The following is a 56594-nucleotide window of genomic DNA, read 5'->3' on the forward strand; positions in this document are numbered from 1 at the left end:
GACACAATCCGTCAGTCTAATACGAGAACGCCGACGGCTGAGGCTGATCACTACGTCGACTGGGCTCACTGTGCTGCTGACTCGCAAGACCCGGATGTCCCTGACTACTTACGCGTCGCTATTTGCGCCTATCCTCCGCCAGAGCATGGAGAGGAAGCCAATCCTCAACGTGTTCCGACGACTCGCGAGATTCTCCTGGCTGCGGCCACGATCATTCACGCTGATGGTGCGGGTTTGCATAAGCGGCCGTCGAAGGTGTCGTTTACGAACAAGTACATTCCCACGATCGTGGCAGCCACCCACCCCACACAGACCCACACGATCAACCTGCTGGGCCACGACATTACCATCACTCTCAGAGCCACTAGTTACGAGTGGGACTGGGGTGACGGCACCCCGAACACCGTCACCGCCTACCACGGAATGCCATACGAGAAGGGCATGGACCTGAACAAGGACCCTAGGCTCATCCGCCACTACTACACACCGCCTAACGGGTGGCGCTCGCGCTTCGACGGCCCCTACCCCGACGCCACCCGCACCATCACCCTGACCACCACGTGGAGCGGCACGGCCACCAACCCCTTCACCGGAGAAACCCAAACCATCAACGGCCTCGTCACCACAACGGAAACGACCGGCCCCTTCTACCTCGACCACCTCACCGTCTCCAACACCGACACCTGGGAAGAAAAACAAGGCCACTAGATGGCCGTGTGGGTAAGGACCTACGCCACCACCATGGCGACAGTTCCCGCGCACATGAGGGCGAGGCCGAGCAGGTAGCGCCGCGTGAAACGCTCGTGAAACGCCGCGGCCGACACTGCGACCGTCACGAGAATCGACAGCTTGTCGATGGGCACCACGACGGATGCAGGCCCATCCTTCAGCGCGTGATAGTAGGCCAGCCACGACGCGCACGTCGCAGCGCCCGACGCGACGATAAACGCGACCTCCCGGCCGGGGGGCAGCCGAACCTCGCCCATCCGCCCCTGCGCGCCAACGATCGCCCACGCCATCGCCAGCACCACGAGGGTGCGCACCGCAGTTCCAAGCGTCGGATCCACCCCCGAAATGCCGACCTTCCCGAGGATCGACGTCAACGCGGCGAACAGCGCAGACGCGAGCGCAAACGTCAGCCAGCTGCCACCCCCGTGCAGCGCACGCGGCAGGCCTGAGAGGTCGGAGGGCTCCACCATGAGAAGCGTTCCCGCCGTGATGGTGGCGATCCCGATGACACCCCACAGGCTCACGGGTTCGCCCAGTAAAACGAGCGCGAGGATGATCGCGAGGACCGTCGACAGCTTGTCGATGGGGGCGACGCGGGAGACATCCCCTCGAGACAGTGCCGCGAAGTAACACAGCCACGAAGCCCCCGTCGCCAGTCCGGACAGAACCAGGAACAGCGCAGAAGTCCCACCGATAGACGCAACGCAGGAAGCGGAGCCGGTCAGAAGCGCCATGCCCCACGCGCCAACGGCGACGATGACCGTGCGCAGCGCCGTCGCGACGGTCGAATTCGTCGAGGCGACGCCCGCCTTGGCGAGGACGGACGTCAATCCTGCAAACAGGGCAGACAGGCAGGCCGCGACGATCCACATGAGATCAGCCTAGGCCCGGAATGAAAGGCAGCGCATCTGAGAGAGATGACGGTGTGTCATGTGCACCAGACTGCGGAAAAAGTACGTTATAGTTGTCGCGTATCCAGGCCTCGTGTTGGGGTCACAACGCGGTGTAAAGGAATGACATGTGGGGCAGCCTCAACAAACCGGGTGCTCATGGTGAAAACGTCGGGAATGGGCGAGACCTCCAGCGTGAAACAAGCGGTGGGGACTTGACGGCATCTCAACGGAGCGAGGCTGAACAGCATGCGGTCGAATTCCTGAAGAAGGTCGTGCGCGTGCCCGGCGTGTGCATCAACCGCGACGACTTCCTGCGCCAGGAACTGCGTGAGCGCGGTGTGCCCGAAGAGGTGATTCGGAGGGCGATCGACACCAGCCCTGCGTTCGCTGGTGTCCCGCTAGCTGATCTCGATAGGCTGGCTGAGCAAGCTATCTCCTACGAGACGAACAAATCCGCAGCAATGTCCTTCGCGGCGGGTATCCCCGGAGGATTTGCGATGCTCGGGACGATTCCCGCTGACATCACGCAGTACTACGTGCATGCCTTCAGGATCGTGCAGAAGCTTGCATACCTCTACGGATGGCCCGAATTGCTTAGTGCGAAGGAAGAGGTGGATGACGGGACGATCGGGATCGTCGCTATTTTCTTTGGTGTGATGCTCGACGTTGAGGAAGCCGCCATGTCCCTTTCCTCATTCGCCAGTTCGGCTGTGATGGACACGGTAAAAAAACAAGTGACTAAGCAGTTCCTGGTGAAGACATCATGGTACCGGGCTGCTAAAAAGACTCTGCAGTATATCGGCGTCAATCTGACCAAGAAAGCCTTTACTCAGGGATTCTCAAAGGTGCTCCCCGTCATTGGTGGTGTTGTATCGAGTGGCTTGACTTTTATGTCGCTTCAGTCGCAGTCATCTCGACTGAAGAAACACCTGCGCGAGCTTCCTCCTCCCGGTATTGATAATGAGATGTGGAAGCGGGTCATCACAGCAGCGAACTCTGTCGAACAGGAACAGAGCATCGTGGGTGCTGTCGATGCGGCTTTCCAAGGGAGAGTTGGGATCGCTGCGGTTGGCGTGGTGAGTGCAGCGTCGGGTGTCACCAGCGGCGTCAAGGGCCTCTTCGGTTGGAATAAGTAGCATCTCGGTGACGAGGCCGGGGCCGGGGAGGCGCTTAACCGCGAACGAAGCGCAGGCCTCGGCGCAGTGTTTAACGGGCCACTGTTTCCTACTTTTTCTGCCCCGAGAGTGGGAAAACCTGCCACCATATGCGGGTGAATGAGACGACGAAACCGGCCCTGGCCTCGTCCCAGACCGAGGCGGGCCCCCTGATCCTGCAGGCATTCGCCTGGGACATGGCCCCGGACGCCAGCCACTGGCGCTACCTCGCCGAGCACGCCCGGGCGATCGCGGACCTGGGCGTCACCATTATTTGGCTGCCGCCTGCCTACAAGGGACACGAGGGAATCGACGACGTCGGCTACGGTGTCTACGATCTGTACGACCTGGGTGAGTTTGACCAGCGCGGTTCCGTGCCCACGAAGTACGGGACGAGGGACGAATATCTGGCCGCTATCGAGGCCCTGCATGAGGCGGGTATCGCCGTGTGCGCCGACATCGTCCTCAACCACCGCATGGGCGCCGACGCGACCGAGACCGTGCGAGCCACCCCGATCAACCCCCAGAACCGTCACGAGGCGATCGGCGAGCCCGAGACGATCGAGGCGTGGACCCGTTTCACGTTCCCGGGGCGCGCGGGCGCGTACTCGGATTTCACGTGGGACTGGACGTGCTTCCACGGCATCGACTGGGATGAAGCCACGAAGCGCAACGGCCTGTGGCTCTTCGAAGGCAAACACTGGAACGAGTCCGTCGACACTGAGTTCGGCAACTTCGACTACCTCATGGGCTGCGACGTGCACGTCACCGAGCCCCGCGTCAGCGAGGAGCTGGACCGCTGGGGTCGCTGGTACGTCGAGACGACCGGCGTGGACGCGCTGCGTCTGGACGCCGTCAAGCACGTGGGTTCCGACTTCTACGCCCGCTGGCTCGAAGACCTGCGCGCCTCGACGGGGCGCCGCCTGCCCGCTGTCGGCGAGTACTGGAGCGGCGACGTGCGCGAGCTCGAGGGCTACCTGGAGCGGGTCCCCAACGTCATGCTCTTCGACGTCCCCCTGCACTACCACCTCCACGACGCGTCGATTTCGGACGGCAACGTTGACCTGTCCCGACTGTGGGAGAACACGCTGACGGCGTCCCACCCCGACCAGTCCGTCACGTTCGTCGAGAACCACGACACCCAGCCCGGCCAGTCGCTGGCCTCAACGGTTGCCCCCTGGTTCAAGGCGGCCGCCTACGCCATCATCCTCTTCAACGAGGCCGGGGTTCCGTGCGTCTTTTGGGGTGACCTCCTGGGGTCCCCTGAGTCCGATGACCTGCCCGCCGTGCGCGAACTACCGACCCTCATGTCAGTCCGCTCCCGCGCGGCAGTCGGCCCGCAGCACAACGCTTTCGACGATGCCGACGTGGTCGGCTTCGCCCGCGAAGGTACCGAGGAGATTCCCGGCTCCGGCTGCGCCGTCATCCTCTCCGACCGGATGGCCGCCGAGAAGACCCTCTACGTGGGTCAGCGCCACGCAGGCCAGGAGTGGGAATGCGTCATCGGCGGCCACCCGAGCGTGCGTGTCGCGGACGATGGGACCCTCACGGGCACCGTGAGCGACGGAGGCCTCAGCGTCTACGTGCCGCGCGCGTGAGCGCATCGCGCCCCGGCCTCGTCCCCGTCGACGAGGCCGGGAAACGTGCGTACGAGCGCTACTCCTGGGTGCCACCCAGGGCGGGAATGCGTTCGATCTGATCCTTGAAAAAGGCCTCGGCCGACGCGACGAAACGCTCGATGCTGGTCGAGACCTGCGCGTCCGTGAGCCCGTAGCGGGCGGTGACGAACTGCTCGGCGCACAGGCGCTGACGGCCGTCGTCCAGCGACGCCACGTAGACCTTCGGCCACGTGGTTGCTCCGTTCCAGTCATTGCACGCCTGAATGAGGCGCTGACGAAGCTCCATCGACACGTCCTCGGGGATCGCGGCCCACATGCTCAGGTCCGTGCCATCGTTCGCGATCGAAAAGATGAAGTAGCCGCGCCCGATACCCATGTGCAGGCTCTGGTCTTCCACCCTGTAGTTGAAGTCGTTACGGTCGAAGTAATCGATCAGTCGTTGCACGTTGAGCGGACGCACAATGGTGCGGCGCGAAATGGCGGCCTTGCACTCGGCGATGATTTCCGGCGCGTCCTCGTTGGTCGGATCCATGGCGACGCACTGCTCCAGGTACGTCAGCGCGCTCTCCTCCTCGTCCTGCCAGTACAGGGCTGTGCCAATCCGGTAGTACCAGCGTGGGTCCGCCATGCCTTCAGCTTCGACGCTGCGCAGCAGCTCGATCGCGTGTGTGATGTGATCGCGGAACGAATCCATGTAGGGCTGTGCGTAGTTAATGTAGGCGCGCGCCAGCAGACTCGTCAGCTCGTAATCCATCACCGACGGGGGCTGTCCCTCGATGAGCGCGATGATCTTTTGGTGTTCCTTCTCCTCGTGCAAGAGATTAATCTGGTCGATGAGCGACGAGCGAGAATCCACGGAATCTCCTTCAAACGATGCCGAATGTGACTGCCTGATCACAAGCATAACAGGGCGCGTGTCGGCTCTGAGCCGCTGATGGCCCGCTCGCTGTGTAGGCTGACAGGATGGACCAGACCGGCATGAATGAGGACCGCGTGAACGACGACCTGCGTGCGCGTATGAGCGAGGCCGACGCCGCCCAGTGGGACGAAATCCAGCAGTGGAAAGCCTCCCAGCTGAGCGACAAACGCCCCCGCGCTATCACGCAGAAGATGAAGTCGGCAGCCCTGGCACCGGTGGGCAAAGCAGTGTCCATTGCGCGCAAGGTTCCCGGCGGGGAGGCGTTGACCCGAACCATGTCTTCCGCAGCCCTCGGACTGGTCGAGCTGGCTGCCTCCGCGTCCGAGGCCTCGGTGCGCCGCACGCGCATCCTCAAGGCTTATCGCGCGGCCGGACACGACGTGACAAGCCTGCGAGACATCCGCTCCCTGCCCCTCGACCAGGTGCTCGCGGTCAAGCCTCGCCTGAGCCTCGCATACTCGGGTACGGCAGCCGCGGAGGGGGCGGTCAGCGGCGTGTTCGCCTCCGGGGGCTCTCTCGCCGCTGTGCTCGGCATGGGGGTCGCGTCGGCGCCCGGCGTGGGTGTCACGGCCTCGGCGATGGCCGTCGATATCACGACCTTTCTGGCGGCGGCCACGCGTCTCGTCGCCCACACCGCTGCCTACTACGGCTACGACTCCGAGGATCCCTCAGAGCGCCTCTTTTCCACGATGGTCCTCTCCCAGGCGATCGACCCGGCCGGCAGCGGGCGTGACTTCGTCGTCGAAAAGCAGGCGACGATGCTCGCCTTCAACCAGGTGATGCGCGACCTCGCGCGCAAGGGATCCCTCGAGTCGCTCGGCGGAAGCGCGATCGTGAGCGCCATGAAATCACTCTTCTCAGCGATGGGCGTTCGTCTGGCAAGCCGCAAGCTCGCGCAGATCGTTCCCGTCGCCGGAATCGTCGTGAGCGCAGGGCTTAACGCGGCGCTCATGCGCACCATCGGGGAGACGGCAGATCATCTCTACCGGGAACGTTTCCTCGCAGAGCGTTACGGCCACGTGCAAGCGAGCGGCACGTCGACGGACCTCGTGCCATCAACCGGGCCTCAGGAGCTGAGCGTCGACGTCGCGCGTTACGTCGAACTCGCCGAGGCAGAGAGTCACCCGTAGAGGAGTGGCAGTCCCACTCCCTCTGTGACGTGGGCCTCTTTTTTGTAACCGTTGTAGGCTTGGGGTATGACGGATCAGCCGGAGGAAGAGAACAGTACGCGCGACGATATTCGGCAGCGCATGACTGACGACGATCGTGCTCAGTGGGATGCGATCCAGGAATGGAAGGCCGCTCAGGTTAACCCTCGCAGTCCTCGAGTCATCACTCAGCGCATCCGTTCGTACGTGCTCACCCCTTTGAAAAAAGTGGTTGGCTTCGCGGGCAAGATGCCCGGCGTCGCTACGGTTGCCGGCTGGATCTCATCGGCTGTCCTGGGGCTCGTCGAGAAGGCGACAGCAGCCGCTGAATCATCGGTTCGACGCGAACGAATCGTGAAGGCGTATCGCAGGGCCGGCAACGACGTGGAGTGTCTCGAGGACATCCGAAACCTGGACCTGGCAGAGATCCAATCGGTCAGGCCCCACCTGAAGGTGGGATATGCCGCCGTTACCGCGACGGAAGGAGCGGTGAGCAGCGTATTCGCGACGGGAGGGGCGGTTGCGGCCATCCTCGGTCTGGGCATCGCTTCGGCACCCGGTGTTGGTGTGATTGCAGGGGTCATCGGACTTGATATCGCGACGTTCCTGGCCTCCTCTGCGCGCCTCGTGTCACACACGGCTGCGTACTACGGGTATGACACGAAGGATCCAACGGAAAAGCTGTTTTCCGCGATGGTTTTATCCCAGGCGATCGCCCCGCGAAGCACGGCTGATGACCATGTCGTCGAGGAGAAGACCTCGATGCTTGTGTTTAACAAGGTGGTACGCAAGCTCACCAAACGCGGATCGATGGAGAGCGTCGGGAACAATGCGCTGACCGCATCCGTGAACTCTCTCTTCGCGGCTCTCGGAGCGCGTCTCGTCGGCATGAAGATGGCGCAGATCCTGCCGATTATCGGCATCATCGTCGGCATGGTCCTCAACGCCTCCCTCATGCGCACCATTGGCGTGACCGCCGACCATCTCTACCGTGAACGTCTTCTGATCGAACGATACGGACAGGATGACTCCGCGTCCGATGGTGAAGAAGCAGACGATGAAGAGGATCTGGATACGGAAGTCACGCGCTACATCGAGCTCGCCAAGGCCGACAAGCGCCGCTAGCGCGCCCCGGTTGGGTTAGCTCCTCGAGTTCCAGTTCTGCCAGTCGTTCCAGTCGTCGTCCTGAGCGTCGACCGAGATCATCGGCATACGCGCGGACGAGGCCTGGTCCTCGTTCTCCGCCTCAATGGCGTCGTTGTGGTCCTCGCGCTGCTTGCGGCGCTTGCCCCAACCCCAGCGCTTGCGGCGCTTCGACTCGCCCTCCTGTTCGCGGCGCGCCTCCTCATTCCATGAGAATTCGGAGTTCCAATCTTCCTGGAATTGGGCGGGTACCGCCGGTGCCTGGGGCGTGACGGACGGCTGCGGGGCGACGGGTGCCTGGGGAGCCTGCGGCATGGCCGGAGTCTGCGGCACGAACGGAGCCTGCGGCATGGACGTCTGAGGCTCCTGTGTCTGCGCGACCCGAGGCGTTGCAGGCGTGTACGGCGCGGCCGGCGGAACGGAAGCAGCCGCCTGTTCGGGCGCGGCTGGTGCGGCCTCCGTACGTGAAGGTGCAGACCAATCGAAGGAATTCACTCGGCGAACACGCGGGATCTGGGCGGTCGGTAGCTCGCCGTCATCGATCACGGGAACGAACGAGGCCTGCTGCGTAGGTGCGGATACGGGCTCGGGCGCAATGACGGGTTCGGGCTCCGGCTCCGGCTCAGGCTGTGGCTCGGGCTCGGGAACCGCAATCGGCTCCGGCTCGGGCTCGGGTGCGACGATGGGTTCCGGTTCGGGAACCACAATCGGCTCCGGCTCGGGCTCGGGTGCGACGATGGGTTCCGGTTCGGGAACCACAACCGGCTCGGGCTCGGGCTCGGGAACCACAATCGGCTCGGGCTCGGGCTCGGGAACCGCAATCGGCTCCGGCTCGGGCTCGGGTGCGACGATGGGTTCCGGTTCGGGAACCACAATCGGCTCCGGCTCGGGCTCGGGTGAAGGCACGACCTGAGGAATCGTGACCGGCGCGAGTCGCGGAATTGGAATGCGCGTCGGTGTCGGAATTGTCTCGGGTTCGGCCTCGGGTACGATGACGGGTTCCGGTTCGGGCTGAGGAACAACGATGGGTTCCGGCTCCGGTTCCGGTTCGGGCTGGGGGATGATGATCGGCTCGGGCTCGGGCTGAGGAACGACGATGAGTTCCGGCTCGGGCTCGGGTACGGGGACGGGTTCCTGCTCCGGTTCCGGTTCGGGCTGGGGGATGACGATCGGTTCAGGCTCGGGCTGAGGAACGACGATGGGTTCCGGCTCCGGTTCAGGCTGGGGGATGGCGATCGCTTCGGGCTTAGGCTCGGGCTGAGGAACAACGATGGGTTCTGGCTCAGGTGCGACGGCATGCCGAACCTTCGGGATCAGCATTGTTGCAGGAGCATCATCTTGGTCTGCGGGCGGCACCGGCACAGGGTCCGAGACGCGCGACTCGCTATGGGCACGCTCAGTTGCCGGGTGCTCGTGGTAGACCTCGGCCTCGCGCGTGACGGCCTTAGCCGTCGAGACCTGCTCAGCCGGGATGTCCCCGGCGGGCGCAGGAGCGGGCGCGGGAGCAGGATCTGCCGGAGCTGAGGGCACATAGCGATCGGAGCGAGGCTGGGGGGTGCCTGTAATCGCAGTGGCGTCCTGCCCCTGGGGGAAACCCGGAGCATAGTTCGCAGCAGGTGCATCCGACCCCTGAGCCATCGGCTGCATCGGCTGTGTCGGCTGCGCAGGGAAAACGGCGGGGCGGTGCCCGTTGCGCGAGCGCCTGCGCTTCGGAGGCTTCGCTCCCTGAACGGGAGCCTCGGGTGCGGGAGCCGCAGGTTCGGGACGCGACTTGTGCTGCCAGACAAAGCCGGTATCACGCGGCTTGGGCTGTGGGAGCGAGGCGAGATCGAGCGCAGACGAATCGGCTGCGGAGGGGCGTCGCGCCTCCTCGGGCGAAACCGTTGCTCCTCGGCCCTGATCCACCGCCGGGGCGGTGGCAGTCCGTGGTGACATGTCTGCGGATCGCTCCGGAGCGTAGGGCCCCGAGGCCTGCGTCCCCTGAGGGGCGCTCGGGCGACGTGCGTGGGATGGAGATGCGCTCTGTCCCACGCCCTGCGCGGACTCCTTCGAGCGCTTCGAGCGAACCACGTAAATGATGATGACGACGACCAGCACGATGACGATGAGGCCGACGATTAAGGCGATCAGCAGCCCGAGAGAGGGACCCGAAGAAGAATCGGAATCGGATGAGGCAGGGGTTGTGTTGTCGGAGGCTGTTTTACTCCCGGGCACGGGTGTTGCGCCCCACGGATCCTTCAGCGCGTTCGCACCGGCCGCCGCGGACGGATTCCCGCCGGCGGCAAGTGTTCCTTTCACCGTGATGACCTGCGGGACAGTGCCCGTCCACGTCGACACGGAGAGTGCTCGTCCCTCGTAGGTCGTTGCAGAGGTCGCTGCGCCCGATGTTGCGGACTGCACTTCGCCTTCGACGCTGAGAGACACGGAGGCGAAAGTGAGGGAAGCACCGAACGTTTTCCGATACGCGGCAAGGGTCTGGTCGGTGCGAGCGGAGAGCACGAATGTCCCCGAGTTCTGGAGGGTGAACTCGGATTCATCCTGGGCGCGCGTGTACATCAGCTGCATATGGCAGATAGTGGCGTCGTCGTGCGTCACGAACTCGACGTGCTGGTCCGTGGAACTACCCGCGTATGGTGTGCATGTGGATTCACTCATCGTCCGAGAGGGATCGACGATGGTCAAGGTGTCGACGAGCTGGCCGTCCTTGGTGAGGACGTATGCCTCCGATAGGGTCGGGGCGTCTGCTGCGTGAGCGCCGAATACGACCGTCGACGTGATGAGCAAAGCCCCGAGCGTGGCGCACAGGGCGCGAAAGAATCGCATGCAGTCCTCCTGATATGAACCACTCGATTATCGTCTGTTCGTGGATACAAAGCAACGAGGGGCGCGAGTAGTGATCTAGACTGACCGGTCGTCAAATAATAGTGTGGAGGCTGTCAAAGGCGCGCGTCCTGTATTGACAAGGTGTGATCGTGTCCTGTCACGTAGTATGACAGGTATCTACCTAAGGTCAGGTTTTCGATGACTGGTTGGGTGAAAAACTGATGAACTGAGGAGGGGCCCTGTGAAGTGTCGACCTGCCACGCGTGCTGATATTCCCGAGATGACACGAATTATCACCGAGGGATTCCTTGACTATCCCTTGCATATCATGCTGAAGCCCTACCTCTACCGGCCGGTGCATTACCCGGAATGCGTCACTGTAATCAATCGCATGCTTGCGGATTCGTACCAGCGGGTCCGTCATGCCCTCGTCGTTGAGCATGAAGGGCGGGTTGTGGGCGCGGCACTCCTGCACGATCGCAAGGTTGGATTTGTCCGGAGCTTCCTCAGTGGCGGGTATGAGTTCTTTCGCTATGCATCGCCCTTGCTCGTGAAAGAGTTCTCGGACGCTGTGGATTCAGGGGACCAAGTGACGGCTGAGAAAGGTGACTTCGACTGGTATCTGGAGGTGCTCTCCGTCGATAAGCAGATGCGAGGGCGTGGTGTCGGTCGTTGGCTCGTCTCGCAGGTTCTTCCGGACTATGTGGCCAAACGTGGTGGGCGCGCGTATGGATTTGTGACGTCCACCGAAGAGAACGCACGCTTTTACCTCAATGGTGGGTGTGAGCTTCTGGATCGATTCGACATACATATGCGCGATGAAACATGTCCGATTTGGTCCTTTCAGAGGCGCGCAGAGCGTCTTTGATGAGCGATCCAACGGGTCAATTGCGTTGTGCTCCGGCCCTTCGTCTGCAGCCTAGTCTTTTCGCAGGTCGTAGCGCGTGATGCACGTCCCGCAGTTCCGCTTGACTTCAAGGGCTTGAGGTCTTTTAGGGTGAAGCTATGGCAGGAACTGGCTCCGGGCGCACGTACTCCATTAAGGAGGTAGCGGCGCTCGTTGGCTTGCCCCCGTCCACCCTGCGCTATTACGAGGATGTCAGCGTTATTCCTGCCATCGCTCGCGATGCCTCGAGCGGGCATCGCATATACACCGAGGATGATCTCGAGCTACTGACCTGGGTGTCGTGCCTGTCTGCATCCGGGATGTCGATCGCGGACATGCGCGAATATGTCCGCTCCGGCCTGGGTGGGGACAGGGACATCTCCGAGTTCGTGACCCGGCTGGAACAGCAGGATGCCCGCCTCCAGGAGGAGGCGCAGATTATTGACCTTCGTCGTGAGTTCTTGCGCACAAAGATTGCTTACTGGCGCGCGATCAAACACGAGGATGTCGCAGAAGCTGAGCGCTTGGATATCGATGCGCGCGCGCTCGCGGAGCGTCTCAAGAAGTGGTCAATGCGTTCGTGAAAGCCTAGTGGGGCGGTCTTCATGCCTGCTCCGAACGCCGCCCCGCTAGGGGGCACGGGGCCGCGTATCCCGGTTGGATGCGCGGCCCTCATTCATGGTCGCCCCGGAGTCCAGTAGGGGATGTGTTGTCTCAGGTAGGCCATCTCTCGCTCGATCGTTGGAGCAAGGTGCTCCCAGGTGAGCGCGTCGTCCCCGTGCCACGCGATTTCGCCGATGACGAGGAGCCTGGGGAGGAGGTGGTAAAAGAGCAGGTCTGGGGTCGTTACCGAAGTGGACCAGGCAACGGCCTCGACGCCTTTGAGTCGCTCGCTGTGAAGCATGGGCGGGAGCTGCTCGGCGATCTGGCGCGCGGTGAGTGGGGGCTGTGGTGACGAGGAATCGAGTGAGGGGTGGCTGAGGGTTAGCAGGTCGGAGTCTGCGAGTACCCATGAGGCACCCGACGTGGCTGCGTCCTCGTTCTCGGTTCCACTGTGGCGTGAGGAGAGGAGGATCGTCCCAGGTGGTGGGCCGCCGTAGGCGTGGATTGCCGTGTCCCATGCGGCCGCGCGCCGGCCATGGAAGTGGAGGACGCGCATGGCTCTGTCGATGAAGAGGCGCTCAATGTCTCGTCCGGAGCCGAGGCCAGCCCGTGCGAGCCGTCGGTCCCGTTCCCATGGGCTCCAGTCCGTGCGGGGTATGCCGATGTGGATGATGGGGGAGGGGAATAGATCGCAGGCGTGATGGAAGGCGGCCTCGACGAATTGGAGGGATGAGGCGAGGGGCCACAGCGTTGAGTTGTCCTCTTGGGGGGAGACGAGGTCGGGGTTGCCCACGTGCGGGTATGCGCGGATTGCAGCGCCGGCTGCGGATGGGATTGAGATTTCCGGAATGATGCGCACGTCCCGCTGCGCGGCGAAGCGAACGAGGTGTCGAATGTTTGCGTCGGAATAGAAACCCTGAGTGGTGCGTGCGGGTGACGTACGCCATGAGCCTGATTGCTGGGGTGTGCACGTGCGGTCGTACCAGTGTGCCGGATTTCGTGGAATCTGTGCTCCGACAGATGTGAGCGCCGGGTAGCCGGGTACTGGGAGACGCCAGCCTGCGTTGTCTGTCAGATGCCAGTGCAGGATGTTCAGGCGGTAACGCGCCATGACGGTGATGATGAGCTCCATGACGGGCACTGACCAGAATGTGCGTGCGGAGTCAATGAGGAGGCCGCGCCACGAGCATGCCGGTGGCTTGGTGGGATCGTGAGGGAAGGGGGAGGGTGATGTCGCCATTGCGTCTCCTAGAGGTGGACTTATTAAAGTGTAACAAGCGTCACTTATGCTGAGGGTCGGTTTAAAGGGTGTCAATCTCTTCAGTTTCAAGGGAAATGGTGAATATCTTCCGACTGTCGGGTTTGTCATTTAGGGATACAATACCTCTGCTAATGTGAACCTAGTCATACTCGAAGAGGAGTGTTTTATGCTGTCGACTGACACAGTGTCTCTGAACCCCAACCCGCTGGTGCAGGCCCTCGGAAAGCCCGCGAAGGAATTCACGAAAGCCGACATCATCGGCTACATCGAAGACAATGACATCCAGATGCTCAACCTCCGCTATGTCGGAGGGGATGGGCGTCTGAAGACCCTGAACTTCGCGATCCAATCCAAGGCTCACCTGGACCGGGTGCTGACGCTCGGAGAACGCGTCGACGGTTCCTCGCTGTTCGCATTCGTCGAGGCGACCTCCTCGGACCTGTATGTCGTGCCGCGCGTGGCCACGGCGTTCCTCAATCCCTTCGCGCACATCCCGACCGTGGATATTCTGTGTGGCTTCTACGATGTTGACGGCCAGCCCCTGGCCTCGGCGCCCCAGGAAATCCTGCGCAAGGCGCAGCGTGCGCTCAAAGAGGAGACGGGCTGCGAACTGCAGGCACTCGGCGAACTCGAGTACTACCTATTCTCGGAAGAAGAAGAACTATTCCCCGTCGAGCCCCAGCGCGGCTACCACGAGTCCGGTCCCTTCTCGAAGTGGGAGGACGTGCGCACGGAGACACTCGCACACCTCGTTGCCATCGGCGCCTCGGTGAAGTACGCCCATTCCGAGGTCGGTAACTTCGTTGCCGACGGACGTCAGATGGTTCAGCAGGAGATCGAGTTCCTGCCCGTCGACGCCTTGGACGCGGCCGACCAGATGGTGCTCGCCAAATGGGTGCTGCGCGAAGTTGCCCATTCCTATGGCATTCATGTCTCCTTCTCGCCGAAGATCGCCGTGGGACAGGCGGGTTCCGGCATGCACTTCCATACCCGCATCGTGAAGGACGGCGTCAACCAGTTCTCGACGGGGTCTGGTCTGACGGACACCGCGCTCAAGGTGATTGGCGGCTACCTGTCGCATGCGGCATCACTGACCGCATTCGGCAACACGGTCCCCACCTCGTTCCTGCGTCTTGTTCCCCACCAGGAAGCACCGACCTCGATCTGCTGGGGCGATCGCAACCGTTCCGTGCTCGTGCGCGTCCCACTCGGCTGGCAGAACATCGACGATTCGATGTTCCGTGATGCCAACCCCATCGAGCCGCCGATCGCCGACCTGCCCAATGACTCTCAGACGGTGGAGCTGCGCAGCCCCGACGGGTCCGCAGCGGTCCACCTGCTTCTTGCAGGCATCGCCGTCGCCGCGCGTCTCGGCCTGACACAGCCGGGCATGGAAGAGTACGCGCGTGAGCGCAAGGTCGACGGCGACGCCTCTCAGACCCCCGGCCTCGACCAGCTGCCGGCCTCCTGCTTCGAGGCTGCCGACAGGCTTCTCGCCCAGCGCGCGGACTATGAAGCGAAGGATGTCTTCCCGGCAGGCCTCATCGACTCGTGGGCGTCCCGCCTCATCGACCTGGGAGACGAACACCTGCGTGATGACCTGGCAGACTCGCGCGTGTCAGTCGAGGAACTTGTGGAGCGCTACTTCCACATCGGCTGATCCATCGACAAGTGGCCCCGACCTCGTCCCCGAGGTCGGGGCCACTGTGGTCCATGGACGCCTAAGAGTGGTCGGGCGGGGAAAAGCGCTCAGTGGCTGACTGAGCGTCAGGACGGTCGCAGGCCTGAGCACTCGCGGGTGCATTCTCCTCGGACGTTGACGAGGTCGGCGCGAGAGACCGCCTCCCGTAGGGGGTGGCAGCGCTCTTGCGCGTCGAAGCGGAGCGTCGCTGCGCGTCACGCAGCGTAGCGTCACGCTCGAACTGCGCGTCCGCAGCCACCTGGCGCGAGCGCGCAGATCGTCGCGCGAGACCAGTGATGACAGCCAGCGCAAGGACGCCGCCCGTGATGGCCGCGATCGGTGTCAGCGACCGTGCAGTGGAGGTGTGCACCCGCCCGTCGGAGGATGCTGCAACGGGTGCCGACGGCGATGGGCTAGGGGAGGGCGCCGCGGTGGGCGCATCGGTGTCAACAGTGCCCGTCGCGCTCACGTTGCCGGTGACATCGTGCCAGGTGACCGTGCTCGCGTCCGTCTTCGTCGAAGCCCCGGGGGTGGTGATCTGCCCGTCGTTCGAGGCCTCGACGATGACGGAGCTGTGCGCGATCAGAGTGACGGACTCGATGGACGCAACAGCGTCGGGCGTTGCGAAGCCCTCCAGGAGACGCGTCGACGTCGACTCGAAGTGGAAGACCCCGCCGTCGTCGACCGAGACGACCTCAGCGCCGCCGTCCTCAAGGTCCCACGTGAAACGGCACCCGTCCACGCCGTCGACCGTCACGAGGAGGGAAGACGTCGCCTTGGCGGCCGTGCCCATCGACTGACACTGCTCGCCAATGAGCGCCTGATCCGTCACCAGCGTCACCTGATGGGTCGCGCTGACGCCCGGCGTCATTTCGTAGACCTCGGCCAGGCGGATCTGCGTCGGGTTGTCGGCGAGCGTTGCAGCCCCGCCCGCGGTCAGGGTGAGAGCCCCCGCGGTACCGAGCAACGCTCGCACACACCTCATGCGGCCTCGTCCTCCGCGCGCAGGCGAGGAACCGACGTCTTCTCCGGGCGGATCCCCACCTTGTCCGCGTAAAACGCGCGGATAACCTCCATGTCGGCGCGCACGTCGCCCGTCAGCTGGTACGTCGGACCCCAGCCGAAGGTGCGGGTGTTGCGGTCAATAAAGCCGAGTTGAATCGGCACGCCCGCCTCCATCGCGATCCGGTAGAAACCGGACTTCCAGTAATCGCGGCGCGAACGCGTGCCCTTCGGGGTGATGCACAGCGTGAATGAATCCGCCTCGCGGATGCGCGAAGCGACCTGGTCGACGAGGCCGTGCGCGGCGCTGCGCTCCACCGGGACGGCGCCGATCTTCTTGACGAACCAGCCGAGCAGCGGCGCCTTGACGACGGAATCCTTCACCAAGAATGAGAACGTGCGCCCCGACTTCCACATGGAAATCGCCATGAAGACGCCATCCCAATTCGAGGTGTGCGGAGCACCGATGACGATGACCTTGTCCGGCAGGGGCTGGGTGGTCAGCTTCCACCGGGAAACGGACAGGTACGCGGACGCGATCGCGGAGGTGAGAGCCATGGGGGCCTTTCTGGTCGTAGCTGGAGCTAATCCTACCCGTGGGGCGGTCAGTCCAGTGACTCCACGGCGAGCGTCTGCGTCATGATGTGGGGATGCCCCGGCCACAGCGTGAGCGCCCGCTCGCGCACCGCCGCCGTCTCCACGCACACGAAGTTCTGCCACTCGCCCTCACCGATGTCGCTCATGGTGGCAGCGCCCTGCGACCAGGGATTCCACACGATCGTCGAGCCCGAGCCGTTCTTGTGCACGACGATACGCCGTCCCAGCTTCGGGTCGATGACCTGGACCTGCGCCGTGGAGGTGTAGACGCGGTCGGTGGGGCCAATGAAGGTGATGTCGCCGCTCTGGGTGGCATAGCGCTCCCGGACCTTGTCGTAGTAGCGCTCGCCGTCCAATCCCTCCACCGTCACGTCCTTGACGTCGCCGACGTGCAGGTAGGTGTGTAGGGCCGCCTCGATCGCGAAGGGGTGGTCGTCCTCGTTCGTGAGAGTCAGGGTTGTGTTCAGTTCGTCCCCCGCGGATACGTCAAGGCGTGCGCAGAACGAATGGGGATAGAGCAAGGAGGTTTCGCCCGTGTGGTGCAGCTCGAAGGAGAACGAGGCCGGGGCGTCGTCCGCGGGCAGGGCGGACGAGCGTAGCGTCCAGAGTGACGTGCGGGCAAACCCGTGCGCACCTGCGCCGTCCCCCGGCCTTGTCGGCGAATCGGTGGGGCTGCCGAACCAGGGGAGGCACAGGGGGATGCCGCCGCGGATCGCCTTCGTGCCGTCAAGCACCGCGCGGGAGGAAAGCCACAGGACATCGGAATGGCCGGTGGGGCGCCATGACAAGAGGTGTGCACCGAAGGGGGTGACAAGGGCCGAGGCCGCGGAAACCTCTGCGCTGAGCGTCGCGATGTCAGTCATAGTATTCAGTAAACGCCATCGCTTGTTATCGAGCAAATAGACCGGCCGGAGGTCGCTGAGATGGCCACCTGATGACCGTGACGTGGTGGAATTCGCAGGGTGGGGATCGCATTGCCCGTCGTTGAGTCGATATTCTTGAGGACGTATGTGCGTGAAATCGGTTCGAACCGCTCGTCTTCGCGACGTGCTCGCCCCCAACGCGCATAAATCTGTATCCACATTTGAGGAGTCCACATATGTCCACGCGTCCCGACCTGCGAAACGTCGCGATCGTCGCACACGTCGATCACGGAAAGACCACGCTGGTTGACGCAATGCTCTGGCAATCCGGAGCGTTCTCCGAGCGTGACACGGTCGAAAAGACCGGTGAGCGCGTCATGGACTCCGGCGATCTCGAGCGCGAGAAGGGCATTACCATTCTCGCGAAGAACACCGCCGTCCACTATCGCGGCCCCGCCGCACAGGCTCTCGGCCTGGAAGATGGCGTCACCATCAACGTCATCGACACCCCCGGCCACGCCGATTTCGGTGGCGAGGTTGAGCGTGGCCTGTCGATGGTCGACGGCGTCGTCCTCATGGTTGATGCCTCCGAAGGTCCGCTCCCGCAGACGCGCTTCGTGCTGCGTAAGGCCCTCCAGGCTCACCTGCCCGTCATCGTCGTCGTCAACAAGGTCGACCGCCCCGACTCGCGCATCGAAGAGGTCGTCTCCGAGACCACCGACCTGCTGCTCTCGCTGGGCGAGGACCTCATGAATGAGGGCATCGACATCGACGTGGACTCTCTCATGGACGTCCCCGTCGTCTACGCCTCCGCCAAGGCCGGCAAGTGCTCCCTGGAGAACCCGGGCGACGGCCAGCTGCCCACCGAGGACCTTGAGCCCCTGTTCGAGACCATCCTCAACCGTATCCCCGGCCCCTCCTACGACGAGGACATGCCGCTGCAGGCACACGTCACCAACCTGGACGCTTCGCCGTTCCTGGGCCGTCTCGCCCTGCTGCGCATCCACAATGGCACCCTCAAGAAGGGCGCGGACGTGGGCCTGGCGCGCCACGACGGCACGATCCAGCGCGTCCACATCTCCGAGCTGCTGGCCACCGAGGGCCTCGAGCGCGTGTCCACCGACTCCGCTGCCCCCGGCGACATCGTCGCCGTCGCCGGTATCGAGGACATCATGATCGGCGAGTCCCTCGTCGACCTCGATGATCCGCGTCCTCTCCCGCTCATCACGGTCGACGACCCGGCCATCTCGATGACCATCGGCATCAACACCTCGCCCATGGCGGGCCGCGTGAAGGGCGCCAAGGTCACGGCCCGTCAGGTCAAGGATCGCCTCGACCGCGAGCTCATCGGCAACGTGTCCCTGAAGGTCCTGCCCACCGAGCGCCCCGACGCCTGGGAGGTCCAGGGCCGTGGCGAGCTCGCCCTGGCAATCCTCGTTGAGCAGATGCGCCGCGAGGGCTTCGAGCTAACCGTCGGCAAGCCGCAGGTCGTCACCAAGGAGATCGACGGCGTCCTCAGCGAGCCCATGGAGCGCATGACGATCGACATCCCCGAGGAATACCTCGGCGCGGTGACGCAGCTGATGGCCGCCCGCAAGGGCCGCATGGAGACCATGGCAAACCACGGTTCGGGCTGGATCCGCCTGGAATTCGTGGTTCCCGCGCGAGGCCTCATCGGATTCCGCACGCGTTTCCTCACCGAAACGCGCGGCACCGGCATCGCCTCGTCCATCGCTGACGGCTACGCGCCCTGGCAGGGCACCATCGAGCAGCGCCTCACGGGCTCCCTCGTCGCCGACCGCGCCGGCCAGGCCACGCCGTACGCCATGACGAACCTGCAGGAGCGCGGCTCCTTCATCGTCGAGCCTTCCTCCGAGGTCTACGAGGGCCAGGTTGTGGGCGAAAACCCGCGCGGCGAGGACATGGACGTGAACATCTGCCGCGAAAAGAAGCAGACCAACACCCGCAGCGCGACCGCCGACGTGTACGAGTCGCTGACCCCCTCGCGCAAGCTCACCCTCGAGGAGTCCCTCGAGTTCGCAGCCAACGACGAGTGCGTCGAGGTCACGCCCGAGGCCGTGCGCGTGCGCAAGGTCGTCCTGGACGCCCAGGAGCGCTTCAAGATCGCCGCCCGCGAGCGTCGCGCCAACCGCTGAACTGCCTCGCCCTCCGCTCGCTAGATGGTGGGCGGAGGCGGCACGCGCTTGCCTGTCACCATCGTGCGGGCATCCACGCGGACCGGCCCGCGCCTCGTCGCAACGGTGACGTGCGTGGGAGCAACCTCGAGCGCCTCTCCGAGCGCATCGTGCAGCCCGTCTGCCAGGCGGTAGCGGATGACGATCCTCTCGCCGACCCTGAAGCTCATCCACGGCAAGGCGGGAATTGCGCCAGGTGCGCGTGCGGAAATTTCCTCGCGCGCCCCATCCGTTCCGTTCGATGGAATCGGCGTATTTCCGCCGCTTGTGGCGATCTTTGTGGCGCGGGGTGACTCGGGGTTGCTCATACGTGAATAATAGAATCAACGAGTCTTTAGAACTGACCAGGAGGAACGTCTCATGACCTACGTCATCGCGCAGCCCTGCGTGGACGTCAAGGATCGCGCATGCGTGGACGAGTGCCCCGTCGACTGCATCTACGAGGGTGCCCGTTCGCTCTACATCCACCCCGAGGAGTGCGTGGACTGCGGCGCATGCGAGCCCGTGTGCCCGACCGAGGCCATCTTCTACGAGGACGACCTGCCCGATGAGTGGTCGGACTACCTGCGCGCCAACGCCGAATTCTTCAACGAGCTGGGCAGCCCCGGCGGCGCCCAGAAGACCGGCGTCCAGGACTTCGACGATTCGATGATCACCGCGCTGCCGCCTCAGAATGAGGACTGGAAGGCCGAAAACCTCTGACAGTCGATAGGGTAGGGGTATGACCACGATCCTTCCCCGCCCCCTTGACCTGCCCGAATTCCCCTGGGATCAGCTGGCACCCGCAAAAGCGCGCGCGGCCGGCCATCCCGGGGGAATTTGCGATCTCAGCGTCGGAACACCCGTCGACGATACGCCCGCGTTCATCCGCGAGGCCCTGGCCGACGCATCCAACGCGCACGGCTACCCGACGGTGATTGGCACTACCGAGGTGCGCGATGCGATCCTTGCGTGGGGACAGCGACGGGGCATGGTCGACGTTGGCCGCGGCGGCGTGGTCCCCACGATCGGATCGAAGGAAGCAGTCGCCTGGATTCCCGCCCTCCTGGGTGTGTGCGCGGGCGACGCCGTCCTCGTGCCCGAGGTTGCCTACCCGACCTACGACATCGGTGCCCGGCTCGCGGGTGCCACGCCCGTCGCCGTGGATCCGACGAACCCCGAGCGCTGGCCCGAGGCCGCGCTCGTCTACCTGAACTCCCCGGGCAACCCCGACGGCCACGTGATGAGCAAGGACGAGCTGCGCGCGGTCGTCGCCTGGGCGCGTGCCCACGGCGCAGTCGTCGTCTCCGACGAGTGCTACGCGGCGCTGCCCTGGTCCGAGCCCTACGTGAGCGAGGGCGTGCCCTCTCTGCTCGACACGGACGTGTGCGACGGCGACGCGAGCGGTCTGCTCGTCCTGTACTCGCTGTCCAAGCAGTCGAATCTTGCGGGCTACCGAGGCGCCCTCATCTACGGTGATCCCGCGCTGGTCGCCCCCATCGTGAGCGTGCGCAAGCACTCCGGGCTCATGGTGCCCGCCCCGGTTCAGCACGCGATGGCGGTCGCCCTCCGCGACACTGAGCACGTGGAGCGCCAGCGCGGCGTCTATGCGGCGCGTCGTGCCCTCCTCCTCGATGCGCTGACCGATGCTGGCCTCGACGTCGACCCCGACAGCGCCGCTGGCCTGTACCTGTGGGTCGCCGACCCTGCCAACCCGACCGACTCATGGGCGCTCGTGAACCACCTGGCCGACCTCGGCATTCTCGCGGCGCCCGGCGACTTCTACGGCACGGCCGCCCACGGGCGCGTGCGCGTGGCCCTGACCGCCACCGACGAGCGCGTGGCTGCCGCAGCGAAGCGCATCCGCGAGGCATGGAACGTGCGCTGAGAGACGCGTCGATACAACGAGGCCGGGGCCACCCGCGTACACTGCGCACGGGTGGCCCCGGCCTGGTTGATAGGAAAACTCAGTTCGACGCGTGCAGTGCGTCGTTGAGCTCGATGCCCACCACGCCCGCGCGGGCAATGGCCTCGATACGGCCGGTCTGGGAGTTGCGGCGGAACAGGATGTTCGACGCACCCGACAGCTCGCGGGCCGCAATCGTGCGCGGCTCGGCCTCGCCGGAGGAATCAATGAGCGTGACCTTCGCGCCGGCGGTCACGTACAGGCCGGCCTCGACCACGCAGTCGTCGCCCAGAGCGATGCCCAGGCCCGAGTTCGCGCCCAGGAGGCAGCGCTCGCCCAGGCGCACGCGCTGCTTGCCGCCGCCCGAGAGAGTGCCCATCGTGGAGGCGCCGCCGCCCACATCCGAGCCGTCGCCGATGACGACGCCCTGCGAGACGCGGCCCTCGACCATCGAGCGGCCCAGCGTGCCGGCGTTGAAGTTGACGAAGCCGGCGTGCATGACGGTCGTTCCCTCGGAGAGGTAGGCACCCAGGCGCACGCGCGTGCCGTCGGCAATGCGCACGCCGGTCGGCAGCACGTAGTTGACCATCGGCGGGAACTTGTCGACGCCCTGCACGGTCACGGGGTGGCCGTCACGGGCGCGCAGGCGCAGGCGGGTGGCCTCAAAGTCTGCGACAGCGCACGGGCCGGCGTCCGTCCACACGACGTTGGGCAGCACCGCGAAGATACCGTCCAGGTTGATCGTGTTGGGTGCCACCAGGCGGTGGGAGAGCAGGTGCAGGCGCAGGTAGGCGTCCTCCGTCGAGGCGGGGGCCTCTTGCAGGTCAATCGTCGTGTTCACGACGACGGTGCGCACGCGGCGCGCGTCATCGACGCGTTCCAGCACGGACAGCGAGGTCGCCAGTTCCTCGTCGGTGCCGGGCTCGCCCAGGTGCGGGGCGGGGTACCACGTGTCGAGTGTCGTTCCGTCCAGAGTGATCGTTGCGAGGCCGATGCCCCATGCAGTGCTGTTGTCCATGTCCCTACAGTACGGGGCGATGGGAGGGGGACAAGCGCTGAAACTCAGGGGCGCGGCGCATCCCACAGGTGGGGCCAGAATACGCCGAGCTCGGTGGCCATGGACCGCAGCAGGGGCAGGGAGATGCCGACGACCGAGTGATAATCGCCTGTTACGCCCTCGATGAAGGGCCCGCCGAGCCCATCGACCGTAAACGAACCGGCAACGTGCAGGGGCTCGCCGGTGGCCACGTATGCGTCGATCTCGGCATCCGAGATGTCCCCGAAGTGGACCTGGGTCGAGGCGGAGCGGGTGAGGCTTGCGCTTACCGTGCGTTCCTCGGCTGTGCCTTCGTACCTCGACGAGGCCGGGGCGAGGATAGCCGCGCAGTGGCCTGTCCACAGGGTTGCGGTCGTGCGGCGCATGGCGCGGATGCGCTCGCGTGCGACGTCGGGAGTGTGGGGCTTGCCCAGCATCTGGCCGCCGATCTCGAGCATTGAGTCGCAGCCGACGACGAGGACGGGCTCGCCCTCGGGAAGGTCGGAAACCTTGCCGGGGGCGCTCAGTGAGGCGCAGACATCCGAGCACTTAGCTGCTGCGAGCGCTGCGACTTCGTCGGCGGGGGTGGTTGTGCCGCCGCAAAAGGCTCGACCTCCGGGGAGTGCGGCGAGGATGGCGTCCTCGTCAACCGTTGATACATGAACGATTGGTGTGATGCCCGCCGCAATGAGGGTCGCGCGGCGGGCGGGGGATGCTGAGGCAAGAACAAGGCGCATGAGGACATTGTCTCCCAACGTGCTTCCTGCGCACAGACAAGGTGCAATTTGGTGCAGGAATCTCGGTTTTCGCAGGTAAACGTGCAATTCTCTAGAGAAAAACCCATCAGACTACTACAATTGTCAATGTGCGAGGTCGCATTCCCGATGTGACTTTGAAAAGTGATCTGATATACCGTTACCCGCTGATGTGGTGTTGAGTCAGCTCAAAGAGGAGGGATTTGCGATGGATGAGCGCGCGGCTTCGTCCCCTGCAACTCCTGATGACCTGACCGCAACAAGCTACGTTCCTCAGCTGCTCGGTGGTCATCTGACGTATTCCGCCCGCGACATTGCGGAGGCGACGAATACGCCTATCGAGCGCGTCTTCCGTTTCTGGATCGCCCTCGGCTTCCAGGCTCCTACCGCCGATGACAAGGTTTTTTCGCAGCGCGACCTGGATGTTTTCAGTCGCTGGCATGAGCTTGTCGAATCGGGCGGCATTGATACATCGACCTCTCGTTCCCTCCTGCGCGCGAACGCTCACCTGGCCGACCGTCTGGCTCTGTGGCAGTTCGAGGCCCTGGTCGAGGACTCGATGCGTCGCTTCATGCTGGATGACACGACTGCTCGTATGTACGTGCTCGACCATATGCGTGAGTACATCGACGTCTTCCAGGAGATGTTCACCTATGCGTGGCGGCGTCAGCTTGAGGCAGCGCTGTCCCGTTTCGACCGCGAGGTCTCCCAGCGCGGGCATGAGGAGCGCCATAATCGTTTCCCGCTCAACCGCTGCCTTGGCTTCGTGGACATGGTGTCCTACACGTCCTCCTCGACGATCCTCGGTGACGCTCTCGTGGGGCTCATTGAGCGCTTCGAAGAAGAGAGTCGTAACGCCGTCATTGAGGAGGGCGGTCGCGTCGTCAAGATGATCGGCGATGCTGTCCTCTACATTGCGGACGATCTGTCGACCGGCCTGCGCGTGGCCACGTCTCTGATTGAACGCCTCAATGCTGATGATGAGATGCTGCCGGTGCGTGCCTCGTTCGTGCGCGGCGATGTGTTCTCGCGTTCGGGCGATGTCTTCGGCCCCACCGTCAACCTTGCATCTCGCCTCGTGGATATCGCGCCGGTGGGCAAGATCCTGACGGATCCGACCACGGCTGCCGCCATCGCGGCCGGCGAGGTCGGTGACGGATATGAGCTCGAAGAGTTCCCGACCGCAGACTTGCGTGGTTTCGGTCCGGTCTCGCCGTACCTGCTCTCGAGCGTTGTCAACTAACGTTCATCTCGCAGTGTGAACGAGTGCCTGATTGGCCCGGATAACGGGTCAAGAAAGGTGCAAGTTTTGGTTCGGAATTGCTAAGATGAACGCGTGACTACAGTTCTCCTCGTTGAAGACGATCCGGCCATCTCTGAGCCCCTTGCCCGCGCGCTGGGCAGGGAGGGCTACGACGTGCGTGCACACGCGACGGGCGCTGAGGCCCTCGCCGATGTGCGTGGCGTTGACCTGGTCGTCCTGGACCTCGGTCTGCCGGACATGGACGGCCTGGATGTCGCTCGCGAGATCCGCTCCTCCGGCAACCGAGTCCCGATCCTGATCCTCACCGCCCGCACGGACGAAGTTGACATGGTTGTCGGCCTCGACGCCGGTGCAGATGACTACGTGACGAAGCCGTTCCGTCTGGCCGAGCTTCTTGCCCGCGTGCGCGCCCTCCTGCGCCGCCAGGCCGCGGAACCCGTCGAGGGTGAGCTGCGCGCGCAGGATATTCGCATGGATGTCGCCGCACATCGCGCCTTCGTCGGTGATGTCGAGCTGAGCCTGACGGCCAAGGAATTCGACCTCTTGCGCGTCCTCCTGCGCGAGGCCGGATCCGTCGTCGCCCGCGACACCCTCATGCGCGAGGTCTGGGGCTCGGATCCGACCGGCTCTACGAAGACCCTCGACATGCACGTGTCGTGGCTGCGTCGCAAGCTCGGCGACGACGCAACCGACCCGCACTACATCACGACCGTCCGCGGGATGGGTTTCCGCTTCGAAAACGCTCGCTGAACGCCGCTGAGGGAGGCTCGTCATGCGCGCACGCGCGGTGAGGATGATCGTCTCGGTCGTCGCCGTCGTGTGCCTTCTGATGGGACTCCCCGGCGCCTTCTTCGCGTCCGTCTCCATCTGGGCGTCCGAGCAGCGAGGCCTTGAGGTCCAGTCCCAGTCGATCTTGCAGAGCGTTGAACGCAGGTGGGCGGCGGGGGAGAGCACCGACCCCGCGACCCTTGCGTCGCTCGTCACCGATCAGGCGAAGAGCCGGGGCGGCGAACTCGCGTATCGGATTAAGGTTCCCGATGCGAACCTCGTCACCAACGCGAAGATCATCCCGGGCCGCACCATGACGGCCATCGCCTCGTCCCCCAGCGGAATCTCCGTCCAACTCACCTCATCCGCGTCGGCGGCACTGTCGCGCATTGCGTGGACGTGCTCGCTTTTCGGAGCTGGCATGGCCCTGTCGATGCTGATCGGCTGGCTCATGGCTCGTGCCCTGTCGCGCGATCTGTCCGCTCCCCTCATCTACCTGGCCGCCCAGGCTGAGCAGATCGGTTCGGGCGGTGTGCGCGCCCGTGTCGAGAAGTCCGGCATCGAGGAAATCGACCTGGTCTCCGAGGAGCTGGCCCGCACCGGTGAACGTATGGCGGGCCGACTCGCGGCTGAGCGTCAGGCGGCCGCCGATGCCTCGCACCAGCTGCGCACCCCTCTGACGGCACTGTCTATGCGCCTGGAGGAGATCGAACTGATCTCCACGGAGGATGAAGTGCGCGCTGAAGCCCGCACGTGCCTCGAACAGGTCGAGCGCATGACGAACGTCGTGACGGAGCTCCTGGACGTCTCGCGGCGACAGACCAGCCAGACCGAGGCCATCCACATTCTCGAGGTCTTCAACACGGCCCGCGAGGAGTGGGAGGACCAGTTCGAGGCCGCCGGACGATCCCTCGTATTCCTCGACGAAGCTGAGCGTCCGATCCTCGCCGATGCTGGAAAGCTCGGTCAGGTCCTGGCCACCCTCATCGAAAACTCCCTGCGCTACGGCGGTGGGACCACGCGCGTGTGGGCGCACGCAGGCACATCCAAGCGCGGTGTCGTCATTGAGGTGAGCGACGAAGGCGAGGGCATTGATGAGAGCCTCGCCCCCGATATTTTCGAAAAAGGTGTCTCGGGACACGGCTCGACTGGCATCGGCCTGGCCCTGGCCCATGACCTTGCGCAGGCGATGGGCGGGCGCCTCGAGCTGAAGACGAACAAGCCCCCCGTTTTCACGGTGTCGGTCGCGGCGATTCCCGCATCGCTGGACCCGGACCGCGTGATGCCTGAGGGACCCCTCATGTCCATGGGACGCCGCTCGCGGCGCTTCTAGCGGCGCGATAGATTCAAGGAGTGGAATACGAGATGCGCACACCTCCCACCGTTGCCGTCATTGGCGGCGGACAGCTGGCACGGATGATGCAGGAGAGCGCGATTGCGCTCGGAATCAACCTGCGCGCACTTGTCGAGGCCGACGACGGGTCGACCGGGCAGGTGACGGTTGATAAGGCGGCTGGGGCTCCCGCCGACCTGGATGCGGTCCGCGCGCTCATCGACGGCGCGGACGTCCTCACCTTCGAGCATGAGCACATTCCAGCGGCCACCATGGAGGAGGCTGCGCGCCTCGTCTCCGTTCAGCCCCCGGCGAGCGCCCTGCTCTACGCGCAGGACAAGCTCGCCATGCGCGAGCGCCTGACCGCGATGGGCATTCCGTGCCCCGCGTGGGCCCGCGTCGAGGACGAATCCCAGCTGGAGGAGTTCGGTGCCACGATCGGTTGGCCTCTCATCGTCAAGACGCCGCGCGGCGGTTACGACGGGCACGGTGTGGCTGTCGCTCATAGCCCTGCGGACGTGTCCTCCTGGTGGGGGCATGGTCCCCTCCTGGCCGAGGCCCTGGTTCCCTTCACGGGCGAGGTGGCTGCTCTGCTGGCGCGCACCCCGTCGGGCGAGATTGCCTCGTGGCCCGTCGCCTCCACCGTGCAGGTGGACGGCGTGTGCGCCGAGGTGACCGCTCCCGCCGTCGGTATCCGACCCGAGACGGCCGCCGAGGCACGCCGCATCGGCGAGTGCATCGCCTCCGAGCTGGGAGTTACCGGCGTCCTCGCCGTCGAAATGTTTGTCGTCGGTGAGGGTGCGGACGAGCGCGTCCTCGTCAACGAGCTCGCCATGCGTCCTCATAATACGGGGCACTGGACCATCGACGGGGCGATCACCAGCCAGTTCGAGCAGCACCTGCGCGCCGTCCTCGATCTGCCGCTCGGCTCGACCGATCTGCGTGCTCCGGGCTCGCACTCCGTCATGGTGAATCTCCTCGGCTCGGCTCACGATCAGCCCGCGCGCGCCCTCGCAGCGGCCTTCGCGGCCGGGGGAGCGGGCGCGAAGGTCCACCTGTACGGCAAGGAAGTGCGCCCCGGCCGCAAGCTCGGACACGTCACCGTCGTCGATCAGGACCCCGCCCTCGCCCTTGAGCGGGCACGGGCCGCAGTCGCCGCTCTCCGGGGCGACGCACCCACCGACTAACCTTCCACCCACTGACGGCCGCGGGACCAGGTGCCCCGGCCTCGTTCCCTCCCGAAAGGACTGCCCGTGACTACCGACCTTGACATCCAGCTGACCGCCACCGGCGATAATCCGATCGTCGGCGTCGTCATGGGTTCCGACTCTGACTGGCCGACCATGGAGCCCGCCGTTGCTGCGCTCGCGGAGTTCGGCATCGCCTGCGAGGTCGGCGTCGTCTCCGCCCACCGCATGCCCGAGGACATGGTGGCCTACGGGAGGAGCGCCTCGGCACGCGGCCTGCGCGTCATCATCGCCGGAGCTGGGGGAGCGGCCCACCTGCCCGGCATGCTCGCAGCCCTCACTGAGCTACCCGTCATCGGCGTCCCTGTGCCGCTCAAGCACCTTGACGGCGTCGACTCCCTGCACTCCATCGTCCAGATGCCCGCCGGTGTCCCCGTCGCGACCGTCTCCATCGCGGGTGCGCGTAACGCGGGCCTGCTCGCCGCACGGATCCTCGGTGCGGGCGAAGGCGAGCGCGCCGAGGGCCTGCGCGCCCAGATGCGTTCGTTCCAGAAGGATCTGCGAAACGTTGCCAGCGCGAAGGGCGCGGCGCTCGCTCGACGCGTGTCAGAGGCACGCTGAGCAACGCAAACACAAGCACGGTGCGGGTAGCCCTAAGGGGTCGGTGCGTCGTATCCTGGAACCATGAGCATTCTCGTTTGTGGCGGCGCCGGCTACATCGGCGCGCATGTTGTCCGCCTCCTGCGTCAGCGCGGGGATCGCGTCGTTGTCGTCGACGACCTGTCGAGTGGTAAGGCATCGCGCGTCGGCGACGCCAAGCTCGTGAAGCTTGACGTGACGCTGGATGAAGCCCGCTCGGCGCTGTCTACCCTCATGGTGGACGAGGACGTCACGGCCGTCATCCACTTCTCCGCGCGCAAGCAGGTCGGCGAGTCCGTCGAACGCCCCGCCTGGTACTACCAGCAGAACATCGGCGGAATGGCCAACGTTCTCCTGGCGATGGAGGACGCCGGAGTCGACCAGATGATCTTCTCGTCCTCGGCCGCAGTGTACGGAACTCCCGAGCTGCCTGTGGTTACCGAGGACATGGCCGGTCACCCCATCAACCCCTACGGCGAGACGAAGCTGATCGGCGAATGGCTGATGGCTGACTGCGAGCGCGCCTGGGACTTGAAGTGGATCGGCCTGCGCTACTTCAACGTTGCGGGTGCCGGGTGGCCCGACCTGGCCGACGACGCCGTCATGAATCTGATCCCGATGGTGCTGGACCGCGTTGAGCGAGGCGAGAGCGCCAAGATCTTCGGCACTGACTACGACACCCCCGACGGCACCTGCATCCGCGACTACATCCACGTCCTGGATCTGGCGGAGGCACACATCGCGGCCCTTGACGTGCTGGCCGAGGGGCGTCAGCCCGACCATCACACCTACAACGTGGGGACCGGACTGGGCACCTCCGTCCGCGAGATTATCGACGGCCTGCGCCGCGTTATCGGCTGGGACTTCCCCGTTGAGGAGCTGGACCGCCGCGCCGGCGACCCGCCCAAGCTGATCGGTGATCCGCTGTCGATTGGTGTCGACCTCGGCTGGAAGGCCAACAACGGGGTCGAGGAGATCCTCACCTCCGCCTGGGAAGGCTGGCAGGCGGGTCCTCGCCCGATCACCGTCCCCGGTGCCTGAGTACCTGTCGGCGCCGATAGAGCACCGGCCTCGTTCCTGGAAGGAAACGAGGCCGGTGCTTGTATCGTCGAACGTAGGCGCGATGCTGGGCGCAGTGCGTTAGATCCCGTCGACCTGGTTGAGATCCGACGTCGTCAGCGTACCGGCGCGCAGCTTGGCGAAGAAATCGTCTGCGGTCGTATCGCGCAGCAGGACAGCGGATGCTCCCGCGTTCGTTGTAAAGTTCAGCGACTCGATCGGCGGGACGCCCATCATCTGATTCGACGAGGCGGAGCGCAGCGCCCACACGAGCGACGCGACCGTGACGACGGAGGAGTCTTCGTCAACCGTGAAGGACTTGGAGCCCGCGCGCTCCACGCGCAGGGTCTTCGCGGGATTAATGAGGGTTGAGGGTGAGGCTGCCGAGGAAATGACCTTCGAAATCACCTGGCGCTGACGCTTCGTGCGGCCGATGTCGCCCTCGGGGTCCTGGTAGCGCATACGTGAGAACTGCAGCGCAGTCGTGCCGTCCACCGTGTGGCAGCCCGCGGTCCACTTGAGGCCGGAATACTGGTCGTCCGCGTCGTTGTCGTAGCACAGCTCGACGCCGCCGACAGCATCCACCATGTCGGGCACGGCGCCCATGCCGATCTGAACGAAGTGATCGACCGTCAGACCCGTCAGCTTTTCGACGGTTTCGACGAGCAGCTGCGGCCCGCCATAAGCGTAGGAGGCGTTGATCTTGTCCCAGCCGACGCCCGGGATCTCCGCGTACGTGTCGCGGGGAATCGAGAGCGCAACCGTCTGGCCGTTCGGGGCGACGTTGACGAGCATGATCGAGTCAGCGCGCTCGGACTCATCGAAACCGTCCTTGACAGCGCCGTCCGCACGCGAGTCCGAGCCGGCCAGCAGGTAGGTCGTACCGGGCGTATCGGCGGCGCCCGACAGCGCGCTCACGCGACCCATGTTCGTGTTGGCATCCCACATGAGAAAGCCGCCCCACGCCAGGATGATGACCAGGAAGAGGCACAGGGTCTTCAAGATCGGGTGGCGGCGCTTGCGTCGCCTTGGCGCGCTCACCGGAGCCGACGGGGCTGGAGGAGCGGCGGGCGCGGGCGCGGGCATGCCCTGGGCGCGATTGATCGTCACCTGACGAGGCTCATTCCCGGAGGGCGCGTAGGTATTCGAGCCCGAGGAACGGCCAGAGCCCGGCGCGTAGGACGGGGGGTTGGAGGCCGATGCGGGCTGGAACGACGGCGGGCGCTGGACGGGGGTGCGGCGCGGGAAAATCGACTGAGAGTCGCGCTGCGGCTGGTCCAGCGTGCGTGGCATCAGGGGGCGCGAGGCGTCGGCCTCGTCCTCCGAAATCCTCCACATCTGCGGCGCCAGGGCCTCGGGTGGGGGAGTGGGGGCGCTGCCGCGCACCTCTTCACCGACGACGTGGGCGTCGTCGGATGCGGGACGGCGTCGTTTCGGATCCGGTGTAAACGAGGGGGGAGTGCTCATTGGTCCTTCGGCGGGCAGGTGGCGGCTGTCTGCTTAGCGGCTTCCTCGTTCGCCGCGTTATTCGCGACGGATGCAGACTGCTCGGTGTTATCCGTAGTGGTCTCATGCGAGCTGGGATCGGTCGTGGGAGCCTGCGTCGGGTCGGGCGTCGACGGTGCCGTTGTCGCGGTCGGATCGGGCACCACCAGCTGCGCGCCGTTGCCGTCCGTGAACGTCGTACCCACGGGCAGCGCCTGATCGTTCTTCAGGGCGGTCCACACGTTGTGAGCCATCGGATCGGACGGAATGCGGCGATTCGGATCCCAGGACGGCTCCTCGACCGGCATGGTGACGAACTGGATGTTGGTGCGATCCACCTTTTGCAGCACGTTGATGAGCAGGGATGCGTCCGAGCTGGCGTTACCCAGGTTATCGGAGACGTTCACGGCGGAAATCGCGGCCTGCAGGAAGTTAATGAGCGCGCCGGGATCGGTCACGTAGTTTTTCTCCTGCAGTTCGCGCAGCATCGCGGAAATCAGCTGCTGCTGGCGGCCGATGCGCGAAATGTCGGAACCGTCGCCCTGCCCCTTGCGCGAGCGCATGTAGGCCAGCGCGTGAGTGCCCGACAGCTTCCAACAGCCCGCGTCGATGTAGAGCTGGGCGGACTCATCTTCGATGTGCTCGGGGATGTTGAACCAGACGCCGCCGAGCGCATCGATCATGCTAATAAAGCCCGCGAAATCAACGACCATGAAGGCGTCGATGGACATGCCGGAGAGCTTTTCAACGGTTGACTTCACGCAGGCGATGCCGGGAGCGATGTCCTCCGGATCGTCGCCACCGTTCGAGCCGTAGACCATCGCGTTGTTGAACATGTCGTCGCTGGTCGGCTCGCTGGTGGTGCCATCACGGTGCTTGCATGCGGGGATGTCGACCAGTGTGTCACGGGGGATGGACACGATCTGCACGCGGGAGCGGTCCGCGCTGACGTGAATCACCATCGTTGAGTCGTTGCGCAGGCCGGGAACGTCGTCCGCGTCGCCCGCACCCAGCTCGCCGCTGGCGCCGCTGCGTGAGTCGGTTCCGACCACGAGGATGTTGACCGCACGTCCCTCGAAAGAATCCGGGGTCGCCTTGCTCTGACCGTCAACCGAGTAGGCATCGATGTTGACGACGCGGTTGGCGAACTGACTGCTCAAACTCGCGTACACGAAACCCGCCGATGATACTACGAAGAGCACTCCGGCCAGGAGCACGGCGAGCGCGCCGCGCAGGAGGCCGAAGCGTCCGTAGTTGACGGCCGAGTGCTGGATCGGTCGCAGATTCACGTTACTCATCGGTTGTAACCATATCGTTATCTGGTGGGTTTGTCGGGAAATCAGGGCCGTTAGCGGCGCGTTCCACTTCCGGGCCATCAGCGTGAACGGGAGGGTCGACGGTGTTTGCGGAGGTTGTGTCCTCGGGAGGCAGGACGTGCGCGAGGGCGAGCGAGCGGGCCAGGGTTGCCATGCGTGCCTCGGCTCGGGCCTCGCGTCGGTATCCGGTGACCATCTGCGCAATCAATGCGATGACGAGCCCGTAGACGATCAGGTTGACTCCACGTTCCACGCCGATGGCGCGGGCAACCGTGTTGGCCAGCGACGGCACGAGGATCGCGACGATTGCCGACGCGACGAGGACGCCGATGCCGATGCGGCGCAGGGCCAGGGACGAGGCCGAGGATACCGGGCGCACGAGCCACCACGCGGTGAGCCCGAGGGCCAGGAGCAACAGGACGCGGATCGCGATGTAGGCGCTCATCGTCCCCCCAACGCCAGGTCGACGGCGATATTGACGGAGTTGAGCAGGGGCTGGCCCTTGGCCCTCGAGTAGTCCGTGTAGGAGATCGTCACGGGGTGTTCGGCGCCGGGCAGGCCACAGGCCGCCAGCTGCGAGACGATCTGCGAGGCGTGGGCCATGCGCGCGTGGGTGAGGTGCACGTGAGTGAGAGCATCCGCGCGGATGACCCGCAGCCCGTTGTGCGTGTCGGTGAGGGCCATGCCGGTGCGCAGACGGGCAACGAGGGCTCCGAGGCCTAGCATCGCGCGCTTGACGATGCCGACCTGTGCATGCGCGCCGTCGCGGAAGCGAGATCCGAGGACAAACGCAAGATCCTCCTCGCGCGCCCGATCAACCATCGCCGCCGCATCCGCCGGATCGTGCTGGCCATCGGCATCGAAAGTGACGACGTAGCGGGCCCCACGCGCGAGCGCCGCCTCGAATCCGGTCTGCAGGGCAGCGCCCTGACCGAGGTTGAGGGGGTGGGTGGCCGTGTAGGCGCCGGCCGCGCGGGCCAGGGCCGCGGTGTTATCCGTTGACGCGTCATCGACGACGAGGACATACGGGAAAAGGGTGCGAACGCCCGCGACGACGCCCCCGATGACGGGCGCCTCGTTGAACGCGGGGATGACGACCCACGTGTCGGAGCCGATCTGCATTTGATTAGTGTCGCACATTGGGATGGGCGCGCGCCTATAGTGTGGGTATCTGTGAGCGCACCCGCGCGCGGAGACAAGGAGAGGGAAGCATCGTGATCGAGCCCAGCGCCGACGTGGCGCCCAGTGCGATGGTGGCCCTCAGCGCCCGCGTGTGGCACCTCGCCCAGGTGCGAGAAGATGCACGTGTCGGGGAGGACACGATTATCGGGCGGGGCGCCTACATCGGCGAAGGTGTACGCGTCGGGAATCGCTGCAAGATCCAGAACTACGCCCTCGTTTACGAGCCTGCCTCCCTGGCCGATGGCGTATTCGTCGGCCCCGCGGCCGTCTTTACGAACGACCACTGTCCCCGCGCGATTAACGCTGACGGCACCCTGAAGAGCGCGAGCGACTGGGAACGCGTCGGCGTCACCGTCGAGCGTGGCGCCGCCATCGGGGCTCGCGCCGTGTGCGTGGCTCCCGTGCACATTGGCGAGTGGGCGTCGGTCGGCGCGGGCGCGGTCGTCACGTCGGACGTGGCCCCCTATGCCCTCGTCGTCGGCGTGCCCGCGCGTCGCGTCGGGTGGGTTGGCGAGGCCGGCGTGCCGCTCGTGGCCGCCGATGAGGAACCGACGAACGAGGCCGGGGACCGCACGTGGGTATGCCCGGCCACGGGACGCCGCTACGTCGAGCGAGACGGCACCCTATCGCCCGAGGCTGCCCCGGCCTCGTCCTCGAGCGCACCCGTAATACCCGACGAAACCCGTGAGGAGCAGCCGTGACGCAGCCTTTCATCCCGCCCGCCCGCCCGCTCATCGGCGAGGAGGAGATCGACGCGGTCGCCGCCGTCATGCGTACGGGCATGATCGCTCAAGGCCCGCAGGTGGCCGCGTTCGAGGAGGAGTTTGCGGCCGCTCTCGTGCCTGGGACGCGGGCCGTCGCGGTCAACTCGGGGACCTCCGCCCTGCACCTGGGACTGCTCACCGCCGGAATCGGGCCGGGTGACGAGGTCATCGTCCCCTCCTTCACCTTCGCCGCCACCGCGAATTCGGTGGCCATCACGGGCGCGACCCCTGTGTTCGCCGATATCGACCCGCTGACGTTCACGCTGTCTCCGGCAGCCGTCGAAGCCGCGATCACTGAGCGTACGCGGGCCATCATGCCCGTCCATCTTTACGGCCACCCCGCGCCCATGGACGCGCTCCGGGCGATCGCTGATTCCCACGGCCTCATGATCTTTGAGGACGCCGCACAGGCCCACGGCGCGAGCCTGCACGGGAAAGCTGTCGGCTCCTTCGGCACCTTTGCCGCGTTCTCGTTCTATCCGACGAAGAACATGACGAGTGGCGAGGGCGGCATGGTCACCTCCGGCGACCCCGGCATTATTCGCGGCGTGCGACTCGCGCGCAACCAGGGCATGGAGACGCGCTACGCCAACGAAATCGTGGGCCTCAACAACCGCATGACCGATATTCACGCGGCGATCGGGCGCGTTCAGCTCACCAAGGTCGAGGCTTGGACGCACGCGCGTCAAGGCAACGCGGCGTTCCTGGACGCACACCTGCGCGGCGTCACCGTCCCGCACGTTGCTCCCGGCGCCACCCACGTCTACCACCAGTACACGATCCGCGTGCCCGAGGACCGCGACGGCTTCGCCGATGCCCTGCGCGAGGAGTACGGCGTCGGCTCGGGCGTCTACTACCCGATCCCGAACCATGAGTTGCCTTCCCTGGCCCGTTTCGCCCCCGACGTGGAGCTGCCCGCCACGCGCGAGGCCGCCGCCCAGGTTCTCTCCCTGCCGATCTACCCCTCCCTGACTTCCGGCGAGCTGGAACGCATCGTGGAGGGTGTCAACGCCCTCGCGGAAGCGGGGGCCTGACATGGCCATTCGGCTGGGAATCCTTGGCATCGGCTCGATGGGCCGACACCACGTGCGCAACGCCCGCGCGACCGCCGGGGTGGACCTCGTCGCCCTCGCTGACCCGGGCGGCGACCGCTTCGGCGTCGCCGGTGACCTGCCCGTCCTGGGCGGCGTCAAGGAGCTGATCGAGGCCGGTATTGACGCCGCGATCGTCGCCGCGCCCACCGCCCACCACGAGGCCGCAGCCCTGGCGCTCGCCGAGGCCGGAGTGCACACCCTCGTCGAAAAGCCCCTCGCCACGAGCGTCGAGGCGGGCCGCCGGATCCGCGATGCGTTTGCGTCTGCGGGCCTCGTGGGAGCCGTCGGCTACGTCGAGCGCTGCAATCCCGCGCTCATCGACATGCGCAGGCGGATCGCGGAGGGGCAGCTCGGCGAGATCGAGCAGATCGCGACGCGTCGCCAGTCGCCCTTCCCCGCCCGCATCAGCGACGTCGGCGTCGTGAAGGACCTGGCCACGCACGACGTGGACCTGGCCGCCTGGGTGGCGGGTGCCCCCTACGAGAGCATCTACGCGCGCACGTCCGCGCGCTCGGGGCGAGTGCACGAGGACATGATGGTCGCCTCGGGCGTGCTTCGTGGCGGCATCCTCGTCAATCACCTCGTCAACTGGCTGACCCCGTACAAGGACCGCACGACGATCGTGACGGGGGAGCGCGGCGCACTCGTCGCCGACACCGCGATGGGGGACCTGACTTTCTACGAGAACGGCCATGCGCCCCTGCAGTGGGACGCGATCGCCGCGTTCCGCGGGGTCAGCGAGGGGCAGGTCGTGCGCTACGCGCTCACCAAGCGCGAACCCCTCGCCCTCGAACACGAGCGCTTCCGTGACGCGATCCTCGGCGTGGCCAGCGAGCACGTCACGATGGACGAGGCCCTGGACAACCTGCGCGTCGTCGAGGCCATCTTGTCCTCGGCAGCGTCCGGGCGTTCCGTCGACCTGTAGGGTGGTGCGCTACCGCGTGAGGTCGTCGTAGATCGCACGTAGCTGCGCGGTTGCGCCTCGTAGTGAGCGCTCGCGCATCACCCATTCGCGGCACGCCGCCCCGCGATCCGCGCGCTCGTCCGGCGACCACGCCAAGGCCTCGTCGATGGAGCGGGCGAGGGCGTCCGGCGATCGGTCGGCCGTGAGGAGCGAGGCCCCCGGCGCGATCATCTCCGGCGTCCCGCCCGTGGAATAGGCGATGACGGGAACGCCGCACGCCTGCGCCTCGAGCAGGACGAGGCCGGCCGCTTCCTGCCGGCCTTCCGTCGGCTTCGTGGGCAGGACGAGGACGTGGGCGCGGCGCATCCAGTCTCGCACCCCCTCGCGATCCAGTCGGCCCGTGAACGACACGTGCGCGGGCGCGTGCGCGCGCAGTGCGGGTGCCAGTGGCCCGTCGCCGACGAAAACCAGGCGGTGCGGGCGACGCCCCACCAGAGTCGACGAGGCTCGGGCCAGGTCGCCTGCGCCCTTGAGGCGGCTGAGCGCGCCCACAAACAGGACGATAGGTTCCTCGTGCGAATCAATGGCTGGCGGAGTGGCTGGCGTCCACCAGCGTGTGTCCACGCCCTGATAGTGCACGCTCAGCCGCTGCGGGTCGGCCCCCGCGCCCAGTGCGACGTCCGCCAGGTAGTGCGAGACGGCGAGCAGGCGTGAGGCGCCCTCGAAGGCGGCCGTACGGTTGCGCGCGTTCCACGCGGCCCCCACGCCGCGCCCAAGCCTCGGGTAGGCGTCCCCGCCGTGCAGCGTCACCACGAGGGGCGCGCCCGTCTCCCGTGCGGCTCCAACGGCCGGCAGGGACCAGGTCGCCTGCTGCTGGTGGATAAGGTCCGGACACCACGACGTGATCGCGCGGCGCATCTGTCCCAGGCCTCGTGCCTGCGCTGCCACGCGAAGCGGGAGCGGGCCGCCGAGCGCGCGGGGGGCCGCCTCGACGATCGGGAGCGTGACGGCCGGATCGGCGATGCGCGCCGCGAGCGTGAAGACCCGCCAATCGAGCTCCGGCATCGCGAGGGCGTGTGAGAGCGCGAAGTAGGTCGGGGGAACCAGCAGAGTTCCCTTCGTCAGGGCGACCCTCACGAGTTCCACCCGAGGACAGGCACGGATCGGGGAGCGGGCATGTCACCATCCTAGGGGCAAGCCGCGCGCCCCAGGTGATTAAATGAGTCCATGACGAATGCACCTGCCCGCCCCGCCCGCTCGGGCGTCCTCGCGCAGGTGCTCACCCTCCTCGGCGGCACCCTCCTCGCCCAAGTCATCGCCTTCGTCGCCCAGATCGGCATCGCCCGCCTCTACACGGACACGGACCTGGGGTACCTGGGCATCTTCACGTCCGCCGCCACGCTCGGCGCCGCCGTTGCGGGCGCCCGCTTCGACCTCAGCATCGTCCTGCCCGCCCCCGGGGACGAGGCCTCGGCCCGGTCCCTGGCCCGCCTGGCCTCGCGCTGCGTGCTGGTCGCCTCCGCGCTGGCCACCCTGATTGCGGCCGCCGCATGGCCGTGGGTGAGCGCGCGCTACGGAAGTGCGCTCGCGGGGTGGATGCTTGCCGTCGGCGTGTCCGTCCTGTTCCTGGCGCAGGGGCAGGTGTGCTCCTACTGGCTGACCCGCCACCGGCGTTTCCAGGCGATCGCGAGCTCGTCGGTCGTGCGCTCTCTCGGGATCGCGGCCCTGCAGCTGGCGTGCGGCTTCGTCGCTGACGGAGGCCTGGGCGCGGCGATTGGGGCGACGATCGCTGGCCAGGGGCTCGCCGTCGCCTACCTGTCGTGGCGCGCACGCGACGCCCGCGAGCGCGAGGCTGCGGATCCGACCCTGCGCGAGGTGGCCTCTCGCTACCGGAAGATGGCGCTCGTTGGCGTGCCCAACGTCGTCGTCGATGCGGTGCGCACGAGCGCAATTCCTCTGCTGATTGCCACGTATTCCGTGGCTTCGCTCGGACAATTCAACATGGCGTGGCTGGCCCTGCAGGCCCCGGTCGCCCTCATCGCGGGGGCGCTATCGCAGGTGTATCTGCCGCGCCTGTCGGATACGCCCGCTGGGCAGATGACCCGCGTGGTGGTGCGCGTCGGCAGCATCGCCCTGGCTTGCTCGATCCCTGTGTTCGCCCTCCTCGCGTGGGTCAGCCCGGTGCTCTTCCCCCTCGTGTTCGGGGCGCGCTGGGAGGCGGCCGGATACTTCGCGCGATCCCTGGCCCCCTGGCTGGCGCTCACGGTAGCGACCTCGCCGCTGTCCAACGTGTTCGTCGCAACCTACCACCAGCGGCGCATGCTGGCCTTCGCGTGCGTGTACTGCGCGGCGCCCTTGGCGTGGCTCGCGTGTAGCCCCTACAGCGTCGAGACCACGGTTACCGTGCTGGGGGCCCTGATGGCCGTGTTGTTGGTGGGGATGCTCGTCATGGCTGTCGTGACGGCACGCGCCTACGACCGGGGTGACGTCTCGCGTCCAGTGACCGCGTGAAACCCCCCGGCCTCGTGAAACCCCCACCCGGCCTCGTAAAACCCCCACCCGGCCTCGTGAAACCCTTGCGAAACAGGCGATCTAGCGGCCTCGTGACACACCCGACCGGCCTCGTGACACACCTCTTCTTCCCCAAAAGTCGCATGCAATTCCCATGTGGTCCATTTCTGTGTGAGGTAAAAAACCTTGATATTCCGCCATTTTTAGGAATGCTAAGAAAAGTTAGTGAACCCAAATTGCATGCGAGATTGTGGGGGAACTATTGATGGGTCGATCGCGCGGCGAGGGCCCGCTCGTAGGCCTGCCGCAAGCGCGCCGCGCCCTCCTCCCACGTGGGGATCGCCGGGGACGTGAAGGCATCAATGTCCGCCCGCGTGATGCGCTCCAGCGCGCGCACGAGGTCGCGCCCCGGATCATCCAGCACCCACGTGTCGGCCTGATCGCCCAGGTAACGGCGGGCCTCGGACAGGGGAGAACACAGCGCAGGCACACCTGCCGCGAAGGCCTCCATCATCTTGTTGGGCGTGGACATACGGTGCGACAGGCACCCGGACTCGATGAGGCACAACGCCACGTCAGCCCCGCGCGTCATCGCCAGGACCTGATCCGGCTCCACGGGAGGCAGGCGGTGGATGTTCGCGTGTTCCGCTGCGGCACGCTCAACCTCGGGCAGTAGGGCACCCGCGCCAACAAAGACGACGTGCGCGCTCTTCACCTGCTCAAACGCCCGCAGAATCAAGGGAATATTGCGCCCAGGCGCCAGGTAACCCGAATGCAGGTACAGGAGCGCGCCCTCCGGGATCCCCAGCTGCGCGCGCAGGTCAATGACCCCGTCCGCGCCCGTCGGAGCGTTCGTCACCACCACGGGTTCGACGCCTGGGTAGGCCTCGCGGTACCACTGAGCGATCGACTCATTGACCACGGACACCACGTCCGCGCGGAGGATGTAGTGGCGCTCGATGGCGCGCTGGAGGCGCTGGCGCAGCCCCGCCGACCCCACCGTCTCCGTCTCCAACTCGTGCGCGTTGTACGCAAACACCGCACCCGTGCGCCGCGCCAACGCGTGCGCGAGGGGCAGCAGGAACAGGTTCTGCGCGGAGACGGCTGCGACGCGCTGCCTCGCGAACCGCCGATACACCCGAGCGCCCCACGCCACGACGACCCTCGGACCACCCAGGGGCGCACCCAGGGACGCACCCCGAATCCTCGTGAGGTGCACGGTGGGGGCCACGGCCTCGTCCGTGGGGAGCCCGCCCTGGTCGATGCCGACGACGTGGGTGCGCGAGAAAAGCGGGGACAGTGAACGCGCGATCTTCACCAGCCGGCCGGGCGAGGCCAGGTTCGACGGGTAGAGCAGAAGGTTGAGCGCGCGATCCACGCCCCCATTGTAGGTGGGGCGGGGCACTACACTGGAGGGGAACAACGAGGCCGGAGACGGAAAGGGGACCCCATGCGCATCGCGGTCGTCGGCATGGGCAAGATCGGTCTGCCGCTGGCGGTGTACTACGCGCGCGGCGGGCATACCGTCGTCGGCGTGGACGTGAACCCCCGCGTGGTCGCCCTGATCAACGGGGGAGAAGAACCCTTCCCGGGCGAGGCGCACCTGGCCGAGTACCTGCCCCCGCTTGCTTCCTCCGGTGCCCTGCGTGCCACCACCGAGTACGCCGAGGCGATCCCCGGCGCCGACGCGGTCGTCATGGTCGTGCCCCTCGTCGTCGATGACGAGAGTCGCCCCGACTTTACGATCATGGACGCCGCCACCCGCTCCATGGCTGAGCACCTGACGCCCGGCACCCTCGTCTCTTACGAGACGACCCTGCCTGTGGGCACGACCCGCGGACGCTACAAGCCCCTCATCGAGGAGGTGTCCGGTCTGGTTGAGGGCCGCGACTTCGACGTCGTATTCTCGCCCGAGCGCGTCCTCACCGGTCGCGTGTTCGCTGACCTGGCGCGCTACCCGAAGCTCGTGGGGGGCCTGAGCGAGGCCGGTGAGGCGCGCGGCGTCCGCTTTTACGAGGCTGTCCTGTCCTTCGACGAGCGCGACGACCTGCCGCGACCCAACGGCGTGTGGCCCATGGGTAGCGCCGAGGCCGCCGAGATGGCCAAGCTCGCCGAGACCACGTACCGGGACGTCAACATCGGCCTGGCCAATCAGTTCGCGCGCTATGCGGACGCTGTCGGCATCGATGTCGCGCGCGTGATCCAGGCGTGCAACTCTCAGCCCTACTCACACATCCACCGGCCCGGCATCGCTGTCGGCGGTCACTGCATCCCCGTCTACCCGCGCCTGTACCTGGCCGGGGACCCCGAGGCGACCGTCGTGTCTGCCGCCCGCGCAGCCAACGCCGCCATGCCCGCCTACGCGGTCGCGCGCGCCGCCGCCCTGCTGGGATCCCTGTCGGGCCTGCGCGTCGCCGTCCTGGGTGCCGCCTACCGCGGCGGGGTCAAGGAAACCGCGTTCTCCGGCGTCTTCGGCGTCGTCGGCGCGTTGCGCGAGGCTGGGGCGCAGGTCAGCGTTCACGATCCGCTGTATTCCGATGAGGAGCTGGCAGCCTTCGGCTGGGGGGCCTACCACCTCGGCGAGGCCGTGGACGTCGCCATCATTCAGGCTGACCATGCTGCCTACCGGGACCTGACCCCCGCGAACCTCCCGGGCGTGCGCCTCCTCGTCGACGGCCGCGCCATCACCTCGCCCGAGGCCTGGAGCGGTACCCCGCGCATCACCATCGGCGGGGGAACAAACCCCACATGCTAGTCACCCTCGCGACCCGCACCTTTACACCCGAGCCGACGGCCGCCGCGCTGCGTCTCGGGGCACTGGCCCGCGCGCTCGCGGCGGGCGGCGATACGGTCCGGGTCCTCACCTCGCGCCTGGCGCCCTCCGTCGCCCGCGACGCCCGGAAAGCCGAGGAAACACGAGCCTCCGAGAACGCCGGCGGTGACGCAGGGGAGCGCCCCGGCCTCGTCGAGGTGCACCGTGCCCCCGTTCTGCGCGATCGCACGGGCGCGGTGCGAGGATACGTCTCCTACATGTCCTTCGACCTGCCCCTCCTCGCCCGGCTCCTCGTCGGTCCCCGCCCGGATGTTGTCGTCTGTGAGCCCCCGCCCACGACCGGCGTTGCCGTGCGCCTTGCATGTGCGCTCCGCCGCGTTCCCTACGTGTACTACTGCGCCGACATCGTCTCGGACGCGGCCGCGCTCGCGGGGGTTCCCGGCCTGGTCGTGCGCACGGTCGCTGGCCTGGAATCCTTCGCGCTGCGGGGTGCGCGCCGCGTCATCGCCGTCTCCGACGGGGTTGCGAGTCGCGCCCGTGAGCTGGGTGCCCGCGATGTCACCGTCGTCCCCAACGGGGTGCGCGTGCCCCAGGACGTGGCCACCGGGGTGCCCGACGGCTTCCCCGCCGGCTCAGGTCCCGTTTTCGTCTACGCGGGCACGGTCGCCCAGTGGCTGGCCCCCGAGGTCTTTGTCGATGCCTTCGAACGTGCGCGCGGGCGGCTCGGGGATGCGCGCCTGGTGTTCGTGGGGCAGGGGAGTGGATGGGATGCCCTCGCGGAACGTTCGCGGGGCGTGACTGGCGTCGACCTTATTCCTGCGGTCAGTGCCGACGAGGCCGACCGGTGGATGGCGCGAGCCACCGCCACGCTTGCCTCGCTGCGCCCGGGCGGATACGACTACGCCTACCCCACGAAGATCCTCGCCTCTCTCGCGCAGGGAACCCCCGTCATCTATGCGGGGCCCGGGCAGGCGGCTCGAGACGTCGCCGAAGGCGGGTTGGGAGTAGCGTGCTCCCTCGACGCCGACGAGATTGCCGAGGCCATGGTTGCCCTCGCGTCGGGGACTGCCTCGTGGGTCGGATGCGGTGGCGCGCGCGCCTGGGTCCGCGAGCATCGGTCGGTCTTTGCCTCGTCGCGCGCAGCAGCCGCGGTGGTGCGTTCGGTGCTCGCGTAGGACTGGCCGTTTCTCTTCTCTGTGGCTGACGTCGCAGCGTTGCCGCGCGGCGTTCTCTGGGGTGCCCCGGCCTCGTCTCACATGCGGGAAAGCAATCGTTGTAGTTCATATTAGTTTGTGCATGTAACTATTCTCATGTTTACAGTTACACCATAAGTACCTACAATCACGACTGTCACATCAGCAACTCGAAGGATTACTATGCGCTCCTCGTGGAGGACCATCGTCGCCGGGCTCGCCCTGGCCCTCGGTGCCGCCGTATCGGCCTTGGTGCCACCGGCGCACGCAGCTGGCATCACGATCGCCATCGACCCCGGTCACGGTGGCTCAGACCCCGGTGCGGTCGCGAACGGCCTGCGTGAAAAGGACCTGACCCTCGCGGTCTCCCTGGCCCTGAAGGAAGAACTGGAAAGCTACGACGGCGTGCGCGTCGTCATGACCCGCACGACGGACACTCGTCCCTCGGAAAACACCAGCGCCGACCTGTCGAGCCGCGTCGACATGGCAGCCGCGGCGGATGCGGACGCCCTCGTCTCCATCCACTTCAACTCGGGCTCGCCCATCGCGAATGGCGCCGAGATCTGGTACCCGAACTCCTCCTCGTACAACTACGGCACCCACACGCAGGGACGCGCCCTGTCCAACGCCATCCAGAAGCAGCTCACCGGCCTCGGGCTGGCTGACCGCGGCATCAAGACGCGCGACAACCCCTACTACGACTACCCGGACGGCTCCACCGGCGACTACTACGCGATCATCCGTCAGTCTCGCGAAGAGAACATGACCGGCATCATCGTCGAGCACGCCTTCGTGACCTCCGCGTCCGACGCCGTACTCCTGCACGACGCGAACTTCGTGCGCTCACTCGGCATCGCCGATGCCACCGGCATCGCCCAGGCGTACGGCCTGAGCAAGGGTGCCTGGCGTGCCGTGGGCGATTCCTGGAGCTTCATCTCCAACGGCACCGCCAAGACCGGCTGGTTCTCCACCGGCGGCCGCTGGTACTGGGCTGGTGCCGACAAGCGGACGATCCGCGGCTGGTCCACGATCAACGGACGTCGCTACTTCTTCGACGACTCCACCGCCATGGTGACGGGGTGGAAGCTGGAAGACGGCAAGTGGTACTACCTGCGTCCCGACGGTGACATGGCGACGGGCTGGGTGAAGGACGGCGGCTCGTGGTACTTCCTCGGCTCCGACGGTGTCATGGCCACCGGTTGGCTCAAGGACGGTAACAACTGGTACTGGCTGCGTTCCAACGGCGCGGCAGCTATCGGTTGGGCCAATGTCGGCGGTGCCTGGTATCTCTTCGAAGACGACGCGCGCATGCTCACCGGCTGGCAGCTGACTGAGGATGATAACCGCTGGTACTACATGCGGCCCAACGGTCAGATGGTTACCGGCTGGCTCCTCGACGGCGGCACGTGGTACTACCTGGACGGGGACGGTGCCATGGTGACCGGCTGGGTCAAGGTTGGTGGCACCTGGTACTACATGCAGTCCTCCGGCGCGATGATGACGGGCTGGCTGCTCGATGGCAACACCTGGTACTGGCTGGACCCGAACTCGGGCGCCATGGCGACCGGCACGGTCACGGTTGAAGGCCGCGCATCCAACTTTGCGTCCTCCGGCGCGTGGCTGGGCTACGCGGATGGCAGCGGTGCTCCTGCGGCCTCTCGTTCGGCCGATCGCAGCGCCTCCGTGACGAACGCTGCGGGTCAGCGCCTCATCATGAGTGCACCCACCGCCTCGCGCTCCGAGGTCATCGACGCGATGGAAGACGCCTGGGACCAGGCGGGCTACAGCTATCCGAGTGCGCTGGCCGCCGGCGGTGCGCCGACGATCCGTGATTTCGCGTCCATCGTCTACGACGAGGCCGTGGCTGAGGGTGTGTCCCCCGAACTGGTCTTCGTGCAGGCCATGAAGGAGACGGGCTGGCTGCGCTTCGGCGGCGACGTGAGCGTCAGTCAGTACAACTTCTCCGGTATCGGCGCCGTCGGCGGCGGCGCGACGGGGGCCTCGTTCCAGGACGTGCGCACCGGCATCCGCGCCCAGGTTCAGCACCTGCGTGCTTATGCCGACTCCTCGGTGACCACGGCGTCGCTCGCGAACGCGGTCGTCGACCCGCGCTTCACCTACGTGCGCAAGGGTGCTGCCCCCGTCGTCGAGTACCTGGGCATCCAGGAGAACCCGAACCACACCGGTTGGGCCGCGGCCAAGAACTACGGCTACGACCTGGTCTCCATGATGAAGGCGTACTTCTGAGGGCTGTTTGACGAGGCCGGGGCCAGCTGCGCGTGTGAGTGCGGCTGGCCCCGGCCTCGTTGGTGTATGTGCAAGACCCCTCGCGCTTGATGCCGCCTCCCATTTCGCATGCAATTCCCATCAGGTCTGTTTTGCAGTATCGAGAAAACGTTGGAATACCAATGTTGCGATTTCAAAGGTTGAAAGAGGTGTCGGGGAATTGCATGCGGAATTGGTGGGGAGCCCATGCGGTCCTGTGTGGCGCGGTGGTCCTGTGTGGCGCGGTGGTCCTGTGTGGCGCGGTGGTCCTGTGTGGCGCGGTGGTGATGCTACGCTCCGGTGCTTGAGCGTCCACAGCTACCCTCGATCGTGTGCATCCGGATAGGTTGTGCGCATGCGGATAGGTTATTCAGATGCGGATAGGTTATTAACCTATCCGCGTGCTTCTAACCTATCCGTATCGTCGTAACCTATCCGCGTGCTCGTCACCTACCCGGAACTGCGCGGGTCCTGTGGTTGGTAGTGGCGTGATCATATACGGCTGGCGCCGACCTTTCTGGCCGTCGCCTCGGTATTGGGCGCGGCTCGTGGTATCGGGGTGATCGCCGGTCTCTACGTCCTGTCTGCCCAATCGGTGTTTTGGGGTCTGAGAGCTGCGGGGGTGAAAGGCTGTGGTGGAATTGCTCCTGTCAAATGACGTTGCAGAGCCTTGTTCAGCCAGTATTCCGGGCAAAACGCATCTATGATGAAGCAAGACAGGTAGTTTGTGTCTATCGGTTTGGAGAAGGGTGATGGCTGAAAAAACGTGGTTGTACATCTATGAAGGTGCTCCTCGCAGCGACGAGGAGGGGCGCAGGAGCATCTACATCGGGATCGGCCAGAGTATGGGGCGCGTATTTGAATCACACAATCCTGACGCCGAGCGTCTTCGCGACACGGAGGGGACGCTCATTCGCCAGACTGTCAAGCCGTTTTCGAGCCGTGAGGATGCACTCAAGGCCGAGGCCATCGCCATCCACGTCGCCTCTCTCATGGGGCTGGACCCGATCTATGCCGCTAAGGATGAGGACGAGCTGTTCGAGAAGCGCGACAAGTCGGTCACGAACATTTCGGGGACGAAGACGAGCAAACACCTGGGGCCGGCCATTTTCATGCGTGACGGTGAGGTCGCTCAGAGTGACATGAGGGGGACGATCATCGTGCCGATCTCTGCGGACTCTCTCGAAGGGCGCGTCTCTGCGTTTGGCGGCAACACCGGCGAGGTGTTTATCGAACGTGCAGCACAGTATTGGAACGTCGCCCCTGACAAGCGTCCCAAGATTAGGAAGCTGGTCGCTGTGCTAACAAAGGCTCATGTCATCCTCGGGTCCTGGGAAGTGGATCCCAACCTTGAATGGGAACTCGCCGATCCGGATAGTACTTGCATCCGGATTCCTGTTCCTCACCCCGAGAACGATAATGTCGATGATTTCAAGGGCAAGCGCTATGTGGGGACTCTCCAGCCACGAGGGGTCTATTCCCCGGATATCTCCTAGCTGACCCTCGTGACGAGATGGCTGCAAAGGGCACCGCTCATCATTGATCGGTGTTGTGCCATCGTGAAGGGTGTGTGTTCTCAGCGATTCACTCGCCGATGGCTCATGCGCGGATAGGTTGTACGCATCCGGATAGGTTATGCGCTTCTGGATAGGTTATTAAGCTATCCGGATGTTCGTAACCTATCCGGATGTTCGTAACCTATCCGGATATTCGTATCCTATTCGGATACGCCGCCCCTCATTCGCAACCGTCGCCCCTAGGGCATGTGCGGGCAGCCCCGGCTACGCGGGCAGTCCCCGTAGCCCCACGCGCACGCAGTGAACGCGGACATAGCAACGGCCCCGGGCGCTTCTGGAAAGCGCCCGGGGCCTCGTACGTCTGGAGATTAGCCGCGCAGGGAAGCGACGTAGGAGTCGATGTGCTGCGAGGAATCCTCGGGGGTGAAGCCAGTGGCCTTGATCTTCGTCAGATCCAGGACGGAGGACAGGGGGCGCGGTGCCACCTCGCGACCAGCGAAGTACTCTTCCGTGGTCACGGGCGTGACGTCTTCCGGATCGCGGCCGCACAGCTCGAACACGCGCTTGGCGACCTGCGCCCAGCTCATGACCGGGCCCTCACCCGACAGGTTGTAAGTGCCAAACTCGGCGCCGGTGGTCAGCAGGTGAATGATGCCGCGCGCCAGGTCGGACGTGAAGGTCAGGCGACCCACCTGATCGGACACGACCGAGGGGGACGTGCCCTGATCCGCTAGGGACACCATGGTCTTCAGGAAGTTCTTACCGTCGCCCACAACCCAGGAGGTGCGCACGATGTAGTGCTTGGGGGTCGAGGCCACAGCGGCGTCGCCGCCCGCCTTCGACTGGCCATACGCGCCCAGGGGAGAGGGGGCCTCGTCCTCAAGGTGCGCGTCCTGCGTGCCGTCGAAAACGTACTCCGTCGAAATGTGAACCATCGTCACGCCGTGAGCCGTCGCCTCGCGCGCGAGGACTGCTGGGCCGGTCGAGTTCGCCTGCCAGGTTGCACGGCGTCCCTCCGGCGTCTCAGCGCCGTCCACGTTCGTCCACGCAGCAGCGTTGATGACCACGTCAATGTCGTCCCACGGCAGCGCGGCCACCTGCTCGGCGTCGGAAATCGACACCTCGGGCAAGTCCACACCCGTAACCGTGAAACCCGCCTCGGGTAGGGCGCGCATGAGCTCGCGGCCCAGCTGTCCGTTCGCGCCCGTCACGAGGGCGCGGCGACCCACCGGGGCAGGAGCCGGGAAGGGGGTCACGTCCGCCATGCGCGGGTGGGCCTTGTCCTTGTCCGACAGAATGGCGCGCTCGAGCGGGATCGGCCAATCCACGGCAGCCGTCTCGTCAGCGAGGTTCAGGAAGGTGTAGCGCGCGTCCGGCGACCAGTGATCGTTCACCAGGTACGTGTACGCCGTGTTCGGCTCCAGGGTCTGGTAGGAGTTACCCACGCCCTTAGGCACGAAGACGGCGACACCCGGATCGATGATCGTCGTGTAGACCGTGCCGAACGAGGGGCCTTCGCGCAGGTCCACCCATGCGCCGAAAACGCGGCCCGTTGCGACGGAGACGAACTTGTCCCACGGCTCAGCGTGAATGCCTCGGGTCACCCCGACCTCGTCGTTGAATGAGATGTTGTTCTGCACGGGGCCGAAATCCGGCAGACCCAGCGCGACCATCTTTTCGCGCTGCCAGTTCTCCTTGAACCAGCCTCGATTATCGCCGTGAACAGTCAGGTCAATGCGCAAAAAGCCGGGGATCGGCGTGGTCGTAATCCCCAGGGGCTTAGTGGTGGGCGCCATGGTTCTTCCTTACGTGCGAGGTTTCTGTGCGGACGCAACATTCCGTGTAAATACTATCCGATCTGTACCCTCGTGGCGGTGTGCGCCGCCCCATGGGCGCGCACAGGGATAAAGTTGTGGAAAAATACTCGTTGATAGGGATAATTGTCAACGACGCGCGACCCACACGAGGACGCGCCGGGAAGCGGAGGCAACATGAAAGGCATCATCCTGGCGGGCGGCTCGGGCACCCGTCTCAACCCGATTACGCTGGGGACATCGAAGCAGCTCGTCCCCGTCTACGACAAGCCGATGATCTACTACCCGCTGTCGACCCTGATGCTGGCGGGAATTTCTGACGTCCTTGTCATCACGACGCCTCACGACGCGCCGTCCTTCCACCGCCTTCTCGGTGACGGTAGCCAGCTCGGCGTCAACATCTCCTACGCGGTCCAGCACGAGCCCAACGGCCTCGCGCAGGCTTTCGTGCTCGGTGCCGATCACGTGGGTAATGACAGCGCCGCCCTGGTCCTGGGCGACAACATCTTCTACGGCCCCGGCATGGGCGCGCAGCTGCGCCGCCACGTCGACCCGGACGGAGGCGCAGTTTTCGCCTACCACGTGTCCAACCCGCGTGCGTACGGCGTCGTGGAATTCGACGAGGAGTTCAACGCTCTGTCCATCGAGGAGAAGCCTGAGAACCCCAAGTCGAACTACGCGGTGCCCGGCCTGTACTTCTACGACAACGACGTGGTCGAGATCGCCCGTAACCTCAAGCCGAGTGCGCGTGGCGAGTACGAGATTACCGACGTGAACCGCTCCTACCTCGAAGCCGGGAAGCTCAAGGTCGAGGTCCTGCCGCGCGGCACCGCGTGGCTCGACACGGGCACATTCGATTCCCTCGCCGACGCCACTGCGTTCGTGCGTACGGTCGAGGCCCGCCAGGGCATGAAGATCGGCGCCCCCGAAGAGGTCGCGTGGCGTATGGGCTTCATTGACGACGAGGGTCTGCGCCAGCGTGCCGAACCTCTGGTCAAGTCCGGTTACGGTGCCTACCTGCTCGAGCTGCTTGAGCGCGAGGGCTGCTGAGTGAGCCGTCCCAGTGCTCGATCCCGCCTGCTCATCGTTATTCCCGCGTGGAACGAGGAGGAGGTACTCGGTGATGTCCTCGAAATGGTGAAGGTTGAGAAGCCTTCCTTCGCGGATATTCTCGTGGTCTCCGACGGGTCGACGGATGCGACTGCCGATATTGCGCGCGCTGCGGGCGTCGCCGTCCTTGACCTGCCCCTCAACCTGGGTGTCGGTGGCGCCATGCGCGCCGGTTTCCAGTACGCCCAGCGCATGGGGTACGAGTACGCGTGCCAGCTCGACGCGGACGGACAGCATGATCCGCGCGAGATCGACACGCTCGTCGAGGCGGCTTCGCGCGAGCATGCGGACGTCGTGATCGGTTCCCGTTTCGCGGGTAAGGGCGACTATCGTGCGCGGGGTCCTCGTAAGTGGGCGATGAACCTCTTCTCGTTGATCCTCTCGCGCGTGTGCAAGACCCACCTGAGCGATACGACCAGCGGGTTTAAGCTCTACGGTCCCCGGGCTCTGTCGCTGTTCGCGCATAACTATCCTGCCGAGTACCTGGGTGACACGATTGGGGCGCTCGTGATTGCGGCGCGCTCACACTTGGTCGTGCGCGAGGTTGGCGTGCAGATGCATCCTCGGGCCGGTGGGGAGCCCTCCCACAATCCGATCAAATCGGCGCTCTTCCTGGTGCGCGCGACGATGGCCCTCGCGGTCTCTCTGTCGCGCCCCGGCGAGAAGGTCGCGCCGGCACAGGGAGATAACGCATGACACCCACCTATGTGCTTGGACTGGTGTTCGCGATCATCATTCTCGTGATGGTGTTCGTCAAGATGCGTAACTCGGGCCTGAAGGAGCGCTACGGTCTGTGGTGGTATTGCATCGCCTTCTTCACGGCGCTGCTTTCCATTTTCCCGCAGATCCTGAAGTGGACGGCGATGCAGCTGGGCGTCGTAGTTCCGCTGAATTTGGGCTACTTTGTAGCCGGCGTGGTGTTGCTGCTGCTGTCGCTGCGTTTTTCGGTGGACTTGTCGCGTTCGGATGAGGATCGTCGCCGCCTCACGGAGGAGGCCGCGATCCTGCGCCTCCAGGTGGAGGATCTGCAGCGCCGTGTCGATGCTCTCGAGGCATCGCGGCAGGGGGATGATCGCTCCCACTGAGGCGCTCGCCTTCAAGGCAATCAACGAGGCCGGGGCCGTCAGGTGGAAACCTGGCGGGCCCCGGTTTGTTGCGTGGGAGCGCCCCTGGGCGGGTGGTCCGCGGGCGGCGCGGCGCGGTTAGTGCAAAAGCGTGCCGTCGGGGCCGAGGCTGAGGCGTTCGGTGGGGGCTGCGGGGTCGACTTCGCCTTGTGCGAGCTTGCGCCTGAGTGCGGAGGCTGGGCGCGAGACGGGGACGGTGGGTTCGCCGGAGGTGTCCTCGTCGGCATCGTCCGCCGCGCTCGGCGTAGGTTTCGAGGCTTCGATCGGCGAGGCGGAGGGGGATTCGACGGGGGTTAGGGAGATGCGGGCCCCCATCGCGGATGCGTGCGAGGGGAGGAGGGGCTCGCCGTCGAGGTCTTTGGCGAGGTCGTCGAGCATGGCGCGTGCCTCTTCGATGACGGAGGAGTCTTCGGCGTGGAGGCCGTGGACGAGCCAGCGGACGAGGGCGATCTCGCTCATGAGCTGTGCGCGTGTAAAGACGTGCAGGTCGGTAGCGCGGCGCTCGTGGCCGTAGGTTTCGCGGAAGCGTTCGAGGAAAGCGTCGGAGGCGCTGGCCTGGATCCACGCGATGTCGAGTGCGGGGTCGCCCACGTGCGCGCTGGTCCAGCCGCTGATGGCCAGGAGTGAACCGCGTTTGATGGACAGGCAGTGTTCTTGGATGTCGCCGTGGACGGGGGCGGCGGGAAATCGCCAGAGGGAGACGTCTTCGAGGGCGGCTTCCCAGCGGCTCCACAGGGCGGCGGGAATGGTGACCTCGCGGGCGGCCTCGTCGAGGAGTGCGAGGTTGCGGTCGCGGCATTCGATGGCCGTGTAGGTGGGCAGTCCGATCGCGGAAAACACGGTCTCGGGGAGGTTGTGGAGAGCTGCGAGGGCGCGTCCGAGAGAGGCGGGCAGGAGCGGGTCCGTGTCGAGGTCCTCGTCGGTGGGGGCGGCGCCGCCCGGATCGCGGTGGACGTAGACGCTTCCGCCATGTGCAAGCTTGGCTTGCCCGGCCAGTCGGGGCACGTCGAAGGGGATGTAGTCGTGGTCGTGTGCCTGCCCGAGGCGGTCGAGGATTCCGGAGGTCGCTTCGAGGGCGGGGCCGGAGACCTCCTCGTGGGGGCAGGTGACGATCCAGCGGTTGCCTGCGGCGTCTTCGATGCCGGTCACGGTAGAGAGCTCGTCGCTGTAGGAGGGCGGGCGCAGGGCGGTGACGCGCATACCGGGGACGGCGGCGGTGGCCAGGGCTGCCAGTTCGAGGGGGCTCTTCGGGGAGGTCATTGCCTTAACGTATCGCGTGCGGGGGCGCGCGAGTGCTTCCCCGCGCGGAGTCGGGGGAGATTGGGTGGGTGTGGGTTTGCTCCTTTTCGAAAAACTCTGTTACTTTCGACACATTGGCTTGGTCTGTAACAAGGAGGCGCAGCGATGGAAGCCATGACGCGTTCTCTCGCGGTGCGTGTCCGAGAGGGATTGGCTGCGGGCGGCATTGACGCGGCTCGCGATCCTGCGGCGGTGCGCGCGCTCATCGAGCGTGCCATCGATCGGCATGCACCCGACCTGTTGCCCGCTGCGCGCGCGCAGATCGAGGCAGACCTCATGGACGACATCTGCGGCCTCGGGCCGCTCCAGGCGCTCATGGACGATCCGTCGGTGGAGGAAATATGGATTAACGCCGCCTCGCGCGTGTTTGTCGCGCGTGGCGGTGTGGCTGAGTTGACCAGCCTCATCCTCACGGACGAGGATGTGCGGGCCCTCGTGGAGAGGATGCTGCACCACTCGGGACGCAGACTCGACCTATCGAGCCCCTTCGTGGACGCGATGCTCGAGGGCGGGGAGCGCCTCCACGTCGTCATCCCGCCGGTGACGGGCTCGTCGTGGAGCGTGAACATCCGCAAACATATCCAGCGGGCGCGCACCCTGGAGGATCTGGTCGCGGTGGAGATGGTCGCTGCCCCGATGCGCGACTTCCTCTCGGCCGCCGTCAGCTGCGGTCTGTCCGTGCTCGTCTCGGGAGGGACTCAGGCGGGCAAGACGACGCTTCTGCGCGCCCTGGCGGGGGAGCTTCCGCGTTCGCGCCGCGTCATCTCTTGCGAGGAGGTCTTCGAGCTGGGTCTGGCTAACTGGGACCATGTCGCGATGCAGACGCGTCCGGCGGGTGCGGAGGGTACGGGGGAGATCACCCTGCGTGACCTCGTGCGCGAGTCTCTGCGTATGCGCCCCGAATATCTGATCGTCGGCGAGGTGCGAGGCCCTGAGGCGCTCGATCTCCTCGTCGCCCTGAACGCCGGTGTTCCGGGTATGGCGACCGTGCACGCCAATTCGGCGCGTGAGGCCCTCGACAAGCTCTCGATCCTGCCTCTCCTCGCGGGAGAAAACGTCACGACGGGGTTCGTCACGCCCACCCTGGCCTCGTCGATTGACCTCGTGTGTCACGTCGAACGAGGAGCCGATGGGCACCGCCACATCGCCGAGATTCTCGCGGTTCCCGGGCGCGTTGAAGGCAATCGGATTGAAACTGCGTCGCTCTTTACGTACGACGGGATCCGCTGCGAACGAGGCAGCGGCGGACTGGATCTGCACGATCGCTTCGCCGCAGCCGGGTTCGACTTGGCCTCCCTGCTGGAGTGGGGGACGGCGTGATCGCCATCGTGTGTGGACTCGTATTCGGGATAGGGCTTGTGATGGCCCTCTCCCCGTGGTTCGTTCCCGCGCCGGCGTGGAGGCCGTGGGGGCCGTGGAAGCGCGTGCGTGAGGACGTCGCGCGTGCGCGTGTTCCGGGGCTGACGGCAGGGCGCCTCGTCATGCTGAGCGGTGTGATCGGGGCGGTCGTCGCGATGGTTGTCCTCGCTGTCACCGGCGCATGGCCGGTGGCCCTCATCGTGTCGCTCGGCGTGTCTTTCCTGCCGTATGCGTGGGTCGTCTCTCGGGTGCGCGCACACGCTCAAACCGTTCGTGCCGCATGGCCGGAGGTCATCGATGCGATGGTGTCCGGCGTGCGTGCGGGCACTTCGTTGCCCCAGGTGCTGTGCGATCTCGCCGAGGAGGGCCCCGTCCCCGTCCGCTTCGCCTTCGAGGCTTTCTCCCGTGACTACAGTGCTAACGGGCGTTTCGCTCCCGCACTCGATCGGATGAAAGCAGAAGTCGCCGACCCCGTCGCCGATCGCATTATCGAGGCGCTGCGTATTGCACGGTCCGTCGGTGGTGCTGATCTGACGCGCCTCCTGCAGGACCTGGCCGCTCTCTTGCGTGAGGATGCGCGCGTGCGTGGTGAACTCGAGGCCCGACAGTCCTGGACGGTTGGGGCGGCTCGTCTCGGGATCGCCGCTCCGTGGGTCGTCCTCCTGCTCCTGTCGGGCGGAGGGGCCAGCGCGAGCGTCTGGAACTCCCCAGGCGGTATCGCTGTCCTGTGCGCGGGTGCCGGAATCTGCGTCATCGCCTACCTGGCGATGAAGGCAATGAGTCGGCTCAGCACCGATCCGCGCAACCTGGGAGGTGGATCGTGAGCCCCTGGACTTTCCGCATCCTCGACGTGGCAGTCAGCGCACTGCTCGTGGGAGGCCTCGCGCTGCTCGCGGCGGCCTGGTTCGCGCGCCGTCCCACTTTCGCGGCCCGAGTCGCGCAGGGCCGCGTCAGCGAGGAGGCCCCGTCACCGGTGAGTGCGTGGGCGCGGCGCCTCAGTGCAGCTGCCCTCGAATCCCTCGGGTCGACCACGCAGTCAGTCGCACGCCGTCTCGCCCTGGCGGGCATGACGCCGGAGGTCTCCGTCTTTCGGCTACGCCAGGCGCTCGCCGGGATCGCCGGCCTCATCCTCGCCTGCCTCGCCCTCACGGTGCGCCCCGCCTCCTCGCTGCGCGCCTCAATCATCCCCCTGTGCGCGTGCGCTCTCGTCGGCACGCTGCTGGGGGTTGCCGGTATGGATCGTTACCTCACAGTGCGGGCCCACGCCAGGCAGCGCGCGATCGACGTCGCCGTTCCCGACTGCGCGGAGCTGCTTGCGCTCGCGGTCGCGGCGGGGGAATCGATTCCTGCCGCGATCGAGCGGGTTGCGGGGTGCGCGGGTGGGCCGCAGGGGCGGAGCTGTCCCTGACGGCTGGACACATCCGCAACGGCACGCCTTCCGTGCGTGCCCTTTCCGACCTCGTTGAACGCACCGAGTCGCCCGCTCTCACGCGCCTGAGCCGAACGCTCACGACCGCGATCGAGCGCGGCTCACCCTTGGCCTCGGTCCTGCATGATCAGGCGCGTGATCAACGCGAACGATCCCTCGCCGCCCTCATGGAGGAGGGTGGACGCCGCGAGATCGCGATGCTGCTACCCGTCGTCTTTCTTATCTTGCCCGTCACCGTCATGTTCGCCCTCTACCCGGGGCTCATCGCCCTGGATTTCACACCGTGAAGGAAGGAAAACAGTCATGAAGAAACTATTCCTAAGGAAAGCTCCCCTCGGGGAGCGCGGTGATGTGCCCGGATGGGTGCTCATCACGCTGATGACGGCTGCCCTCGTCGTTCTTATCTGGGGCGTCGCCTCGGAGCGTCTGGTGGAGATCTTTAACCGTGCGATGGACTCGATTTCAGGCATCTGACGCGCACCCCGAGCGAGGTTCCGAGGTCGTCTCCACGGTCCTCGTCCAGGGACTCGTCGTCCTGGTGATACTCCTGCTCGCCCAGATCGCCTTTGCCTCGCACGTGCGCACGATGAGTGTGAGCGCTGCGTCCGAGGGCGCGCGCCGCGGTGGTCTCCTCGGCGGCGACGAGGACGAGGCGCGGGTGCGCACGGGGGAACTTCTCGATTCTCTCGTGGGGTCCGCCGAGGACCGCGACATCGACGTCGCACGCGAGGATGATGGGGGAGTTGACGTTCTCGTGGTGACGGTGCGCACGCGCCTGCCGCTCGTCGGTGGCTTTGGGCCGCGTTGGCTCACCGTTCATGGCCGTGCCCTGGTGGAGGGGCCGTGAGTGAGCGCGGGGACGCCAGCGTGGAATTCCTGGGCATCCTGGTGGTCCTCGTCATCCCAGTCCTCTACATTGTTCTCGCGGTTGGGCAGGTGAGTGCCGGTGCGATGGCGGTGGATGCGGGGGCGCGCGAAGCCGCGCGGATTCTCGCCGAGGATCCCGCTCGCGAAGCCGACGCATCCCATGCCGTTGCGCTCATCGTTGAGGACTTTGGGATCGATGCTCAGGCGGACGTGGTCCCGAATTGTGTCGGGTGCGAGGGGGATGGGGGCGTCGTCGACGTGCGTGTGTCCGTGCGTGTCCCCCTGCCGTATATGCCTGCATGGCTGGGAAGCGCCGGCGTGGGTGTCTCCTCGAGTGCGCGCGTTCCCATCCGGGAGGTGGTTGCCCATGGGTGATCAGGGGCGCGTCGGCGTTCTGATGGGTGCGGGTTGCGCATTCGTCTGTCTGTTTCTCTTCGTCTCCCTCGCTCTGACCGAGGTCGCGATGCAGGATCGCAGGCTTGTGTCGTGTGCCGATGCCCTGGCGAGCGTCGGGGGTGGTAACGCCTCGACTGGTGCGTTCTTCGTGGAAGGGGACGCGCTCGAAGTTGACGAGGCCGGGGTGCGTTCTCGGGTCGAGGAGGGCCTGGCGGCGCTATCGGATACCACGTGCAAGGTGGGCGATGGCGTGACTGTGAGTGGGGTCAGCATCAGCGATACCGAGGTGGAGGTCGCAGTGAGTGCGCGGCCGACCGTGTCGTTGGTACCTCCAGTTCTGCGCGCAGTGGCGGTTCCCGAGCTGATGCGTACCTCAAGTGCGCGCCTTCGGCAGGTTCGCGGGCCGCACTAAAGTGGCGTCCGCAACGGTCACATTGTGGGATGACTCCAGAAGTGAGGGTAAACGAAACGTAAACTTTAAGCCATGAGCAGCTTTGATACATCTCGTCTTTCCCCCGCGCTGGCCTCCGTTTTCGAATCCGTCCAGCGCCGTGATCCCGCCCAGGCCGAGTTCCACCAGGCCGTCTACGAGGTCCTCCTGACCATCGCCCCGCTGGCTGAGCGTCACCCCGAGTACGCCGACCTGGCCATCATCGACCGCATCGTCGAGCCCGAGCGCCAGCTCCAGTTCCGCGTCCCGTGGGCCGACGATTTGGGCAACATCCACGTCAACCGCGGCTTCCGCGTCCA

Annotated in this window: 55 protein-coding genes (1 of these 55 running past the window's edge); 37 read left to right on the forward strand and 18 right to left on the reverse strand. The window is 65.7% G+C overall.

Features of this window, described 5'->3' with window-relative positions; genetic code table 11:
- Positions 1-708: hypothetical protein (locus O3656_RS05695; protein WP_500063022.1), on the forward strand; the 708-nt coding region annotated here is incomplete at its 5' end.
- A 20-nt stretch (positions 709-728) separates the two neighbouring features.
- Here the strand turns inward: O3656_RS05695 and O3656_RS05700 are convergent.
- Positions 729-1601: an EamA family transporter gene (locus tag O3656_RS05700; protein WP_500063023.1), complete on the reverse strand. Its 873-nt coding sequence runs from the start codon at positions 1599-1601 to the stop codon at positions 729-731.
- Positions 1602-1747: 146 nt separating this feature from the next.
- Here O3656_RS05700 and O3656_RS05705 point away from each other — a divergent pair, with 146 nt between their 5' ends.
- Entirely contained in the window at positions 1748-2758 is a 1011-nt protein-coding gene (locus O3656_RS05705) for a hypothetical protein (protein ID WP_500063024.1), read from the forward strand.
- A 128-nt stretch (positions 2759-2886) separates the two neighbouring features.
- Positions 2887-4374, forward strand: coding sequence for an alpha-amylase (locus O3656_RS05710; RefSeq protein WP_500063025.1), 1488 nt, complete (start codon positions 2887-2889; stop codon positions 4372-4374).
- 58 nt (positions 4375-4432) lie between these two features.
- On the opposite strand, the gene O3656_RS05715 is transcribed toward O3656_RS05710, so the two are convergent.
- Positions 4433-5251, reverse strand: a complete 819-nt coding sequence (locus O3656_RS05715) for a YbjN domain-containing protein (protein WP_500063026.1) — start codon at positions 5249-5251, stop codon at positions 4433-4435.
- Positions 5252-5358: 107 nt separating this feature from the next.
- Between O3656_RS05715 and O3656_RS05720 the strand changes: the two genes are divergently transcribed.
- Positions 5359-6444, forward strand: coding sequence for an EcsC family protein (locus O3656_RS05720; RefSeq protein ID WP_500063027.1), 1086 nt, complete (start codon positions 5359-5361; stop codon positions 6442-6444).
- Positions 6445-6510: 66 nt separating this feature from the next.
- Positions 6511-7587, forward strand: a complete 1077-nt coding sequence (locus O3656_RS05725; protein ID WP_500063028.1) for an EcsC family protein — start codon at positions 6511-6513, stop codon at positions 7585-7587.
- 15 nt (positions 7588-7602) lie between these two features.
- On the opposite strand, the gene O3656_RS05730 is transcribed toward O3656_RS05725, so the two are convergent.
- On the reverse strand, positions 7603-10428 hold the full coding sequence (locus O3656_RS05730; RefSeq protein ID WP_500063029.1) for a hypothetical protein: 2826 nt from the start codon (positions 10426-10428) through the stop codon (positions 7603-7605).
- 280 nt (positions 10429-10708) lie between these two features.
- Between O3656_RS05730 and O3656_RS05735 the strand changes: the two genes are divergently transcribed.
- Both O3656_RS05735 and O3656_RS05740 read left to right on the forward strand, forming a co-directional pair.
- The gene (locus O3656_RS05735; RefSeq protein ID WP_500063030.1) at positions 10709-11296 is read left to right on the forward strand and encodes a GNAT family N-acetyltransferase; all 588 of its coding nucleotides are present in this window, start codon (positions 10709-10711) and stop codon (positions 11294-11296) included.
- A gap of 137 nt (positions 11297-11433) precedes the next feature.
- On the forward strand, positions 11434-11898 hold the full coding sequence (locus tag O3656_RS05740; protein ID WP_500063031.1) for a MerR family transcriptional regulator: 465 nt from the start codon (positions 11434-11436) through the stop codon (positions 11896-11898).
- Positions 11899-11990: 92 nt separating this feature from the next.
- Here the strand turns inward: O3656_RS05740 and O3656_RS05745 are convergent, their stop codons facing one another.
- Positions 11991-13157, reverse strand: a complete 1167-nt coding sequence (locus O3656_RS05745) for a family 20 glycosylhydrolase (protein ID WP_500063032.1) — start codon at positions 13155-13157, stop codon at positions 11991-11993.
- A gap of 187 nt (positions 13158-13344) precedes the next feature.
- On the opposite strand from O3656_RS05745, the gene O3656_RS05750 reads away from it, so the two are divergent.
- On the forward strand, positions 13345-14838 hold the full coding sequence (locus tag O3656_RS05750; protein WP_500063033.1) for a glutamine synthetase family protein: 1494 nt from the start codon (positions 13345-13347) through the stop codon (positions 14836-14838).
- A 61-nt stretch (positions 14839-14899) separates the two neighbouring features.
- Here O3656_RS05750 and O3656_RS05755 read toward each other — a convergent pair whose 3' ends face one another.
- From O3656_RS05755 to O3656_RS05765, 3 genes are read right to left on the reverse strand one after another with little or no spacing between them, the layout of a single operon-like run.
- On the reverse strand, positions 14900-15844 hold the full coding sequence (locus O3656_RS05755; protein WP_500063034.1) for a hypothetical protein: 945 nt from the start codon (positions 15842-15844) through the stop codon (positions 14900-14902).
- Positions 15841-16419 carry a 1-acyl-sn-glycerol-3-phosphate acyltransferase gene (locus tag O3656_RS05760; protein ID WP_500063035.1) on the reverse strand — a complete coding sequence of 193 codons (579 nt, stop codon included), beginning with the start codon at positions 16417-16419 and terminating at the stop codon, positions 15841-15843. Before O3656_RS05760 ends, O3656_RS05755 begins: the two co-directional genes overlap by 4 nt.
- A 47-nt stretch (positions 16420-16466) precedes the next feature.
- Positions 16467-17321: a D-hexose-6-phosphate mutarotase gene (locus tag O3656_RS05765; RefSeq protein WP_500063036.1), complete on the reverse strand. Its 855-nt coding sequence runs from the start codon at positions 17319-17321 to the stop codon at positions 16467-16469.
- Between the two features lie 236 nt (positions 17322-17557).
- Between O3656_RS05765 and typA the strand changes: the two genes are divergently transcribed.
- Positions 17558-19477: a translational GTPase TypA gene (gene typA, locus O3656_RS05770; RefSeq protein ID WP_500063037.1), complete on the forward strand. Its 1920-nt coding sequence runs from the start codon at positions 17558-17560 to the stop codon at positions 19475-19477.
- A 20-nt stretch (positions 19478-19497) separates the two neighbouring features.
- Here typA and O3656_RS05775 read toward each other — a convergent pair whose 3' ends face one another.
- Entirely contained in the window at positions 19498-19824 is a 327-nt protein-coding gene (locus tag O3656_RS05775; RefSeq protein WP_500063038.1) for a putative acetyltransferase, read from the reverse strand.
- A 52-nt stretch (positions 19825-19876) separates the two neighbouring features.
- Between O3656_RS05775 and fdxA the strand changes: the two genes are divergently transcribed.
- Positions 19877-20218, forward strand: coding sequence for a ferredoxin (fdxA, locus tag O3656_RS05780; RefSeq protein WP_500063039.1), 342 nt, complete (start codon positions 19877-19879; stop codon positions 20216-20218).
- A gap of 19 nt (positions 20219-20237) precedes the next feature.
- Entirely contained in the window at positions 20238-21383 is a 1146-nt protein-coding gene (dapC, locus tag O3656_RS05785; protein WP_500063040.1) for a succinyldiaminopimelate transaminase, read from the forward strand.
- Between the two features lie 79 nt (positions 21384-21462).
- Here dapC and dapD read toward each other — a convergent pair whose 3' ends face one another.
- Positions 21463-22419, reverse strand: a complete 957-nt coding sequence (gene dapD, locus O3656_RS05790; protein WP_500063041.1) for a 2,3,4,5-tetrahydropyridine-2,6-dicarboxylate N-succinyltransferase — start codon at positions 22417-22419, stop codon at positions 21463-21465.
- A gap of 44 nt (positions 22420-22463) precedes the next feature.
- The gene (locus O3656_RS05795) at positions 22464-23174 is read right to left on the reverse strand and encodes a Maf family protein (RefSeq protein WP_500063042.1); all 711 of its coding nucleotides are present in this window, start codon (positions 23172-23174) and stop codon (positions 22464-22466) included.
- A 226-nt stretch (positions 23175-23400) separates the two neighbouring features.
- On the opposite strand from O3656_RS05795, the gene O3656_RS05800 reads away from it, so the two are divergent.
- The 6 genes from O3656_RS05800 to galE all read left to right on the forward strand — a co-directional run bounded on the left by O3656_RS05800 (position 23401) and on the right by galE (position 29424).
- Positions 23401-24435, forward strand: coding sequence for an adenylate/guanylate cyclase domain-containing protein (locus O3656_RS05800; protein ID WP_500063043.1), 1035 nt, complete (start codon positions 23401-23403; stop codon positions 24433-24435).
- Positions 24436-24528: 93 nt separating this feature from the next.
- Positions 24529-25206, forward strand: a complete 678-nt coding sequence (locus O3656_RS05805) for a response regulator transcription factor (protein ID WP_003790196.1) — start codon at positions 24529-24531, stop codon at positions 25204-25206.
- A 22-nt stretch (positions 25207-25228) separates the two neighbouring features.
- Positions 25229-26557: an ATP-binding protein gene (locus O3656_RS05810; protein ID WP_500063044.1), complete on the forward strand. Its 1329-nt coding sequence runs from the start codon at positions 25229-25231 to the stop codon at positions 26555-26557.
- Positions 26558-26589: 32 nt separating this feature from the next.
- On the forward strand, positions 26590-27744 hold the full coding sequence (locus O3656_RS05815; RefSeq protein WP_500063045.1) for a 5-(carboxyamino)imidazole ribonucleotide synthase: 1155 nt from the start codon (positions 26590-26592) through the stop codon (positions 27742-27744).
- A gap of 66 nt (positions 27745-27810) precedes the next feature.
- On the forward strand, positions 27811-28365 hold the full coding sequence (purE, locus tag O3656_RS05820) for a 5-(carboxyamino)imidazole ribonucleotide mutase (RefSeq protein WP_500063046.1): 555 nt from the start codon (positions 27811-27813) through the stop codon (positions 28363-28365).
- Between the two features lie 63 nt (positions 28366-28428).
- On the forward strand, positions 28429-29424 hold the full coding sequence (gene galE, locus O3656_RS05825; protein ID WP_500063047.1) for a UDP-glucose 4-epimerase GalE: 996 nt from the start codon (positions 28429-28431) through the stop codon (positions 29422-29424).
- 99 nt (positions 29425-29523) lie between these two features.
- On the opposite strand, the gene O3656_RS05830 is transcribed toward galE, so the two are convergent.
- Genes O3656_RS05830 through O3656_RS05845 form a run of 4 tightly spaced genes read right to left on the reverse strand, consistent with a single transcriptional unit; the run spans position 29524 to position 33365 of the window.
- The gene (locus O3656_RS05830; RefSeq protein ID WP_500063048.1) at positions 29524-30909 is read right to left on the reverse strand and encodes an LCP family protein; all 1386 of its coding nucleotides are present in this window, start codon (positions 30907-30909) and stop codon (positions 29524-29526) included.
- Positions 30906-32225 carry an LCP family protein gene (locus O3656_RS05835; RefSeq protein ID WP_500063049.1) on the reverse strand — a complete coding sequence of 440 codons (1320 nt, stop codon included), beginning with the start codon at positions 32223-32225 and terminating at the stop codon, positions 30906-30908. The genes O3656_RS05830 and O3656_RS05835 overlap by 4 nt, the downstream gene beginning before the upstream one ends.
- A complete protein-coding gene (locus O3656_RS05840; RefSeq protein ID WP_500063050.1) occupies positions 32218-32688 on the reverse strand; it encodes a DUF2304 domain-containing protein in 471 nt (156 codons plus the stop codon). The genes O3656_RS05835 and O3656_RS05840 overlap by 8 nt, the downstream gene beginning before the upstream one ends.
- A complete protein-coding gene (locus O3656_RS05845) occupies positions 32685-33365 on the reverse strand; it encodes a glycosyltransferase family 2 protein (protein WP_500063051.1) in 681 nt (226 codons plus the stop codon). Before O3656_RS05845 ends, O3656_RS05840 begins: the two co-directional genes overlap by 4 nt.
- A 92-nt stretch (positions 33366-33457) precedes the next feature.
- Here O3656_RS05845 and O3656_RS05850 point away from each other — a divergent pair, with 92 nt between their 5' ends.
- The 3 genes from O3656_RS05850 to O3656_RS05860 are packed head-to-tail and all read left to right on the forward strand — an operon-like array spanning position 33458 to position 36208.
- Positions 33458-34126, forward strand: coding sequence for an acyltransferase (locus O3656_RS05850; RefSeq protein WP_500063052.1), 669 nt, complete (start codon positions 33458-33460; stop codon positions 34124-34126).
- On the forward strand, positions 34123-35223 hold the full coding sequence (locus O3656_RS05855; protein WP_500063053.1) for a DegT/DnrJ/EryC1/StrS family aminotransferase: 1101 nt from the start codon (positions 34123-34125) through the stop codon (positions 35221-35223). Before O3656_RS05850 ends, O3656_RS05855 begins: the two co-directional genes overlap by 4 nt.
- 1 nt (position 35224) lies before the next feature.
- Entirely contained in the window at positions 35225-36208 is a 984-nt protein-coding gene (locus tag O3656_RS05860) for a Gfo/Idh/MocA family protein (RefSeq protein WP_500063054.1), read from the forward strand.
- Between the two features lie 9 nt (positions 36209-36217).
- Here O3656_RS05860 and O3656_RS05865 read toward each other — a convergent pair whose 3' ends face one another.
- Positions 36218-37324, reverse strand: a complete 1107-nt coding sequence (locus tag O3656_RS05865) for a glycosyltransferase (protein ID WP_500063088.1) — start codon at positions 37322-37324, stop codon at positions 36218-36220.
- Between the two features lie 90 nt (positions 37325-37414).
- Between O3656_RS05865 and O3656_RS05870 the strand changes: the two genes are divergently transcribed.
- Positions 37415-38698, forward strand: coding sequence for an oligosaccharide flippase family protein (locus O3656_RS05870; protein ID WP_500063055.1), 1284 nt, complete (start codon positions 37415-37417; stop codon positions 38696-38698).
- A gap of 259 nt (positions 38699-38957) precedes the next feature.
- Here the strand turns inward: O3656_RS05870 and O3656_RS05875 are convergent, their stop codons facing one another.
- Entirely contained in the window at positions 38958-40103 is a 1146-nt protein-coding gene (locus O3656_RS05875) for a glycosyltransferase (protein WP_500063056.1), read from the reverse strand.
- Between the two features lie 45 nt (positions 40104-40148).
- Here O3656_RS05875 and O3656_RS05880 point away from each other — a divergent pair, with 45 nt between their 5' ends.
- From O3656_RS05880 to O3656_RS05895, 4 genes are all read left to right on the forward strand, one after another.
- Entirely contained in the window at positions 40149-41453 is a 1305-nt protein-coding gene (locus O3656_RS05880; protein WP_500063057.1) for a nucleotide sugar dehydrogenase, read from the forward strand.
- Positions 41447-42646: a glycosyltransferase gene (locus O3656_RS05885; protein WP_500063058.1), complete on the forward strand. Its 1200-nt coding sequence runs from the start codon at positions 41447-41449 to the stop codon at positions 42644-42646. Before O3656_RS05880 ends, O3656_RS05885 begins: the two co-directional genes overlap by 7 nt.
- Before the next feature lie 201 nt (positions 42647-42847).
- Positions 42848-44911, forward strand: a complete 2064-nt coding sequence (locus O3656_RS05890; protein ID WP_500063059.1) for an N-acetylmuramoyl-L-alanine amidase — start codon at positions 42848-42850, stop codon at positions 44909-44911.
- 770 nt (positions 44912-45681) lie between these two features.
- Positions 45682-46425: a hypothetical protein gene (locus O3656_RS05895; RefSeq protein ID WP_500063060.1), complete on the forward strand. Its 744-nt coding sequence runs from the start codon at positions 45682-45684 to the stop codon at positions 46423-46425.
- 389 nt (positions 46426-46814) lie between these two features.
- Here the strand turns inward: O3656_RS05895 and O3656_RS05900 are convergent, their stop codons facing one another.
- Positions 46815-48242, reverse strand: a complete 1428-nt coding sequence (locus O3656_RS05900) for a sugar nucleotide-binding protein (RefSeq protein ID WP_500063061.1) — start codon at positions 48240-48242, stop codon at positions 46815-46817.
- A 195-nt stretch (positions 48243-48437) separates the two neighbouring features.
- Here O3656_RS05900 and rfbA point away from each other — a divergent pair, with 195 nt between their 5' ends.
- From rfbA to O3656_RS05915, 3 genes are read left to right on the forward strand one after another with little or no spacing between them, the layout of a single operon-like run.
- Positions 48438-49310, forward strand: a complete 873-nt coding sequence (rfbA, locus tag O3656_RS05905; RefSeq protein WP_500063062.1) for a glucose-1-phosphate thymidylyltransferase RfbA — start codon at positions 48438-48440, stop codon at positions 49308-49310.
- Positions 49311-50066 carry a glycosyltransferase family 2 protein gene (locus tag O3656_RS05910; RefSeq protein WP_500063063.1) on the forward strand — a complete coding sequence of 252 codons (756 nt, stop codon included), beginning with the start codon at positions 49311-49313 and terminating at the stop codon, positions 50064-50066.
- Positions 50063-50455 (forward strand): DUF2304 domain-containing protein, encoded by a 393-nt coding sequence (locus tag O3656_RS05915; RefSeq protein WP_500063064.1) that lies wholly within the window; start codon positions 50063-50065, stop codon positions 50453-50455. The genes O3656_RS05910 and O3656_RS05915 overlap by 4 nt, the downstream gene beginning before the upstream one ends.
- 117 nt (positions 50456-50572) lie before the next feature.
- On the opposite strand, the gene O3656_RS05920 is transcribed toward O3656_RS05915, so the two are convergent.
- Positions 50573-51754 carry a phosphotransferase gene (locus tag O3656_RS05920; protein WP_500063065.1) on the reverse strand — a complete coding sequence of 394 codons (1182 nt, stop codon included), beginning with the start codon at positions 51752-51754 and terminating at the stop codon, positions 50573-50575.
- A 144-nt stretch (positions 51755-51898) separates the two neighbouring features.
- On the opposite strand from O3656_RS05920, the gene O3656_RS05925 reads away from it, so the two are divergent.
- From O3656_RS05925 to gdhA, 9 genes are all read left to right on the forward strand, one after another.
- Positions 51899-53113: a TadA family conjugal transfer-associated ATPase gene (locus O3656_RS05925; protein WP_500063066.1), complete on the forward strand. Its 1215-nt coding sequence runs from the start codon at positions 51899-51901 to the stop codon at positions 53111-53113.
- Between the two features lie 41 nt (positions 53114-53154).
- A complete protein-coding gene (locus O3656_RS05930) occupies positions 53155-53976 on the forward strand; it encodes a type II secretion system F family protein (RefSeq protein ID WP_500063067.1) in 822 nt (273 codons plus the stop codon).
- Positions 53973-54560 (forward strand): hypothetical protein, encoded by a 588-nt coding sequence (locus O3656_RS05935; protein WP_500063068.1) that lies wholly within the window; start codon positions 53973-53975, stop codon positions 54558-54560. The genes O3656_RS05930 and O3656_RS05935 overlap by 4 nt, the downstream gene beginning before the upstream one ends.
- A gap of 32 nt (positions 54561-54592) precedes the next feature.
- On the forward strand, positions 54593-54868 hold the full coding sequence (locus O3656_RS05940; RefSeq protein ID WP_500063069.1) for a type II secretion system F family protein: 276 nt from the start codon (positions 54593-54595) through the stop codon (positions 54866-54868).
- A gap of 16 nt (positions 54869-54884) precedes the next feature.
- On the forward strand, positions 54885-55055 hold the full coding sequence (locus tag O3656_RS05945) for a hypothetical protein (RefSeq protein WP_500063070.1): 171 nt from the start codon (positions 54885-54887) through the stop codon (positions 55053-55055).
- Complete coding sequence (locus O3656_RS05950) at positions 55027-55428, forward strand: ABC transporter (RefSeq protein WP_500063071.1); 402 nt, start codon at positions 55027-55029, stop codon at positions 55426-55428. The genes O3656_RS05945 and O3656_RS05950 overlap by 29 nt, the downstream gene beginning before the upstream one ends.
- Positions 55425-55823 carry a 1-hydroxy-2-methyl-2-(E)-butenyl 4-diphosphate synthase gene (locus tag O3656_RS05955; protein WP_500063072.1) on the forward strand — a complete coding sequence of 133 codons (399 nt, stop codon included), beginning with the start codon at positions 55425-55427 and terminating at the stop codon, positions 55821-55823. Before O3656_RS05950 ends, O3656_RS05955 begins: the two co-directional genes overlap by 4 nt.
- Positions 55816-56256: a hypothetical protein gene (locus tag O3656_RS05960; protein WP_500063073.1), complete on the forward strand. Its 441-nt coding sequence runs from the start codon at positions 55816-55818 to the stop codon at positions 56254-56256. Before O3656_RS05955 ends, O3656_RS05960 begins: the two co-directional genes overlap by 8 nt.
- 72 nt (positions 56257-56328) lie before the next feature.
- On the forward strand, positions 56329-56594 hold the 5' portion of the coding sequence (gdhA, locus tag O3656_RS05965) for an NADP-specific glutamate dehydrogenase (protein WP_500063074.1). It continues 1096 nt past the right edge of the window; 266 of the gene's 1362 nt are visible here — the first part of the coding sequence; it begins with the start codon at positions 56329-56331; the stop codon falls past the right edge of the window.

Origin of the sequence: Pauljensenia sp. 27098_8_83, from assembly GCF_041432695.1 — a bacterium.
Classification (GTDB): domain Bacteria; phylum Actinomycetota; class Actinomycetes; order Actinomycetales; family Actinomycetaceae; genus Pauljensenia.

Bases quoted from the DNA above. Each gene is read 5' to 3' on its own strand.
- O3656_RS05885 (WP_500063058.1), top strand. From the start codon at position 41,447: ATGCTAGTCACCCTCGCGACCCGCACCTTTACACCCGAGCCGACGGCC.
- O3656_RS05900 (WP_500063061.1), bottom strand. From the start codon at position 48,242: ATGGCGCCCACCACTAAGCCCCTGGGGATTACGACCACGCCGATCCCC.
- O3656_RS05845 (WP_500063051.1), bottom strand. From the start codon at position 33,365: ATGCAGATCGGCTCCGACACGTGGGTCGTCATCCCCGCGTTCAACGAG.
- O3656_RS05800 (WP_500063043.1), top strand. From the start codon at position 23,401: ATGGATGAGCGCGCGGCTTCGTCCCCTGCAACTCCTGATGACCTGACC.
- O3656_RS05830 (WP_500063048.1), bottom strand. From the start codon at position 30,909: ATGAGCACTCCCCCCTCGTTTACACCGGATCCGAAACGACGCCGTCCC.
- O3656_RS05895 (WP_500063060.1), top strand. From the start codon at position 45,682: ATGGCTGAAAAAACGTGGTTGTACATCTATGAAGGTGCTCCTCGCAGC.
- O3656_RS05705 (WP_500063024.1), top strand. From the start codon at position 1,748: ATGTGGGGCAGCCTCAACAAACCGGGTGCTCATGGTGAAAACGTCGGG.
- O3656_RS05745 (WP_500063032.1), bottom strand. From the start codon at position 13,157: ATGGCGACATCACCCTCCCCCTTCCCTCACGATCCCACCAAGCCACCG.
- O3656_RS05720 (WP_500063027.1), top strand. From the start codon at position 5,359: ATGGACCAGACCGGCATGAATGAGGACCGCGTGAACGACGACCTGCGT.
- O3656_RS05740 (WP_500063031.1), top strand. From the start codon at position 11,434: ATGGCAGGAACTGGCTCCGGGCGCACGTACTCCATTAAGGAGGTAGCG.
- O3656_RS05735 (WP_500063030.1), top strand. From the start codon at position 10,709: ATGACACGAATTATCACCGAGGGATTCCTTGACTATCCCTTGCATATC.
- O3656_RS05700 (WP_500063023.1), bottom strand. From the start codon at position 1,601: ATGTGGATCGTCGCGGCCTGCCTGTCTGCCCTGTTTGCAGGATTGACG.
- rfbA (WP_500063062.1), top strand. From the start codon at position 48,438: ATGAAAGGCATCATCCTGGCGGGCGGCTCGGGCACCCGTCTCAACCCG.
- fdxA (WP_500063039.1), top strand. From the start codon at position 19,877: ATGACCTACGTCATCGCGCAGCCCTGCGTGGACGTCAAGGATCGCGCA.
- O3656_RS05860 (WP_500063054.1), top strand. From the start codon at position 35,225: ATGGCCATTCGGCTGGGAATCCTTGGCATCGGCTCGATGGGCCGACAC.
- O3656_RS05795 (WP_500063042.1), bottom strand. From the start codon at position 23,174: ATGCGCCTTGTTCTTGCCTCAGCATCCCCCGCCCGCCGCGCGACCCTC.
- O3656_RS05765 (WP_500063036.1), bottom strand. From the start codon at position 17,321: ATGACTGACATCGCGACGCTCAGCGCAGAGGTTTCCGCGGCCTCGGCC.
- O3656_RS05915 (WP_500063064.1), top strand. From the start codon at position 50,063: ATGACACCCACCTATGTGCTTGGACTGGTGTTCGCGATCATCATTCTC.
- galE (WP_500063047.1), top strand. From the start codon at position 28,429: ATGAGCATTCTCGTTTGTGGCGGCGCCGGCTACATCGGCGCGCATGTT.
- O3656_RS05815 (WP_500063045.1), top strand. From the start codon at position 26,590: ATGCGCACACCTCCCACCGTTGCCGTCATTGGCGGCGGACAGCTGGCA.
- dapD (WP_500063041.1), bottom strand. From the start codon at position 22,419: ATGGACAACAGCACTGCATGGGGCATCGGCCTCGCAACGATCACTCTG.
- dapC (WP_500063040.1), top strand. From the start codon at position 20,238: ATGACCACGATCCTTCCCCGCCCCCTTGACCTGCCCGAATTCCCCTGG.
- O3656_RS05760 (WP_500063035.1), bottom strand. From the start codon at position 16,419: ATGGCTCTCACCTCCGCGATCGCGTCCGCGTACCTGTCCGTTTCCCGG.
- O3656_RS05960 (WP_500063073.1), top strand. From the start codon at position 55,816: ATGGGTGATCAGGGGCGCGTCGGCGTTCTGATGGGTGCGGGTTGCGCA.
- O3656_RS05925 (WP_500063066.1), top strand. From the start codon at position 51,899: ATGGAAGCCATGACGCGTTCTCTCGCGGTGCGTGTCCGAGAGGGATTG.
- O3656_RS05810 (WP_500063044.1), top strand. From the start codon at position 25,229: ATGCGCGCACGCGCGGTGAGGATGATCGTCTCGGTCGTCGCCGTCGTG.
- O3656_RS05945 (WP_500063070.1), top strand. From the start codon at position 54,885: ATGAAGAAACTATTCCTAAGGAAAGCTCCCCTCGGGGAGCGCGGTGAT.
- O3656_RS05775 (WP_500063038.1), bottom strand. From the start codon at position 19,824: ATGAGCAACCCCGAGTCACCCCGCGCCACAAAGATCGCCACAAGCGGC.
- O3656_RS05840 (WP_500063050.1), bottom strand. From the start codon at position 32,688: ATGAGCGCCTACATCGCGATCCGCGTCCTGTTGCTCCTGGCCCTCGGG.
- O3656_RS05835 (WP_500063049.1), bottom strand. From the start codon at position 32,225: ATGAGTAACGTGAATCTGCGACCGATCCAGCACTCGGCCGTCAACTAC.
- O3656_RS05725 (WP_500063028.1), top strand. From the start codon at position 6,511: ATGACGGATCAGCCGGAGGAAGAGAACAGTACGCGCGACGATATTCGG.
- O3656_RS05890 (WP_500063059.1), top strand. From the start codon at position 42,848: ATGCGCTCCTCGTGGAGGACCATCGTCGCCGGGCTCGCCCTGGCCCTC.
- typA (WP_500063037.1), top strand. From the start codon at position 17,558: ATGTCCACGCGTCCCGACCTGCGAAACGTCGCGATCGTCGCACACGTC.
- O3656_RS05880 (WP_500063057.1), top strand. From the start codon at position 40,149: ATGCGCATCGCGGTCGTCGGCATGGGCAAGATCGGTCTGCCGCTGGCG.
- O3656_RS05750 (WP_500063033.1), top strand. From the start codon at position 13,345: ATGCTGTCGACTGACACAGTGTCTCTGAACCCCAACCCGCTGGTGCAG.
- O3656_RS05930 (WP_500063067.1), top strand. From the start codon at position 53,155: ATGGCCCTCTCCCCGTGGTTCGTTCCCGCGCCGGCGTGGAGGCCGTGG.
- O3656_RS05710 (WP_500063025.1), top strand. From the start codon at position 2,887: ATGCGGGTGAATGAGACGACGAAACCGGCCCTGGCCTCGTCCCAGACC.
- O3656_RS05870 (WP_500063055.1), top strand. From the start codon at position 37,415: ATGACGAATGCACCTGCCCGCCCCGCCCGCTCGGGCGTCCTCGCGCAG.
- O3656_RS05730 (WP_500063029.1), bottom strand. From the start codon at position 10,428: ATGCGATTCTTTCGCGCCCTGTGCGCCACGCTCGGGGCTTTGCTCATC.
- O3656_RS05755 (WP_500063034.1), bottom strand. From the start codon at position 15,844: ATGAGGTGTGTGCGAGCGTTGCTCGGTACCGCGGGGGCTCTCACCCTG.
- O3656_RS05920 (WP_500063065.1), bottom strand. From the start codon at position 51,754: ATGACCTCCCCGAAGAGCCCCCTCGAACTGGCAGCCCTGGCCACCGCC.